60 protein-coding genes (1 of these 60 only partly in view) are annotated in these 56,427 nt (G+C 46.9%); 40 read left to right on the top strand and 20 right to left on the bottom strand.

The annotated features are described in order from the left end of the window. Positions 1-1,702, top strand: partial view of an Ig-like domain-containing protein gene (locus WH43_RS00285; protein WP_053422669.1) — the end only. It extends 7,031 nt beyond the left edge of the window; only the last 1,702 of its 8,733 coding nucleotides appear in the window; its start codon lies off the left edge, out of view; it ends in the stop codon at positions 1,700-1,702. Positions 1,703-1,864: 162 nt separating this feature from the next. Next, positions 1,865-2,089 (top strand): hypothetical protein, encoded by a 225-nt coding sequence (locus WH43_RS00280; RefSeq protein WP_053422668.1) that lies wholly within the window; start codon positions 1,865-1,867, stop codon positions 2,087-2,089. A 63-nt stretch (positions 2,090-2,152) separates the two neighbouring features. Here the strand turns inward: WH43_RS00280 and WH43_RS00275 are convergent, their stop codons facing one another. Next, positions 2,153-3,073 carry a DUF6492 family protein gene (locus WH43_RS00275; RefSeq protein ID WP_053422667.1) on the bottom strand — a complete coding sequence of 307 codons (921 nt, stop codon included), beginning with the start codon at positions 3,071-3,073 and terminating at the stop codon, positions 2,153-2,155. Positions 3,074-3,442: 369 nt separating this feature from the next. On the opposite strand from WH43_RS00275, the gene WH43_RS00270 reads away from it, so the two are divergent. After that, a complete protein-coding gene (locus tag WH43_RS00270) occupies positions 3,443-4,867 on the top strand; it encodes a mannose-1-phosphate guanylyltransferase/mannose-6-phosphate isomerase (protein WP_053422666.1) in 1,425 nt (474 codons plus the stop codon). Between the two features lie 63 nt (positions 4,868-4,930). Here the strand turns inward: WH43_RS00270 and gorA are convergent, their stop codons facing one another. Further along, positions 4,931-6,280, bottom strand: a complete 1,350-nt coding sequence (gene gorA, locus WH43_RS00265) for a glutathione-disulfide reductase (protein ID WP_053422665.1) — start codon at positions 6,278-6,280, stop codon at positions 4,931-4,933. 161 nt (positions 6,281-6,441) lie between these two features. Between gorA and prlC the strand changes: the two genes are divergently transcribed. From prlC to WH43_RS00240, 5 genes are all read left to right on the top strand, one after another. Continuing rightward, complete coding sequence (prlC, locus tag WH43_RS00260; RefSeq protein ID WP_053422664.1) at positions 6,442-8,463, top strand: oligopeptidase A; 2,022 nt, start codon at positions 6,442-6,444, stop codon at positions 8,461-8,463. Positions 8,464-8,543: 80 nt separating this feature from the next. Beyond that, positions 8,544-8,765, top strand: coding sequence for a hypothetical protein (locus WH43_RS00255; protein WP_053422663.1), 222 nt, complete (start codon positions 8,544-8,546; stop codon positions 8,763-8,765). A 53-nt stretch (positions 8,766-8,818) separates the two neighbouring features. Then, positions 8,819-9,520 (top strand): DNA-3-methyladenine glycosylase I, encoded by a 702-nt coding sequence (locus WH43_RS00250; protein WP_053422662.1) that lies wholly within the window; start codon positions 8,819-8,821, stop codon positions 9,518-9,520. A 115-nt stretch (positions 9,521-9,635) separates the two neighbouring features. Next, positions 9,636-10,394: a class I SAM-dependent methyltransferase gene (locus WH43_RS00245; protein WP_053422661.1), complete on the top strand. Its 759-nt coding sequence runs from the start codon at positions 9,636-9,638 to the stop codon at positions 10,392-10,394. A gap of 49 nt (positions 10,395-10,443) precedes the next feature. Continuing rightward, positions 10,444-10,917, top strand: a complete 474-nt coding sequence (locus WH43_RS00240) for a peroxiredoxin (protein ID WP_053422660.1) — start codon at positions 10,444-10,446, stop codon at positions 10,915-10,917. Positions 10,918-10,954: 37 nt separating this feature from the next. On the opposite strand, the gene WH43_RS00235 is transcribed toward WH43_RS00240, so the two are convergent. From WH43_RS00235 to WH43_RS00215, 5 genes are read right to left on the bottom strand one after another with little or no spacing between them, the layout of a single operon-like run. Then, positions 10,955-11,875: a hypothetical protein gene (locus WH43_RS00235; RefSeq protein WP_053422659.1), complete on the bottom strand. Its 921-nt coding sequence runs from the start codon at positions 11,873-11,875 to the stop codon at positions 10,955-10,957. Positions 11,876-11,906: 31 nt separating this feature from the next. Further along, a complete protein-coding gene (gene gmhB / locus WH43_RS00230; RefSeq protein ID WP_053422658.1) occupies positions 11,907-12,476 on the bottom strand; it encodes a D-glycero-beta-D-manno-heptose 1,7-bisphosphate 7-phosphatase in 570 nt (189 codons plus the stop codon). Continuing rightward, entirely contained in the window at positions 12,473-13,534 is a 1,062-nt protein-coding gene (locus WH43_RS00225; protein ID WP_053422657.1) for a glycosyltransferase family 9 protein, read from the bottom strand. The genes gmhB and WH43_RS00225 overlap by 4 nt, the downstream gene beginning before the upstream one ends. Before the next feature lies 1 nt (position 13,535). Then, entirely contained in the window at positions 13,536-14,996 is a 1,461-nt protein-coding gene (gene hldE / locus WH43_RS00220) for a bifunctional D-glycero-beta-D-manno-heptose-7-phosphate kinase/D-glycero-beta-D-manno-heptose 1-phosphate adenylyltransferase HldE (protein WP_286049362.1), read from the bottom strand. Then, a complete protein-coding gene (locus WH43_RS00215) occupies positions 14,996-15,589 on the bottom strand; it encodes a D-sedoheptulose-7-phosphate isomerase (protein ID WP_053422656.1) in 594 nt (197 codons plus the stop codon). The genes hldE and WH43_RS00215 overlap by 1 nt, the downstream gene beginning before the upstream one ends. A 175-nt stretch (positions 15,590-15,764) precedes the next feature. Between WH43_RS00215 and WH43_RS00210 the strand changes: the two genes are divergently transcribed. The 9 genes from WH43_RS00210 (at position 15,765) to WH43_RS00180 (ending at position 22,887) form a co-directional block, all read left to right on the top strand. Further along, positions 15,765-16,544, top strand: coding sequence for a glycosyltransferase family 25 protein (locus tag WH43_RS00210; RefSeq protein WP_053422655.1), 780 nt, complete (start codon positions 15,765-15,767; stop codon positions 16,542-16,544). A gap of 2 nt (positions 16,545-16,546) precedes the next feature. Beyond that, entirely contained in the window at positions 16,547-16,915 is a 369-nt protein-coding gene (locus WH43_RS20130) for a glycosyltransferase family 2 protein (protein WP_286049361.1), read from the top strand. Next, positions 16,885-17,325 (top strand): glycosyltransferase family protein, encoded by a 441-nt coding sequence (locus WH43_RS20125; RefSeq protein WP_286049360.1) that lies wholly within the window; start codon positions 16,885-16,887, stop codon positions 17,323-17,325. Before WH43_RS20130 ends, WH43_RS20125 begins: the two co-directional genes overlap by 31 nt. Next, complete coding sequence (locus tag WH43_RS20120; RefSeq protein ID WP_286049359.1) at positions 17,326-17,979, top strand: glycosyltransferase N-terminal domain-containing protein; 654 nt, start codon at positions 17,326-17,328, stop codon at positions 17,977-17,979. It begins immediately after the preceding gene. 14 nt (positions 17,980-17,993) lie between these two features. Further along, entirely contained in the window at positions 17,994-19,376 is a 1,383-nt protein-coding gene (locus tag WH43_RS00200) for a 3-deoxy-D-manno-octulosonic acid kinase (protein ID WP_286049358.1), read from the top strand. Positions 19,377-19,396: 20 nt separating this feature from the next. Next, the gene (locus WH43_RS00195; RefSeq protein ID WP_053422654.1) at positions 19,397-20,578 is read left to right on the top strand and encodes a BaiN/RdsA family NAD(P)/FAD-dependent oxidoreductase; all 1,182 of its coding nucleotides are present in this window, start codon (positions 19,397-19,399) and stop codon (positions 20,576-20,578) included. Between the two features lie 126 nt (positions 20,579-20,704). Then, positions 20,705-21,808, top strand: a complete 1,104-nt coding sequence (locus WH43_RS00190) for an AAA family ATPase (protein ID WP_053422653.1) — start codon at positions 20,705-20,707, stop codon at positions 21,806-21,808. Positions 21,809-21,810: 2 nt separating this feature from the next. Next, positions 21,811-22,266, top strand: coding sequence for a type II toxin-antitoxin system VapC family toxin (locus tag WH43_RS00185; protein WP_053422652.1), 456 nt, complete (start codon positions 21,811-21,813; stop codon positions 22,264-22,266). 165 nt (positions 22,267-22,431) lie between these two features. Next, positions 22,432-22,887 carry a cupin domain-containing protein gene (locus WH43_RS00180; RefSeq protein ID WP_053422651.1) on the top strand — a complete coding sequence of 152 codons (456 nt, stop codon included), beginning with the start codon at positions 22,432-22,434 and terminating at the stop codon, positions 22,885-22,887. A gap of 131 nt (positions 22,888-23,018) precedes the next feature. Here the strand turns inward: WH43_RS00180 and WH43_RS00175 are convergent, their stop codons facing one another. From WH43_RS00175 to WH43_RS00160, 4 genes are all read right to left on the bottom strand, one after another. Continuing rightward, positions 23,019-23,810: an FAD-dependent oxidoreductase gene (locus WH43_RS00175; RefSeq protein ID WP_286049357.1), complete on the bottom strand. Its 792-nt coding sequence runs from the start codon at positions 23,808-23,810 to the stop codon at positions 23,019-23,021. Between the two features lie 6 nt (positions 23,811-23,816). After that, positions 23,817-24,266 carry an Rrf2 family transcriptional regulator gene (locus WH43_RS00170; protein ID WP_053422650.1) on the bottom strand — a complete coding sequence of 150 codons (450 nt, stop codon included), beginning with the start codon at positions 24,264-24,266 and terminating at the stop codon, positions 23,817-23,819. A gap of 147 nt (positions 24,267-24,413) precedes the next feature. Continuing rightward, positions 24,414-24,962, bottom strand: coding sequence for a BON domain-containing protein (locus WH43_RS00165; protein WP_053422649.1), 549 nt, complete (start codon positions 24,960-24,962; stop codon positions 24,414-24,416). A 156-nt stretch (positions 24,963-25,118) separates the two neighbouring features. Beyond that, positions 25,119-25,553 (bottom strand): hypothetical protein, encoded by a 435-nt coding sequence (locus WH43_RS00160; RefSeq protein ID WP_053422648.1) that lies wholly within the window; start codon positions 25,551-25,553, stop codon positions 25,119-25,121. A gap of 187 nt (positions 25,554-25,740) precedes the next feature. Here WH43_RS00160 and WH43_RS00155 point away from each other — a divergent pair, with 187 nt between their 5' ends. Then, on the top strand, positions 25,741-27,075 hold the full coding sequence (locus WH43_RS00155) for a sigma-54 interaction domain-containing protein (protein ID WP_053422647.1): 1,335 nt from the start codon (positions 25,741-25,743) through the stop codon (positions 27,073-27,075). A 54-nt stretch (positions 27,076-27,129) separates the two neighbouring features. Here the strand turns inward: WH43_RS00155 and WH43_RS00150 are convergent, their stop codons facing one another. Next, on the bottom strand, positions 27,130-27,411 hold the full coding sequence (locus WH43_RS00150) for a hypothetical protein (RefSeq protein ID WP_053422646.1): 282 nt from the start codon (positions 27,409-27,411) through the stop codon (positions 27,130-27,132). 29 nt (positions 27,412-27,440) lie between these two features. After that, the gene (locus WH43_RS19715; RefSeq protein WP_082335604.1) at positions 27,441-27,617 is read right to left on the bottom strand and encodes a DUF1328 family protein; all 177 of its coding nucleotides are present in this window, start codon (positions 27,615-27,617) and stop codon (positions 27,441-27,443) included. A gap of 292 nt (positions 27,618-27,909) precedes the next feature. On the opposite strand from WH43_RS19715, the gene WH43_RS00145 reads away from it, so the two are divergent. Next, entirely contained in the window at positions 27,910-28,173 is a 264-nt protein-coding gene (locus WH43_RS00145) for a hypothetical protein (RefSeq protein ID WP_053422645.1), read from the top strand. Between the two features lie 86 nt (positions 28,174-28,259). On the opposite strand, the gene WH43_RS00140 is transcribed toward WH43_RS00145, so the two are convergent. From WH43_RS00140 to WH43_RS00130, 3 genes are read right to left on the bottom strand one after another with little or no spacing between them, the layout of a single operon-like run. Then, a complete protein-coding gene (locus WH43_RS00140) occupies positions 28,260-29,090 on the bottom strand; it encodes a hypothetical protein (protein ID WP_147905439.1) in 831 nt (276 codons plus the stop codon). After that, complete coding sequence (locus WH43_RS00135) at positions 29,087-30,697, bottom strand: hypothetical protein (RefSeq protein ID WP_053422644.1); 1,611 nt, start codon at positions 30,695-30,697, stop codon at positions 29,087-29,089. The genes WH43_RS00140 and WH43_RS00135 overlap by 4 nt, the downstream gene beginning before the upstream one ends. A 15-nt stretch (positions 30,698-30,712) precedes the next feature. After that, a complete protein-coding gene (locus tag WH43_RS00130) occupies positions 30,713-32,239 on the bottom strand; it encodes an OmpA family protein (protein ID WP_053422643.1) in 1,527 nt (508 codons plus the stop codon). Positions 32,240-32,459: 220 nt separating this feature from the next. Between WH43_RS00130 and WH43_RS00125 the strand changes: the two genes are divergently transcribed. After that, complete coding sequence (locus WH43_RS00125; RefSeq protein ID WP_053422642.1) at positions 32,460-35,666, top strand: DEAD/DEAH box helicase; 3,207 nt, start codon at positions 32,460-32,462, stop codon at positions 35,664-35,666. A 174-nt stretch (positions 35,667-35,840) separates the two neighbouring features. After that, positions 35,841-37,007 (top strand): serine hydrolase domain-containing protein, encoded by a 1,167-nt coding sequence (locus tag WH43_RS00120; RefSeq protein WP_053422641.1) that lies wholly within the window; start codon positions 35,841-35,843, stop codon positions 37,005-37,007. On the opposite strand, the gene WH43_RS00115 is transcribed toward WH43_RS00120, so the two are convergent. After that, entirely contained in the window at positions 37,004-38,947 is a 1,944-nt protein-coding gene (locus WH43_RS00115) for a putative bifunctional diguanylate cyclase/phosphodiesterase (protein WP_286049356.1), read from the bottom strand. The two genes, WH43_RS00120 and WH43_RS00115, sit on opposite strands and share 4 nt — an antisense overlap. A gap of 475 nt (positions 38,948-39,422) precedes the next feature. Here WH43_RS00115 and WH43_RS00110 point away from each other — a divergent pair, with 475 nt between their 5' ends. From WH43_RS00110 to WH43_RS00095, 4 genes are all read left to right on the top strand, one after another. Further along, the gene (locus WH43_RS00110) at positions 39,423-40,478 is read left to right on the top strand and encodes a hypothetical protein (RefSeq protein ID WP_053422640.1); all 1,056 of its coding nucleotides are present in this window, start codon (positions 39,423-39,425) and stop codon (positions 40,476-40,478) included. Next, positions 40,478-41,527: a hypothetical protein gene (locus tag WH43_RS00105; protein ID WP_053422639.1), complete on the top strand. Its 1,050-nt coding sequence runs from the start codon at positions 40,478-40,480 to the stop codon at positions 41,525-41,527. Before WH43_RS00110 ends, WH43_RS00105 begins: the two co-directional genes overlap by 1 nt. Positions 41,528-41,912: 385 nt before the next feature. Continuing rightward, positions 41,913-43,010 carry an RHS repeat domain-containing protein gene (locus WH43_RS00100; RefSeq protein WP_053422638.1) on the top strand — a complete coding sequence of 366 codons (1,098 nt, stop codon included), beginning with the start codon at positions 41,913-41,915 and terminating at the stop codon, positions 43,008-43,010. Further along, positions 43,007-43,432: a hypothetical protein gene (locus WH43_RS00095; RefSeq protein WP_053422637.1), complete on the top strand. Its 426-nt coding sequence runs from the start codon at positions 43,007-43,009 to the stop codon at positions 43,430-43,432. Before WH43_RS00100 ends, WH43_RS00095 begins: the two co-directional genes overlap by 4 nt. A gap of 254 nt (positions 43,433-43,686) precedes the next feature. Here the strand turns inward: WH43_RS00095 and WH43_RS00090 are convergent, their stop codons facing one another. Further along, positions 43,687-44,520: a hypothetical protein gene (locus tag WH43_RS00090; protein WP_053422636.1), complete on the bottom strand. Its 834-nt coding sequence runs from the start codon at positions 44,518-44,520 to the stop codon at positions 43,687-43,689. 289 nt (positions 44,521-44,809) lie between these two features. Between WH43_RS00090 and WH43_RS20115 the strand changes: the two genes are divergently transcribed. The 6 genes from WH43_RS20115 to WH43_RS00060 all read left to right on the top strand — a co-directional run bounded on the left by WH43_RS20115 (position 44,810) and on the right by WH43_RS00060 (position 49,454). After that, positions 44,810-45,178 (top strand): hypothetical protein, encoded by a 369-nt coding sequence (locus tag WH43_RS20115; RefSeq protein ID WP_286049355.1) that lies wholly within the window; start codon positions 44,810-44,812, stop codon positions 45,176-45,178. 272 nt (positions 45,179-45,450) lie between these two features. Further along, the gene (istA, locus tag WH43_RS00080) at positions 45,451-46,986 is read left to right on the top strand and encodes an IS21 family transposase (RefSeq protein ID WP_152342750.1); all 1,536 of its coding nucleotides are present in this window, start codon (positions 45,451-45,453) and stop codon (positions 46,984-46,986) included. 1 nt (position 46,987) lies between these two features. Beyond that, on the top strand, positions 46,988-47,737 hold the full coding sequence (gene istB / locus WH43_RS00075) for an IS21-like element helper ATPase IstB (protein ID WP_053422635.1): 750 nt from the start codon (positions 46,988-46,990) through the stop codon (positions 47,735-47,737). Next, complete coding sequence (locus WH43_RS00070) at positions 47,734-48,180, top strand: hypothetical protein (protein WP_152342749.1); 447 nt, start codon at positions 47,734-47,736, stop codon at positions 48,178-48,180. Before istB ends, WH43_RS00070 begins: the two co-directional genes overlap by 4 nt. After that, complete coding sequence (locus tag WH43_RS00065; RefSeq protein ID WP_053422633.1) at positions 48,164-49,147, top strand: tyrosine-type recombinase/integrase; 984 nt, start codon at positions 48,164-48,166, stop codon at positions 49,145-49,147. The genes WH43_RS00070 and WH43_RS00065 overlap by 17 nt, the downstream gene beginning before the upstream one ends. 112 nt (positions 49,148-49,259) lie before the next feature. Further along, a complete protein-coding gene (locus WH43_RS00060) occupies positions 49,260-49,454 on the top strand; it encodes a hypothetical protein (protein ID WP_053422632.1) in 195 nt (64 codons plus the stop codon). Between the two features lie 94 nt (positions 49,455-49,548). Here the strand turns inward: WH43_RS00060 and WH43_RS00055 are convergent, their stop codons facing one another. Both WH43_RS00055 and WH43_RS00050 read right to left on the bottom strand, forming a co-directional pair. Continuing rightward, positions 49,549-49,953 (bottom strand): hypothetical protein, encoded by a 405-nt coding sequence (locus WH43_RS00055; protein WP_053422631.1) that lies wholly within the window; start codon positions 49,951-49,953, stop codon positions 49,549-49,551. Further along, positions 49,950-50,513 (bottom strand): Panacea domain-containing protein, encoded by a 564-nt coding sequence (locus WH43_RS00050; protein ID WP_053422630.1) that lies wholly within the window; start codon positions 50,511-50,513, stop codon positions 49,950-49,952. Before WH43_RS00050 ends, WH43_RS00055 begins: the two co-directional genes overlap by 4 nt. Before the next feature lie 214 nt (positions 50,514-50,727). Here WH43_RS00050 and WH43_RS00045 point away from each other — a divergent pair, with 214 nt between their 5' ends. The 9 genes from WH43_RS00045 (at position 50,728) to WH43_RS00005 (ending at position 56,398) form a co-directional block, all read left to right on the top strand. Next, a complete protein-coding gene (locus WH43_RS00045) occupies positions 50,728-51,693 on the top strand; it encodes an RHS repeat-associated core domain-containing protein (RefSeq protein ID WP_053422629.1) in 966 nt (321 codons plus the stop codon). Next, positions 51,690-52,136 carry a hypothetical protein gene (locus WH43_RS00040; RefSeq protein ID WP_053422628.1) on the top strand — a complete coding sequence of 149 codons (447 nt, stop codon included), beginning with the start codon at positions 51,690-51,692 and terminating at the stop codon, positions 52,134-52,136. The genes WH43_RS00045 and WH43_RS00040 overlap by 4 nt, the downstream gene beginning before the upstream one ends. A 543-nt stretch (positions 52,137-52,679) precedes the next feature. Next, positions 52,680-52,856 carry a hypothetical protein gene (locus WH43_RS20110; protein WP_286049354.1) on the top strand — a complete coding sequence of 59 codons (177 nt, stop codon included), beginning with the start codon at positions 52,680-52,682 and terminating at the stop codon, positions 52,854-52,856. Between the two features lie 108 nt (positions 52,857-52,964). Continuing rightward, positions 52,965-53,174, top strand: a complete 210-nt coding sequence (locus tag WH43_RS19710; protein WP_082335602.1) for a tyrosine-type recombinase/integrase — start codon at positions 52,965-52,967, stop codon at positions 53,172-53,174. Between the two features lie 113 nt (positions 53,175-53,287). After that, positions 53,288-53,863, top strand: coding sequence for a helix-turn-helix domain-containing protein (locus WH43_RS00030; protein WP_286049353.1), 576 nt, complete (start codon positions 53,288-53,290; stop codon positions 53,861-53,863). Beyond that, a complete protein-coding gene (locus WH43_RS00025; protein ID WP_053422626.1) occupies positions 53,864-54,433 on the top strand; it encodes a PIN domain-containing protein in 570 nt (189 codons plus the stop codon). Between the two features lie 69 nt (positions 54,434-54,502). After that, complete coding sequence (locus WH43_RS21025; protein WP_053422625.1) at positions 54,503-54,883, top strand: RHS repeat domain-containing protein; 381 nt, start codon at positions 54,503-54,505, stop codon at positions 54,881-54,883. A 466-nt stretch (positions 54,884-55,349) separates the two neighbouring features. Beyond that, complete coding sequence (locus WH43_RS00010; protein WP_286049352.1) at positions 55,350-56,108, top strand: type IV toxin-antitoxin system AbiEi family antitoxin; 759 nt, start codon at positions 55,350-55,352, stop codon at positions 56,106-56,108. Beyond that, a complete protein-coding gene (locus tag WH43_RS00005) occupies positions 56,105-56,398 on the top strand; it encodes a nucleotidyl transferase AbiEii/AbiGii toxin family protein (RefSeq protein WP_053422622.1) in 294 nt (97 codons plus the stop codon). The genes WH43_RS00010 and WH43_RS00005 overlap by 4 nt, the downstream gene beginning before the upstream one ends. Positions 56,399-56,427: the final 29 nt, after the last annotated feature.

Here is a 56,427-nt window from a genome sequence, read left to right as displayed (position 1 = left end):
AGGTGATCCTGGAGTTTGTTTACGTCTGGGCACTGTTGCCGCACAAACTGATGCTGGTGGTTTGCAGATCGCCAAAGATGCCGTTGTTACAGATAATGTAGCGGTGAATATTGGCGGTATCTTTGACTTTATCGCCTACGGTTTACCTGAACAAGGTAAGAGCTACAGCCTGGTGATCCCACAACGTTTACCAGTGCCTGCAAATGCGGTGTATCGTAAATTCAGCGATGTAACTGGTTGGGTTGATTTTGTCAGCAATGAGCGTAACTCCGTCTCCAGTACGGCGGGTGAACGTGGTTTCTGTCCTCCTCCTGGTGATGCGGTCTGGACTGAAGGTTTAACCGAAGGTCACTGGTGTGTGCAGGTCACAGTCGAAGATGGTGGCCCGAACGATGCTGATGGAATTGCCAACAGCGCTATTGTCGACCCAGGTGGTGTAGCTGTTGTGCTTAATGGTAATAACCTGCCGGTCGCTGTCGCTGACGAAGCTTCGGTCAGAGTGGACACTAGTGTCGATATCAATGTGCTGGCAAATGACTCGGATGTGGACGGCGATGCTTTAACGGTCAATCAGGCCATTAGCAGCTTTGGTACTGTCACTATTCTGCCTGACCAGCAATTAAGCTACACGCCCAACCCTGACTTTGTTGGTGTGGATACAGTGATTTATAGCATCACCGACGGTAAGGGCGGCACGGCAAGCAGCGAGGTTGTGGTCGATGTGTTTAGTAATAACGCGCCAGTGGCGGTCAACGACACGGCCTCTACCGATGACAGAAGCCCGTTACTGATTGCTGTACTGGCGAATGATACAGATGCAGATGGTGATGTACTGACTGTGACTGCAGCTAGTGCGCAGGAAGGAACGGTCAGCATTGAGGCCGACCAACGCCTGCGTTACACACCCAAAGCTGGTTTTAATGGGGTGGATACCATCAGCTACACAGTGACAGACAGCTCTGGTGATTCAGCCACAGGTTCGGTCAGTGTGACAGTGCGTGCTTATCAGGACGTGGTAGTGGATAACAAATCAAGTGGGGGCAGTATGAGCTGGTGGATGGGAATGGTGTTAGCGGGAGCTGTGATGTTGCGTCGCCGTTCAGTTATGGGTGTGGCTGCTGTTGCACTGCTTGCGTTTAGCCCCTGGAGTCAGGGACAAGACTGGTACCTGCAAGGTTCAGTTGGGCATAGCACAGCCGATCAGAAACAAAATCGCTTGGTGGAAGAGCTTCCGAGCGGCACTATCACAGCCTTTGATGACAGCGATAGCTTGTATGGCATCACCCTGGGTTATAAGTTGCATCCTTATTTTGCTGTGGAAATGGGGTACCAGGATTTAGGTGAAGCCAGCGCTCAACTCAGTGGTGACAGCCTGACCCCGGAGCAATACCACGAACTGGTTAAGGCGGTCAGTCCGGTCCTGGTGGATGGCTGGACTGCAGCTGCGCGCTTTGCGCTGTGGCAAAACGATGTGTGGAATGTGGAAGTGCCGGTTGGGCTGTTCAGATGGGACAGCGAAATTGAAAGCAGCAGGGGCAATAGTACCTTGTATTCGAAGACGAATGGCACGGACTGGTTTTTAGGGGTGCAATTGAACTATAGCCTGTCGGATAATTTGAAATTTGGTCTGGGGTATCAGCAACTGGAGCTTGATGCGAATGATGTCAGCAGTTGGTTGCTGAGCGTGCGCTACGAGTTTTAACCTCGTGCTGTGGTAAAGTGACAAGGGCGGTTTTTTCCGCCCTTTTTGTTTTTCTAAAAGCGGGCGAATGTGTCGTTATGTTTTGTGACAAATAAAGTCTGCTGCTTTGCTGAGTCTTTTGTTATGTTAAGCTGGATTGAAAGGTGAGTTGGAGTAAAAGATATGTCAGGACAAGGATCGGGCGGCAATGTATTAGCCGCATTATGTAGCTTGTTTGTTCCGGGTTTAGGCCAGTTGCTACAGGGGCGTTTGATTGCAGCTATACTGTTTTTCGCTATTACGGTGGTAGGTTATGCGCTCTGGTGGTTAATTATCCCGGCTATTATTGGAGCTATCGCTCATCTGTTTGCGATATTAGATGCGGCACGTTTCAAATCCTATAACTGATCAAGGCGACGCCATGCCGCTCTTTTGCCGCGGCATGGCGATTAGAACAGATATGCATTGAGCTCAGAGTGGAGGCTGTACAACAGAGCCCTGAATAAAAGGAGCTACCTTCTGCCAGACTTCTTTAGGTGGTAAACGGGTTTTACTGCCCACCACACAAAACAATCCAGGATTAGCCAAATCAAAGCTGCCCGCTATATTCCAGGATTCATAAGGGTGTGAATCATGGATCAGCAGCAGAGCTGGAGTCTGCGCTGTACCTGCAATGACGTGGTAGTGCTCCAGTAGCCCGAGTTTCATAGCACAGAGGTAATACAGCGAATATTCAGTCCACTTCAGTTTTAAGAACCGACCTATCCACCAGTTTCTCGGATCCGCCGGGTCATGCAATGAGCACAAGGCATCGACCCAGTTTTCACCTGCTTTGTTGGGTGATAACTCCTGCATCAACTTTTGGCTTAAGGTTTTGGACATCAGAGCTGGTGTGACCGTCATTCCCAGATCTTTTGGCCCTACGTCAGGGCTCATATTCAGAATACGGGCAGAGGATTTCCACCATTTAGGGTGCTGTGCTCGTTGTTCGTATTGTAATAAAGCTTTGCCATCAATAATAAGTTTGCTCTCATCCAAAGATTTCAGGCAAATCACGTCAGCGTCGAGCGTCAGATAAAACTCATTTTCGACTAAATTAGCTATAGCTATTTTCAGCAGTTGCTGTTTACGCCAGCCACGCATTTTTGGATACTTTTTGAATTCCGGCAGTAAATCATCTTCCGCCATCACTTTGATGTTCAGCGATTGCCAGCAGGCATATTCCTGTTTTACCAACTCTACTTCTGCGGCCGGAACCAGTACGAAAATCTCAGAGATAGTTCCAGCAGCGACAAAAGTCTGCAAGGAGGTAAATAAGATATGAGCGCGTTTTAAGTCGTTGACGTCGTAACTACCACTTGCTTTTAATGGCAAAACTGCACTAATCGCCATATTAAACTCCTGTTATATAATCAGGTTTTTAACTAAACCCTTTGGAAAAATGCTGATCTCAGTATGGCAATTTGCAGAACGCAAATAGTCGAAGCTCGTCTAACTGTCGTTATTACGTTTTACATGGGATGTGATAAAAGCCACTGAACAATACATTAAGCTTGCGTGATATACAAAACCCGATTTTATACGCAACCCAGAATGGCTATCAAACAAAAATGTTGCGTAATTGTAATTCTTTGCCATATTAAGCCCGCTTTGGAGAGGTAAAATGCGAAAAAGTTTCTGTATGTTGTTAGTGTATCTGCAAATAGATTGTATTTTTCAACAAATAAAACAACAGCTCATCTGATTAGACAAGGATTAAGAATGATTTTACCTGTGATTATGGCGGGCGGTTCTGGTAGCAGATTATGGCCTTTGTCTCGTGATTTAATGCCAAAACAGTTCTTAACGCTGGACTGTGAACTCACCATGTTACAAGCCACTGTGATGCGTTTACAGGGCCTGAATGCCGATGCTGCACTGGTGATCTGTAACGAAGACCACCGCTTTGTCGCAGCCGAACAGCTAAGGCAAATAAAGCAGTTAAATAACAATATCATTTTAGAGCCAGCAGGTCGTAATACAGCACCTGCTATAGCGCTTGCCGCTTTTACCGCGATAAAAAAAGGTCAGGATCCATTGTTGCTGGTGCTGGCTGCGGATCATGTGATAGCTGATGTTGATGTCTTTCAACAGGCTGTTGTTGCGGCAGCTGAATTTGCTAATGCCGATCAATTAGCCACTTTTGGTATTGTGCCTACAGCGGCAGAAACAGGCTACGGCTATATCAAAAGGGGGGCGTGCAAAAAGTTAAATGATGCTGAAGCTTATCAGGTGGCGCAGTTTGTTGAAAAACCCAGACTTGAAAAGGCTTTGGAGTATTTAAGCAGTGGCGATTATTACTGGAATAGTGGCATGTTTTTATTTAAAGCCAGTCGCTACCTGGCAGAGCTGAAACAACATAGGCCCGATATTTATGCAGCCTGTGAGCAAGCTATGCTGGAGGTCGACCCGGATTTAGATTTTATCCGGGTCAATCAACAGGCCTTTTTAGCTTGTCCCTCAGAATCTATTGACTATGCCGTGATGGAAAAAACTGCAGCAGCGGTGGTTGTGCCTTTGGATGCCCGCTGGAGCGACGTTGGAAGTTGGTCTTCCTTGTGGGATATTTCCGCGAAAAACACCGACGGCAATGTGCATAAAGGCGACGTACTGAGCTGTGACAGCAGTGATAACTATGTGTTTGCTGAAACTGGTTTAGTGGCTACTGTCGGATTGCAGAATATGGTCGTAGTACAAACCAAAGATGCAGTGCTGGTAGCGGCCAAAGACAGAGTGCAGGATGTGAAAGCTATTGTGCAGCAACTTAAAGATCTGGACCGCAGCGAGCATAAAATTCATCGCGAAGTCTACAGACCCTGGGGTAAGTATGATTCGATTGATCAGGGACAGCGCTATCAGGTCAAACGCATTACGGTCAATCCAGGTCAGAAACTGTCAGTGCAAATGCATCACCACAGAGCTGAGCACTGGATAGTAGTGGCAGGTACGGCCCTGGTTAGCATAGATGGTGTTGATACCATGCTGTCTGAAAATCAGTCTGTGTATATTCCGCTCGGGGCTGTGCATGCTTTAGAAAACCCGGGGAAAATCCCGCTAGAATTAATTGAAGTGCAATCCGGTACTTACTTAGGGGAAGACGACATAGTCCGTTTTTCAGATCGATATGGCCGGGTAGAAGCTAAATAATTCTGGATTTTGGGATCAGGCGTTACGCCTGATCCCTTTCACTACTTTGTTTTGATTAGTGAATTATCTGAGCGTGACAAACTCCTCCGCTGAGGTTGGATGTATAGCCACACAATTATCAAAGTCAGCTTTGGTGGCGCCCATTTTTATCGCCACACCAAAACCCTGTAGCATTTCGTCAGCGCCAAAACCTATCACATGCAAGCCTACTACTTTTTCAGTTGGACCAGCACAGACCAATTTCATACGTGTTAACTGACGGTGCTGGGTTAAAGCCGTGTACATAGCAGCAAATTCGCTGCGATAGACCTTAATCTGGTCATCACCAAACTGCTGACGGGCTTCATCTTCGGTTAAACCTATAGTGCCAATAGGAGGGTGCGAAAACACTACTGTCGGCACTGTGCTGTAATCCAGTTTGCTGTCTAGTTTATTATTAAATAACCGCTCGGACAAACGTCGTCCTGCCGCGACCGCGACCGGAGTTAACGCCAGACGGCCTGTATTATCACCTACTGCATAAATGCCAGGCACATTGGTATTCTGATACTCGTCCGTCGGGATAAAGCCTTCGGGATCAAGCTTTACACCCGCTTTTTCCAGCTGTAGCTGGTCATTAGCTGGCTCGCGGCCTATAGCCCAAATCAGACAGTCGACAGCTAAACGACTGCCGGTAGATAACTCTACAGTTAAAGAGCCGTCGGCATTTTTACTGACAGAACTCACTTCGGTATGAGAGTGTAGCTGAGGACCATCTTTAGTCATCAGTTCTACTAAAGTGTCTGATAACATCGCATCGAAGCTGCGCAGTGGTTTGTCTTTACGCACCAATAAGTGAGTTTCGCTGCCAAGAGCCTGCATTACGCCAGCAATTTCTACTGCGATATAACCTGCACCTACAACCGCAACTCTTTTCGGTTGGCTTTGTAAGGCGAAAAAGCCATCACTGTCGATGCCAAGTTCTGCGCCTGGTACAGCAGGGCGTACAGGACGACCGCCTGTGGCTATGGTGATATGGTTGGCGCTATAGAGCTTGCCGTCCACTTCTACTGTGTTTTTGTCAACAAAACGGGCAAACCCCCGAATCACAGTGACCCCATTTTTGGCCAGCACTCTGTCGTAAGAAGCATGAATTCGGGAGATGTAAGCCTCGCGGCTTTCGACTAATTTGCCCCAATTTAACGCAGGCATTTGTACATCTAAACCATAATCCGGCGCGTATTTAAAAGCGTCAGCAATTTGACCGGCAAACCACATGGCTTTTTTGGGCACACAACCCACATTAACGCAGGTGCCACCTAAAAATTTTGCTTCGATGATGGCGCATTTCTGGCCGTGGCTGGCTGCTCTGTTAGCGCTGGCGATACCACCGCTGCCACCACCTATGGCGATATAGTCAAAATGTTCAGTCATGCTTGGGTTTCCCACTGAAAGAAGAATTCAGAGGTTATATGGGGTCTGATGGACGAACTCAAGTGAATTTGCGATAAAGTCAGGTTTGATGCACACAAAATGCTTGAGAACATTTAAAAAGCCCCAATACTGCTGTTATAACAGCTGAAACGAGATGAATCATGACCCAAGCCTTACCTGTATTTAGTCAAATCGATCCTTCACAAATTAAAGCTCGTGTTGAACAGTTGATCGCTGCCTGTACCGCAGATATTGAAGCTGTAGTACAACAGCCGAATCCAAGTTGGCAGTCACTGATTGTAGCGCTGGAAGAAAACAGCGATAAATTAGCCAAGTTCTGGTCGCCTGTGTCGCATTTAAATTCTGTGAAAAATAGTCCTGAATTACGTGAAGCTTATGAAAGCTGTCTGCCGCTGTTGTCTGACTTCAGCACTTATGTTGGTCAGCATGAAGGTTTATATCAGGCCTATTTAAAGCTATCGCAAAGTGCTGAATACGGCACGTTAAGCGTAGCGCAGCAAAAAGTGATTCAAAACGCTTTGCGCGATTTTAAGCTATCCGGTATTGGTTTATCTGATGAGAAAAAACAGCGCTACGGCGAAATTCAGAGTCGTTCGTCCGACTTAGCTTCCAGTTTTTCTAATAATACACTGGATGCCACTCAAGCCTGGTTTAAGCATATTGAAGATGAAGGTCTGTTAGCAGGTTTGCCTGAAGATGCCAAATTGGCTGCGGCCGAGGCTGCGGCGCAAAAAGAGCTCTCCGGTTGGGTCTTTACCCTGGAATTCCCAAGCTACATCGCCATTATGACCTATGCCGACAATCGCGAATTACGCGCCGAGTTATATCAGGCTTACTGCACTCGTGCATCGGATCAAGGCCCAACGGCAGGTCAGTTTGATAACAGTGCCATTATTGAAGAAACCCTGGCTTTGCGGCATGAACTGGCGCAGTTGTTGGATTTTGATAATGCGGCAGAAGAATCACTGGCGACCAAAATGGCTGAAAGCCCGGCGCAAGTTCTGGAGTTTTTAGCAGACTTAGCTCGTCGTGCTAAGCCACAGGCTTTGCAGGATCTCTCTGAACTTAAAGCTTTTGTTAAAGCTGAATTTGGCGTAGAGGAGTTAAGTTCATGGGACGTGACTTATTATTCTGAAAAGTTAAAACAGGCGAAATACTCGATTTCTGACGAAGCTTTGCGGCCTTATTTTCCGGAAACCAAAGTAGTGCCAGGGTTATTCAGCGTCTTGAATAAACTATTTGGTATCAGCGTGCAAAAACGTGAGGGTGTCGATGTCTGGCATCCGGATGTCAGTTTCTACGATATTTTTGATAGCAAAGGCGAGCTGCGTGGCAGTTTTTATCTGGATTTATATGCTCGCGCGAAAAAACGAGGTGGCGCCTGGATGGACGATTGCCAGGGCCGACGCTGGAAAGCTGATGGTAGCCTGCAACATCCGGTGGCCTATTTAACCTGTAACTTTAATAAACCTGTGGGCGGTAAACCTGCGTTATTTACCCATGACGAAGTCGTGACTTTGTTCCATGAGTTTGGCCATGGTTTACACCATATGCTGACCCAAGTCGATGCATCTGCAGTGGCTGGTATCAGCGGTGTGGCATGGGATGCGGTTGAACTACCGAGTCAGTTTTTAGAGAACTGGTGCTGGCAGCCAGAAGCTTTGGCATTAATTTCGGGCCATTATCAGACGGGTGAAGCTTTACCACAGGATATGCTGGATAAAATGCTGGCGGCGAAAAACTTCCAGTCAGCGTTATTTTTGGTCCGTCAGTTGGAATTTGCGCTGTTCGATTTCCGTCTACACGCCGAATACAACCCGGCTTTGGGTGGGCGAGTGCAGCAAATTCTGGATGAGGTGCGTCAGCAGGTGTCTGTGATCATCCCGCCACGTTTTAACCGCTTCCAGCATGGTTTTAGCCATATTTTTGCCGGTGGTTATGCTGCTGGGTATTACAGCTACTTATGGGCGGAAGTTCTGTCTGCCGATGCCTTTGGCCGCTTTGAAGAAGAAGGTATTTTTAATGCCGCTGTGGGGCAGGACTTCCTGCACTGCATTTTAGAAAAAGGCGGCAGTGCCGAACCTATGGAACTGTTTAAAGCCTTCCGTGGCCGTGAGCCGTCGAATGCAGCTTTATTACGTCATATGGGGATAGCGGCCTAATTGTTTTATCTGCTTTAGCTTTTGTTGTTGATTTAGGAAACTAATCTATAGTTAGCCTAAGGGCAACAGAGGCTAAGGCTATGAAGATTAAACAATTTATCGAAACTATTACTCAAAATCCCTGGCTCAATATGCTGATTTTTGTCGCTATGCTGATCTCAGCTGGTCATGAAGTCTGGCAAAGTATCCATCAATTTGAATTGGGTGCTCATCACGGTGTGTTTTTATATGCACTGTTGCAGTGCCTGAAAACTTTACCAGATTTGTTTGAGCCTTTAGAGTCACTCAAAGGCACGGAATAAGCAGTGTTGTGTGCTCAGCAGCGTAGTATTAAGTAAAAAAGGTGATAACACGAATGGCATATCCAGAGAAGTTTTCCATTATTTATCAACGTGCTGCTGAGCGTAAAGGCGGCAAAGCCGCACTGCAGTCTTTGTTAAACAAGCCTCGTACTGCAGTGCAACTGCAGCAGCTGACAGATGCACAGTGCTTGAGTGAATTCAGTAAAAAAATCTTCCAGTCTGGCTTTGTCTGGTCTGTGGTAGAGAAAAAGTGGCTAGGTTTTGAAGAGGTTTTTTTTGGTTTTGAGCCGGAAAAAATGCTGCTGATGAGTGATGAAATGCTGGCAGCCAAAGCGACAGATCCTCGTATTATTCGCAACGCAACTAAAGTCTTTGCGATACGCGACAACGCCTTGATGATCCAGCAAGTAGCTGACAAATATGGCAGTTTTGGAGCCTTTTTAGCGCAATGGCCCGGTGAGGATATTATTGGCTTGTGGGGTTATCTGAAGAAACATGGTTCTCGCCTTGGAGGCAATACAGGAGCTTATGCTCTGCGTATGCTGGGTAAAGATACCTTTATTATCAGTCAGGATTTGGAAGCTTACCTGCGTAATTTTGGTGTAGTCGAGGGTGGCTTAAGCAGCCAAAGAAATCAGAAAGCCATTCAGCAACAGTTTAATCAGTGGCAACAGGAATCGGGTTTAAGTCTGCAGGAAATCAGTAAAGTAGTCGCCTTCAGCTGTGGTGATAATTATGTGGGTATGAAAACCTGAAAGGATCAGATCGCATTGAAGTAGTTAACAATGTGATCTGACCCCTTTTTTAAACTGAGCAAGGGCGGTTACACTAGCCAGAGTTTTCCCTGATGTGAAAAGTTAAAGTGACACTATGTCCAGCACTTGTTATTTGACCCAGCCTGATTTCCCCCCTGAACTGGCAGAACGCCTGCAACAACAATATGGTCTGCACGCTACAGAATCGCCCCAAGGCTGGTATTTATGCTGGACAGGTGAAGCCTTAGTATTGCGTAACACAGAGTTAAATAAACAAGGCGATATACTGGTCGACTTCGCCAGTGGTGCTGCTACGCACAGACGTAAATATGGTGGTGGCAAAAGCGAAGCCATAGCTAAAGCTGTGGGCTTAACCAAAAAACCGGGTTTAACTGTGGTAGATGCAACTGCCGGTTTAGGCCGTGATGCTTTAGTGCTGGCCAGCCTGGGAGCTAAAGTGACTTTAGTTGAACGTCAGCCAGCAGTTGCGGCGTTACTTGCTGATGGTTTACGCCGCGCAGCTCTTGACCCAGAATTAGCACATTGGCTGCCTGAACGTATGCAACTGGTATTTGCTCCGTCGCAACAGGCGTTAACTCAATTGCCAAGTCCGGATGTGGTGTATTTAGACCCAATGTTTCCGGCTCGCGAGAAGTCGGCTTTGGTGAAAAAAGAGATGCAGGCTTTTCATCAGGTGGTAGGTACTGATGACGATGCCGATGCGTTATTTCCACTGGCCTGGCAATTAGCCAGCAAAAGAGTAGTGGTGAAACGCCCGGGTTACGCAGAGTTTTTAGCCGGGCAAAAACCCAGTATGCAAATTGAAGGGAAAAACAACAGATTTGATGTGTATGTTAAAGCTGCTCTGGATTAACTAAATTAACGGTAATAACTGAATTAGCTGGATTAAAAGGGATAAATTTATGATCAAAATTGGCGATACCTTACCCGAAGTCACCTTTGCACGTTTAACCGACAATGGTCCTGTCAACCTGACCACAGCCGAAGTTTTTAAAGGCGAAAAAGTGGTGTTATTTGCAGTGCCTGGTGCTTTTACCCCAACCTGCAGTGCGGCCCATTTACCGGGTTTTGTTGAACATGCGCAGCAGTTTTTTGATAAAGGTGTCGATCGTATTATCTGCACCTCGGTCAATGATGCTTATGTGATGGACGCCTGGGGCAAATCTCATAACGCTACAGACATCGTATTTTTAGCAGACGGTGCCGGCAAGTTTGCCAAAGCTATTGGTTTGGATATGGAAACCGGCGATTTTGGTGGTGTGCGTTCCAAACGCTACGCTATGGTGGTCGAGAATGCCGTAGTGACAGCGCTGAATGTGGACGAGCCTAAACAGTTCGAGGTCAGTAAAGCTGAAGTGATGTTAGAGCTGGTGTAAACCAGCTTTTTCTGCTCTTTCTCTTAATGCAAATATATCACGGCAAATAAAGAGTGCCATTGGCTTTGATCATCGCCAGCCACTGCTCTGACAAAGCCTGAGCTTGTTCAATCTGCTCAGGTGTTAGTTCTGACTGACGACGTTGCACAAAGCCTGAGTATTTGCTTTGCAATTCATTGTCGTCGGTCAATTCCAGAATTAGATGGTTTAACGCATAGGATTTGGCGCGACCATCTGCACCATAGTTTTGTGAGTGGTACATATTTGACAGGGTGATCAGTGCTTTGATACTGCCGTGCTGCGATGCGGACTCCAGTAAAGACAGCTGGAGCTGAATAAAGTCCTCCCGCTTTTGGATATATGCGTCACGTTCCAGCTCTGTCGCACCAGCTAATTGCATAAACTGCTCTGGCGTCACTGTGGCCATCTCCTCTTGCGCTGGCACGTAGCCCGCTTTGGCTGCAGTTTCTAAATAAGCGTAAAATTCAGCGCGTTGCTGTTGGTTTATTCCTTCACAAAACTGATAACGTTCTTTGATTTCAGCTATAGCAACGCCATCGTCTTTATACTGATAGGCCTGTTGCAAACGAGCTTCTAAGTCGGTTTCATCCAGTGGTGCTGTGCTACAAAACCTCAGGTTCATTGCCAGCACATAAGCAGCCAGCAGGTCGCCCTGGCCGGCCTTATTTTTTAGTTCTGTCAGCTGCGTTCGCAAAGGCTGATCCAGTTTCCAGTCTGTTCGTTCAATCACGAGCATCTGTTCAACGGGCTGCGGTGTGGCCAGACCGGAATTTGGTTGTGCGACTACTTCCGATCCCAGGGCTAAAGCAGTCAGGTTGGGGTCTTGAGTTTCAGAGGGTTGCGGAGTTTGATCCTGATTGCTGCTGTTGTTCTTGCCTATAAAAACCAGCCCGCCGCATAGCAGTAGCACTAAGAGCAAAGCTAAAAATTTTCGCATTACATTCCTTGTAAAAGTGCAGGCCAGAACCTTAGTTCGTTACTAATTCCAATGCCGCTTTAATCGAAGGCCAGACTTCATCGGCGCTGGCTTGATCTTCCGCTGTTAAAGTCTGGCCTGATAACACCAGCACCTTGCGACCAACACCCGCAGCTTGTGCTGCCTGCATATCGGCTTTTTTATCACCTAACATCAGGCTTTGGTTTGGATCAATCTGATACTTTTCTATCGCTTGCAACAACATACCAGGGGCGGGTTTACGGCAATCGCAGTCGATTTGATAAGGCGGGATGGCATTCACCGGATGATGAGGGCAAAAAAACACATCGGTCAGAGTAACGCCATGCGCTTCAAACTGAGCTTTCATCCAGTCGGTTAAGGCATAAAACTGCTGTTCATTGTAATAACCACGGCCTATACCGGATTGGTTAGTCACTACGATCAACAGGTAACCCTGTTGTTGTAAATGGCGGCACGCATCAAACACACCGTCGATAAACTCGAACTGTGAAGGCTCACTGACATAACCGTGATCGATATTAATCACACCATCACGGTCTAAAAAGGCGGCTTTGCGTTTTTGATCAAGTGGCTGGCTCATAACTGCTGCTCTGCCACCACTTTATCAAACATAGCGGTCACGGCCTCTACAGCTATTTTCTGCATAATATCGCTGCCTTTCACCCGGGTGCCCCATTTTAATTCAGCTGCCGTTTTGCCCTGCTGCTCCAGTAAAGATTGGTGATAAACCTCCACCACATACTGACGGAATAAATAAGGCCCGGTGCGCTCCGGATTACTGTGGCCATACAAACCAATGACAGGAGTGCCCACCGCCACCGCCATATGCGCAGGGCCAGTGTCGGGCGCTAAGACTAAACTGGCGTGTTTTAACAACGCCAGCAGCTGTTTTAAATTGGTTTTACCGGTGAGATCAGTAATAGGTTGCTGAGCCGATGCCAGAATAGCCTGGCTTAAATTGCGTTCCAGCTCTGTTGGGCCACCAGATAACACCACTGCAAAGCCTTTGGTATGCGCATAATCAGCCAGCACTGCATAACGTTCTGGTAGCCAGTTACGTTCGGCTTTAGAGGCGGCAGGGCTGATAATTAACACCCGAGAGTTGCCAGTGGCGGCTAACTGCTGTTTAGCCCATAACTCGTCGGCTGCAGGAATAGGCAGTTGCCATGTTGGAGTTGTGCCAAGCTGTTGTTCTGTTACCCCAATAGCTTTGGCAAACTGGCGAAAACCGTCCAGCACATGGCTGCGCGGCGCTGGCTCTATGCGGTGACGCATAAAAAGCGCATGTAACTCTTTGGCGGTGTGCCAGTCAAACCCAATTTTTTTGCGCGCCTTAATACACAAAGAGGCGAGGTTAGCGCGAAAAGCCACCTGCATATGCAGCATCACGTCAAAATAGTCGTGTTTTAAATCCTGCTTTAGCTGGCTATAAGCAGCTTTGCCCAGCTTTTTATCAAAAACCACAAAACGTACACCGGGCAAACCTTCCAGCAAACGCGCTTCGATTTTGCCGATGATCCAGGTAATTTGCGCCTGCGGGTGTTGGCGCTGAATAGATTGCACTACAGAGACTGCATTGCAGACATCGCCAATAGCGGATAAACGCAGAATACAAATAGAGGTTATGGGCTGCGACAACTCAGTTATTTCCCTGCAAGTCCTGGATTTTCCGTATTACTTTGCTGGTGGAGCGGCCATCGACAAAAGTCAGCACCTGCACTTCACCACCATGAGCTATCACCACATCAGCCCCTACTATGGTGTCAATACTGTAGTCGCCGCCTTTGACTAAGACGTCAGGCAATATGGTGCTGATTAATTTGAGCGGCGTATCGTTTTCAGCTGCATCATCACCAAAAGGCACCACCCAGTCGACACTGGCGAGGCTTGCCAGCACTGTAGCGCGGTCTTCCAACGTATTGATAGGGCGCTGTTCGCCTTTTAAGCGACGTACTGAAGCATCTGAATTCAGGCCCACCACTAAACGGTCACCCAAGGCTTTGGCCTGAGCCAAATAACGTACATGACCGGCGTGTAAAATATCAAAGCAGCCATTGGTGAAGACAATACGTTCGCCATTTTGGCGGGCAAACTGAATATGCTGCAGTACTTTGTCAAAAGGTGTCTGGTAAAAATCACCCTGACGGAATAAATCTTTATTCAGCTTAGCAGCCAGCTCTTCAGGAGAAACAGTGGCAGCGCCTACTTTGCCTACCACTATGCCAGCCGCCAAATTAGCGAGCTGAGTGGCATCATGTAAGGGCATACCTGCGCTTAACATCACCGCTAAAGTGGCGATTACTGTATCACCAGCACCAGTCACATCGCTGACTTCCAGCACCTGAGCCGGGAAGTGGAAATGTTCAGTGGCGGTAATAAGGCTCATGCCTTGTTCGCTGCGAGTTAATAAAATCGAGGCTAAACCTGCTTTTTGCATCAGCTCACGGGCTGAGCTGAGCATTTCATCCACAGAGCCAGCTTTGCCGCCTGCAGTTTTAAATTCACCTAAATTGGGTGTGATCACATCAGCACCGGCGTACACCGACAAATCTGCTTGTTTGGGGTCAACCAATACAGTTTTGCCTGCCGCTTTGGCCAGCTTGATCATTTTAGAAATCTGCTGCAACGAGCCTTTGTTGTAATCACTAAATAGGATCACATCGTAGTTTTGGTACACTGCGGCAAAACGCTCTGCCAAGAGTTCAGCATCCTGGCTGCTGAACATTTCTTCCTGATCCAGCCGCACTATTTGCTGTTGGCGTGATACCACCCGCATTTTTGCAATAGTGGGTTTGTGACTTTGGCTCAAAAGCTCAGAGTGAATTTGCTCACCGGCCAGCAATTGTTGCAACGACTCACCAGCGTTGTCGTTACCAATAATACCTAATAAGCCTACTTTACCGTCCAGATGGGCGATATTGCGTGCCACGTTGGCAGCGCCACCGGCTTTGTCTTCTATTTTGCTGATTTTCACCACAGGCACAGGGGCTTCAGGCGATATACGCTGCGAGTCGCCATTAAAATAGCGGTCCAGCATTACATCACCCACCACCAGCACAGAAGCAGAAGACAAATTTTGCAGCAGGCTCAGGTTAATCATTAGTTGTTTCCTACGATAGCCATGTCTAAAGCTTCACAGAGCCAGTGGCCAATAAACATATGCACTTCCTGAATACGGGCCGTTTCGTCGTTTTTGACAATAATTGGCAGCCTGGCTATGTCTTTCACTAAACCACCATCACGGCCCGTCAGGGCTACAGTAAAAGCGCCTAAGTCATTGGCGGCTTTTAAAGCTAAATTGATATTTGGGCTTTTGCCCGACGTTGTCAGGCCAATTACCACGTCTTGTGGCCGCACTAAACCTAATACCTGACGCTCAAACACGCTGTCAAAATGGTAGTCGTTGGCGTGGGCTGTCAAAATAGAAGTGTCTGTGGTTAAGGCGATAGAAGCCAGTGGGCCACGTTCTGCTTTGTAACGCACCATAAACTCAGCTGCTAAATGCTGGCTGTCGGCCGCGCTGCCGCCATTACCCATCCATACTACTTTGCCGCCTTGTTTTAAGCAGTTCTGTACTGCTTCTAACAGCTGCATGGCTTGCTCATGATAGGCTTCCACTGTGGCAAAGGCGTCACGGTGACGTTGTAAACTATCTAAAAAGCTGCTTTTTAAACTGGATTTTACATCTGACATAGGAGGCTCGGTTTAGCTCAATCAATAAGGCATTTTAACGGATCTTAGTTATTGCAAAAGAACTTTTTATCCATGCGCTCTGTCTTCAGGGCTACTGCGGGGAAAAAAAGCTCTGTCTTTAGAAGGCGTTCAGGTAAAATCGTTGCATAGAAGCAGAATAAAGTGGAAGAAAAACATGGGACAGTTTGCAGGATACCCAATCTGGTTAATTAATCTGGACTCCAACCCTGAGCGTTATGAGTCAGCCAAAAAGCAGCTGCACAAGCTGGGTTTGGATGCTGAGCGCTTCAGCGCTATTTATGGCAAAAACCTGAGCCAGGCTGAAGTGGCAGCTTGTTATGATCCTGCACTTAATCAGAAAAAATTCCGCCGTCCTTTGTCGCCTGGCGAAATTGGCTGTTATCTCAGTCACCGCACTTTGTGGCAGCGTATGGTCGATGAAAATATCGCCATGGCCTTTATTCTGGAAGACGATATAGATTTAGAACCTGAATTTCTGACAGTGCTGGAAAAAATCACCCAATTAAAACACTGGGATATGATCAAATTAGCCGATGACAGAGCAGGTACTGGCGAGCAGAAAAAAGACCTGGGAGATGGTTATAGCCTGGTAAATTTTGCCAAAGTGCCGAACTGCACCACAGGTTATGCCTTAACGCTGCAAGGTGCTAAAAAGCTATTGAGTCGGCCGAAGTTTTTCCGTCCTGTGGATGTGGATCTGCAGTTTTACCCTGAGCTAAACCTGACTGTGTATTCCATGTTGCCTTACCGTTTATGGTCGGCCAGCCGTTTTGAAAGCGAAATCGATAAAATGAGTGGCGGTACCCGTAAAGGCGGTACTTCCTTTTGGCGTAACCTGAAATACCGCTTCCAACTGAAATCTATCCGCAGCAATCATCTGTCGGGTGATCTGTCGCAGGTGCAATTTACTCCAACTAAGCAGGACGAGGTTTAAGCATGCGCAGCCGTAAAATTTCCTGTTTTGTGATTTCCTGCAATGAAGAAGACCGCATTGAGGCTTGTTTACAGTCACTTGCTGGCTGGGTTGATCAACTGATAGTGGTCGATTCTGGCAGTAAAGACAGAACAGTAGAAATCGCCGAAAAGTACGCCGACAAAGTGTATCAAACCGACTGGCCTGGTTTTGGCCCACAGCGTAACCGCGCTTTAGCCTGGTGTGAACACGACTGGGTATTGAGCATAGACGCCGACGAAGTGTTAACGCCTGAACTGAAAGTGGAAATTGATCAGGTATTGGCTGAACCTGATTTAGACGCCAATTTTATCAAAATGCCTTGGCACACCTATTTTTTGGCAAGTTGCTGAAACATGGTCGTTATTCCACACCGCAAGGTAAATTGTTTTTAAAAACAGGTGCCAGTTTTAAAGACCGTCAGGTGCACGAAACCCTGTTGTTGCCGTATGAAAAAGTGCGGGTACTGAAGTCAGCCATTATTCACCACAGCTGGCGCAGTTATCAGCATTGCCAGGAAAAGCACATAAAATACGCCTGTTTAGGCGCTGAAGATAAATTTGCACGTGGTAAAAAAGCCAGTTTAGGTTTTGCCATTTTGCGTTTTTTCACCGACTTTATTCAGCAGTATGTGCTGCGTTTGGGTTTCCTCGACGGCTGGCGTGGTTTGCTGATGGCCATAGTGCTGGGCCAGTATGCTTTTCATAAATATGCCGCTTTAGCCACTATGGTGGCTGATGCAAAAGCCAAAGCAAAAAGCTAAATGCAAGCCAGCTTTTTCCTGTTAAGACTGTTGTACAGCGCCCTGATTCTGGCGCTGACGCCGCTGCTCCTGCTGTATTTATTGCTGCGCTCACGCAAAGACCCGGCTTATCGCCAGCGTTTTGCTGAACGTTTTGCTTTAAAGCTGCCAGTAGCGTCAGCCAAAGACGGCGTAGTGCTGCATACAGTCTCAGTAGGGGAATTTAATGCAGCTAAACCTTTGATTAAACAGCTTTTACTGCAATACCCTAATCTGCCTTTTACTATTACCTGCACCACACCTACAGCTTCTGCCGCTATTCAAAAATTACAGGCTGAACAGCAACAGCTGGGCAGAAAAATTGAACATTGTTACCTGCCTTTTGATTACCCAATGCTGATGCGGCGCTGGCTAAAGTGGATGCAGCCGCAGTTGTTGCTGATTTTAGAAACTGAGCTCTGGCCTAATCTGCTGGCGAATTGCAAAGCGCTGTCTATTCCAACTTTGGTGGTGAATGCCCGTTTATCGGCGCGTTCAGCCAAAGGCTACCGGCGTTTTAGCGCTTTAACTCAGCCTATGCTGCAGAACATCAGCCAAATCCTGACTCAGGATAAAGCCAGTGCCCGCCGCTTTTTGGCTCTGGGCGCCAAAGATGTGCAAGTGCGGGTAATTTAAAATTTGAACTGGATGTGCCAAAAAGCAGCACTCAACTGGCACAGAGCTTACAACCTTTGCTGCAGGGCCGTATCGTTTGGGTGGCTGGCAGTACGCATGCCGGTGAAGATGAGCTACTGCTCCAGGCTTATCAGCAGTTAAAGGTGCAGTTCCCACAATTGTTGTTGGTGCTGGTGCCACGGCATCCTGAGCGTTTTGATCTGGTTGCCCAGTTGCTACAACAGCAGCAATTGAAATTTGTCCGCCGCAGTGTGAATGGTTTACCAGATGCCAGTACAGAAGTCTGGCTTGGCGATTCAATGGGCGAGTTATTAAGCTGGTACCAACTGGCCGACTTTGTTTTTATTGGCGGCAGCCTGATTGAACGGGGTGGCCATAATCCGCTGGAAGCTATGGCCTTTAGTAAGGCTGTGTTATCCGGCCCACACGTGTTTAATTTTCAGCTGGTGTTTCAGTTATTGCAGCAACAGCAGGCTTATTTTCCGGTCGCTACAGTCTCTGATTTGGTCAGCACTGTCACCCAACTTATCCAGCAACCAGAACTGGCGATTCAGACTGGTGAAAAGGGTTTAAAACTCTATCTACAGCAACAAGGTGCAGTGGCTCGAATGATGGAGCAGGTCAATCATTTATTGCCTATGGCTGAAATTAAAAAATTAAGCACAAACAGTGCTTTAGCCTGGTTTGACCCGCACTTTTATCCGAACTTTGAGATGGCGTATTTCCACAGCGAATTCTGGCAGCAGCAGGGCTTAGTCTCAGGTCAGTCGAAAGGCCGTAATACAGTCTGGTTTATCCGGCAGCAAAACGGTAAAGAGGCTGTACTGCGGCATTATTACCGTGGTGGTTTAGTCGGCAAACTGAATAAAGATAAGTTCTGGCCAGAGCCAGCAGCTCAAAGCCGGGCTATGGCGGAATTTAGTTTGCTGTGGCAAATGCGCTTATGGACTTTGCCTGTGCCACGGCCTTGCGCTGCTTTGTATCAAAAGCATGCCTTTGGCTACAGCGCCGATATTCTGATTGAACGTATCCCTGACACCACAGACTTGGCTCATCTGCTGCAACAACGGCCTTTAACTGATACCGAATGGCGGCAACTGGGGGCTGTGATTGCCAGCTTTCACCAGCATCAGGTGTATCACTCCGATTTAAACTGCCACAATATTTTGCTGGATAAGCAGGGCCAGTTTTGGCTGATCGACTTTGATAAATGCGCTATTCGCCTGGCAGCCGACTATCCTGATCAAAGCTGGAAAGCACAGAATCTACAGCGTTTATTACGCTCGTTAAACAAAGAACAACAACAGCTGCCAGTCTTCCATTGGCAAAATGACCAATTCGCCGCGCTGCAGCTGGGTTATCAGCAAGCGGGCTGCCAGTCACAACAGATAAGCTAAAACAGACAGAGTACAAACTAATGCAGCAGTGGGACGTAATAGTAATAGGCGCAGGCGCCGCAGGTTTATTTAGCGCTATTGAGGCGGCTAAAAGAGGCCGTAAAACCCTGGTGCTGGATAACGGTAAACGTATAGGCCGCAAAATTCTGATGTCTGGTGGCGGCCGCTGTAACTTCACTAACATCTATGCCAGCCCGGCCAATTATTTATCGCAAAACCCGCATTTTTGTAAATCGGCGTTAAGCCGTTATACCCAATGGGATTTTATTGCTTTGGTGCAGCAATACGGTATTGCCTATCACGAAAAAACTTTAGGCCAACTGTTTTGTGACGACAGCGCCAAAGACATAGTCGATATGCTGCAGCAAGAATGTGACAAAGCTGGTGTATCCATCGCACTGCAACAGGATATTCAAAACGTTAGTTTTGCTGATGGCCTTTATACAGTGACTACGCCACAACTTAACCGCAGCTGTCAGAGTTTAGTGGTGGCTTGTGGCGGTTTAAGCCTGCCAAATTTAGGCGCTACAGCTTATGGTTTTCAACTGGCTGAACAGTTTGGCTTAAATGTATTACCAGTGCGCGCGGCTTTAGTGCCACTCACCTGGCAACCCGCCGATAAAGCGGTCTTTGAAGAAATCAGCGGTGTGTCTTTGCCTGTGACGGCGCAAGCGAATGACGTGGTATTTCCGGAAGATATGCTATTTACTCACAGGGGCTTAAGTGGACCTGCCATTTTACAAATTTCCAGCTTTTGGCAACCGGGCGATGAGCTGATTGTTAACTTATCACCGCAACAGGATTTAAATCAATTCCTGTTGGAGCAACAGCAAAAACACCCGGATCAGGAGCTTAAAACTATACTGTCGCGTTTGCTGCCTAAACGTTTAGTCGAAAAATTGCTGGAGCTGAATGTATTTCAGAATCAGGCGATTAAAGCGCTACAAGGCAAGGCCATCCAGCGTTTAGTCGACAGCCTGACCCATTATGTATTCAAACCCAACGGCACCGAAGGCTACCGCACCGCCGAAGTGACTTTAGGTGGAGTCGACACCAACGAACTCTCGTCCAAAACCATGGAAGCTAAAAAGCAACCCGGCCTGTATTTTGTCGGTGAAGTAGTAGACGTTACGGGCTGGTTAGGAGGCTACAATTTTCAATGGGCCTGGGCTTCGGGTTGGGTAGCGGGGCAGTATTGTTAAATGATTTGTTGCTGCAATCATTACATAGTGGATTAAACTCGTTTGAAATAATAAAGTCTGTACACTAAACAGAAGATTTTATACTTTCATTTGAAGCTGAGTGTCAGTCTCTGACGGAGATAATTTATGCTGAAGTACCCTGTTACTATTGAAGGCCTGAAAGGGGTCGGCAAAGTAGAACTAGATCTGCAACAAGACCAGCAGGTTTATGTGCTTATTGGCATAAATGGTGTGGGCAAAACTAAGATATTGGAAGCGCTGTTTCAAATGCTATATTATAGTAACCAAGCTGTTAAGCAGCTTTCGGTCACTGAGCGTTATATTCCACCTGAGTACTGGGTTTTCCAGTATATATTAAGCGCTGATAGTCAATATATTTCTGGCGCAATGGGCACTAATAACAAAGTAAATACCCATCTGTTGCCTGTTGTTTTACTCGCTTCACAGAATCGTGGTTTCATTGAGCACACTGTTACCAGACCAATGAGCATAGGGACTTTTGAGCAGCGTCGTTCCAATTATCTGAAAAAACAAGTCACAGATATAAAAAATCACTTCACCAGCTTAAATATGAATATCGGTATTGAGGACTGGTTTGTCACTATAGCTCAGTCTTCCCACCCTTATTTAAAGCAGGAAGATAATCGGAATATCGAAATTAAAGTACTGCTGGAACTGCTGCATAAAATTGATAGCCGAATAGACCCGGAGTACCTGCAAATTAGTGGTGATAACAGAGTCTTTCTCAAAATTGACCAGCATCCGAGAGAGTTGTCCCATTTAAGTACTGGTTTCGCATCTATTCTGAAAATGCTGCAGGCAATTATTTCTGGTTATGGCTGTTTCACCAATGAAACCCGTTTGCCACAAGTGAAAGGCATAGTACTGATTGATGAAATAGAAAGCCATTTGCATTTGTCATGGCAAGCGAAAATTATTCCGCTACTAAAGCAGTTATTTCCCAATACGACTTTTTATGTCACGACGCATTCTCCTATTGTGTTATCCCAGCTAAGTGCCGGGGAAGCTTACCGACTGCAGCGAGAAGACGACGGGGTGGTAAGAACTAAGTCTATTGTTTCGCCAGCGACAGCATCTCTGATTGATGTTCTAAAAGATGCCTTTGATATTGATATCAACCGTATAAAGCTGGATGGCAGTTCGCCTGAGTCTCAGAACGACGCCAAACAGCAGCTACTGAAGCTGATTAAAGGTAAAGGAAGCGAATAAGCATGAGTAATGTACTGCTGGACGCTAATTTACTTATTGCTGCATTGGATCAAAACGGTACAACCTCAGAGTTATTACGTCAGAGTGCTACTGCTAAGTTGACTACCTATCTGGAAAATCCAGATATCAGGCTTGTTATTACCCCTCTTATCCGATATGAGGTTTTACGTGGGCTAAGCTGGCAGGATGCAGAAGGTTATAACAATTTGAAGCAAGTACTGGATGGGTTTACAGAGATTGATATAAATCGCAACGTATCTGAACTGGCAGCAAATTTATTTCGATTTGATCGTACTACGAATGCAGGTGCTCAGCGTAATGTAGAAAAACGTAAGTTTGATGTTTTCCATTTAGCCTGTGCCAAAATCCATGGACTTGATTTAGCTTCACAAGATACGGATATAGCGTCCTTGCAAAGCTTATTCGACAGTTATCAACAAGCTGGCGGTCTTGCTTGATTTGAACATTTAGCAAGTATTCCCACCTTTTGCCCCTACTTGTGTTGGCACAACTTTTTGTTCATCCGGTAAATTCCGACCCACAGATCGGACCAATAGCTGTTTGACCTTGTCTTCGTTTCAGGGCAGTGTAAAGGCAAGATAATTCAGCAGGAGGACGTAAGGATGTTCAAATTAAAGTTAGGATTAGCAGCCGGATTGGCTGTTACTTGCCTGAGCACAGCAGCTGCAGAGCCTGTTCAGCCGTCGCAAATTATGACGCAGGCAGAAGCCAAAGCTGAGAAGGGGGATGGTTATGTGTTTTATAGCTACTTTACCAAACCTACTTTTGGTACTCAGGACGCGCTGACTGGTGTGGCTGTGATTGAGCCAGGCCATGAAATTCACCCGCCTCATATTCATGCCGAAGAAGAGTATCTGATGGTAGTGGAAGGCGAGGGCGTCTGGTCGCTGAAAGACAAAGATATTCCTGCTAAAGCGGGCGATATTTTATATGCAGCGCCCTGGGATTCGCACGGTATCCGCAATACAGGCAAAGTACCGCTGAAGTTTGTGGTGATGAAATGGCATAGTAAAGGTATGCCAGTGCCTGTTGATCCAGCTGCAAAGGCAAAGCCTTAAACAGCTGTTGCTCAGGATGTGTTGCATCTTAGTGGCTGATGTTACCAAACAGCAGAGACTGATGAGCCATGGCACCAGCCAGCGAACCGTCTCCTATCGCAATAGCCACAGAACCTGCCATCCGCGCATTATCACCACAGGCAAATACGCCAGGTACAGTCGTTTCTTTGCTGGCGCTGGTTTGAATAAAAGCTCCCCATTGGGCCCTGTTCAAACTGGCAGCCTAGTTGCTGCGCTAATGAGCTGTTGACTGTGGTGGTTGGCTGGGTAAAAAGGCCCGCCATTTGCAGTACTTTGCCATTGTTCAGATGTACATCAGCTTTACCTGAAATGTGCAGTACTTGAGCGGATTCAATGACGACACGCCGGGCGAGCAGTTGGGCTTGTTGCCCTGTATCTGGTTCAAAACACTGATTCGTAAACAAAGTGGTTGGTCCCCAGTCTGGCAGCATCAAGGCATGATGCAAAGCAAGTGGACTTGCTGCTATCACACCAATAGGGCCTTGCTCCAGCTCATAGCCATGACAATAAGGACAATGAAACACAGCTTTACCCCAACGCTCTGTAAGACCTGGTATGGCTGGCAGCTGATCAGTAACGCCAGTGGCCAGTATCAGACGTTGAGCCTGATAGCTGTGGTGCTCTGTGTTGACCTGAAAGCCTGCATCGATTTTGCCGGCACTGATGGCGGAAGCATCCAGCCATTCTAGGTTTGGATAAGCCAAAAACTGAGCTTTAGCTGTGGCTGCAATAGCGGCAGGGCTGTTGCCGTCCTGAGTTAAGAAACCGTGCGAACTATCGGCGAATCTGTTGCGTCGTTGTCCTGCGTCTATCACCAGTACAGAACGGCGGGCCCGCGCTAACTGCAAAGCCGCGGCCATACCGGCATAGCTACCGCCTACTATAATAAAGTCAAAATTCATGCTCTGTTACTCTTCTAAGGATTTAGCCTGATGATGTTGGCGTTTGAGTGCGAAATCAGCCGCTATATCGGCGAGACTGACGTTAGCGAATTTTCGTAGCAGTTGTTGCTCTGCTTCAGCAAAAGCACTATCCAGTGATGCATTGACGGCTTGCTCAATCAGACATTGCGGCGCTTCCTGTCGATAACCCTGAGCAAATAAACGCGGTGCGCCAAGCGCCTGATACACATCCCGCAGGCTAATAGCTGTCAGAGGTTTGGCCATAGTCCAGCCGCCACCATGGCCTTTGACTGAAAGCACTATTCCGGCCTGACGTAAGCCCGCCATCATACGACGGATCACCACAGGATTCGTTTTCAGGTAAAGAGCAAGCTTGTCCGAGGTTAAAGCCTGCTGATGTTCAGCCAAATGCAAAATGACATGCAAAATGGACGAGAGTTTATTATCACTTTTCATGTAACTTACATTATTACATGATGTGATGCGGATCAAGTGTTCATCTGTGAAAGACGCTGAGTTGCAGCAACAAAGCGATAGAAAAGATGGCAAATTGTATTGATGAAAAAAAGCCGGTCAATTAAGACCGGCTTTGACTTGACTCGCTTAACCTTTGGATACAGTGAGCTTATCTACTACATCCACCACATCTTTGGTGTTTTTAGCTTTGGCAATGGCCAGGTCTTTTTCCGCGTCGGAATCCACCACACCGCTGAGCGTCACGACACTGTTCGCAACATCGACATCAATGCTGGTGCCACTGGTTTCAGGCTCAAACAGCAAACTGGTTTTTACCACAGTCGCTATTTTGGCGTCTTTTAAGGCACTGACAGCTTTTGGATCTGCAGTTGTTTGATTGCCTTCTTTCACCATCAGCTTGTTTTCTACTGAGCTGACGCCTTCCAGGCCTTCCACCAGCTCTGCAGCTAAGGCTTTGTCCACATCGCTTTCTACTTCACCAGTTAAGGTGACCACACCGTTTTTCACATGGGTGTCTATCGCAAAAGAATTCAGGTTGCCGTTGAGCAACAAGGTGGTTTCTGCCTTGCCATCTATCCAGGCGTCTTTCGTTGCATCTTTCCAGTCATTGGCCGCCATCGCTGATACCGAAGCCAGAGTTAAAGTCATCATCACTGCTAATGTTGTGCGTTTCATTATGTCGCTCCTTTTGTTAGTGAGACAATGAGTTATTGCCAGTTTGATGCCAGAATTTAAGTTCATGATTTTTAACATATATATTTTAGGGTTCATTTGGTGTTAATTTTTTGTTTGTAAATTTGTCTGGTTGATCGGTAAAAGTTTCACACCCGATCAGCGGGTCTGAACATTGGCCAGCTGATCTGCTGCTATTTGCAGACTAGCGGTAAAATGCAGCAAACTGTTCTGATACGGGCCCAAATCAAAGTTTCTGATCGCAGTTTTTTGCAATTGCAGTTGTTGAACGAGTTGGTGCTGTAAAGTGGATAGCGATATATGGCTGCGTTTGTTGGCATACCAGGCACTAAGTTCATGCAAGGCTGCCATACCCTCGGAAACGGCACAGTCTGAGTTTGGCGCAGGCAATAAATATAAAATTTGCTGGTGTAACTCTGCCAGCGTGGCAAAGTGCCGGCGTAAATTACCTGAGCTTGCTGTTTCTGCCTTGTATTGATAAAAGCGTCTGGCTTTGCTGAATAACAGGCCAAAAGCTGCTAACAGCTCTGTATGCTGGCCCCTTGAGGTTTCATTCAGGAAGCTTTGTGTCATAGGAATGGTACTCCATAGCAAATAAAACTATGCAGATTCATTATCAATTCATGTACCAGAATGTAAGTTTATGATGTATCTATATTTTTGAATTTAATGTCCAGGCAGCTGAGCGCCGATCGGTAAGTTTTACTCAGGATCCCTGTTAAATTTACAGCCAGCAACTCTTAAACTATGGAAAGTATTTATGACCCAGCCTGTATTGTTCCTGCACCTGCAGGACCCGGAATTAACCAGTTTACTCTTGCAGTCGGATATTGTCCGGCGTTTTGTTATTTGTAAAAGCCAGCCGGATGAATGTTGGGTAGAACAACTGCTCAGACAAACTTGTGATTTGGCTTTTATTGAAATTGACAGCACAGAACCAGCTCAGTACGAACTGTTACAGCAGAGCAACAGACTGGCTGAAATTGACTTTATTCTGGTGAGCAAAGGCATACCTGATTTGGCTCTGGATCAATTGATGCGCTCCGGTGCCGGTTATCATTTCCGTCAGCCGCTGGATATGGCATCTGTACTGGATGCCGTGCAGGACTTTTATCAGCAGTTATCTTCAGTGGCGGTAAAACGTAAAGTACAAAGTAGTGATTTAGACCAGTTTGGCTTATTAGTGGGTTCCTCAGCCGCTATGCTAAGACTGTATAAAACAGTGCGTAAAGTGGCGGTGACCGAAGCCAATGTGCTTATTGTTGGTGAAAGTGGTGCAGGCAAAGAACTGGTCGCCAATACGCTACATTTAGCCAGTCACAGGGCTGATCAGCCTTTTGTTGCCATCAATTGTGGTGCTTTAAGTTCAGAGCTTATCGACAGCGAACTTTTTGGTCATATGAAGGGCTCTTTTACTGGAGCCCTTAGGGATCATCAGGGCGTATTTGCTCAGGCGGAACATGGTACTTTATTTTTGGATGAAGTGACTGAAATGCCGCTGGAGCAGCAGGTGAAATTGCTGCGGGTGCTGGAGAGCGGTGAATACAGACCGGTGGGCAGTAACAAAGTGTGTAAGGCGAATGTCCGGGTGATAGCAGCAACAAACCGCGATCCGCTGCAGGCTGTGGCTGACGGTATTTTTCGGGAAGATTTGTATTTCAGGCTATCGCAGTTTCCGGTCAAAGTTCCGGCTTTACGCGAGCGGGAAGGGGATATCACAGGTTTAGCCTATCATTTTCTTGCCTATTGCAACGCTCGTGAACAGCAGCAAAAACAGTTGTCTGATGCGGCTTTGGCAGTGATTAAACAGCATTGTTGGCCTGGTAATGTGCGTGAACTGAAACATGCGGTGGAACGGGCTTTTATTCTGGCAGACAAACTGATAGAACCCGAACATCTGCTGCTGGACGTGGCAACTCCAACTGCTGCGGTAGCTGATATCCCGCTTGATATGCCATTAGATGAACTGGAAAAAACCGCTATTTTTGCAGCTTTAGAGCGAAACGGTGGTAATAAAACCGATACTGCACAGCAGTTAGGCATCAGTGTAAAAACGCTGTACAACAAGCTGGATAAATATCAGCAGGAAAGTTGAAAACTGCTGTAGTCCCTCGTAGAGGAAAAGGGGCGGTTAAACCGCCCCTTTTGATCAACACTCTTTATCTTCAGCGTCAGTCTTTTCTTTGGCAGCTTCGCACAACTCTTTGGCTTTCTCTGCAGTTTTATCTGCAGCGTCTTCCATCGCATCAGCAGTTTTGTCGGCTGCCTCTTCCAGCTTCTCGCCAGCTTGTTCAGCTTTTTCTTCAACCTGAACTTTCAGCGCTTCCATTTTGTCTTCTGCTTTTTCAGTATCGCTTTCGCTACAAGCTGCAATAGAGGTTGCTAACATCACAGCCAACGCTACTTTAAACAATGAGTTTTGAGTTTTCATTCCATGCTCCTTTAGCCCTTTGGGGCTGATTACAATTTAGGGGTTTTGCCACGCAATGCATTCGCGACTAGTGAAATAACCAGCAAGACCACAAAAATCATAAAAATAATTTTTGCTATTCCTGCTGCAGCGCCTGCAATGCCACCAAAACCCAATATACCGGCCACTATGGCCACAATAAAAAAGGTTAAAGCCCAGCCTAACATAGTTACTCCCCGGTGCGTCAGCACCCAGTTAAAAGTGCTTTTGCACTAGTTGAAGGTACTTTGTACGTTAAGCCAGCATCATGCCAATATCAGGTTTTACACTTTAAGTTACTGTTATCGCTTATTTTATACAGGATTTATGAACGCAAGCTGTCTTAGCTCAGTGTTTAGCTCATGGTAAAATTTACAGGCGTGGCAGTAACAGTTGCAGGGTAGCGTTGAAGCCTGAAGCTACTGCAACTCAATTCGTGGCATAATCCCCACTGTATAAAAGCATGATCATGAGTAAGCGATGGCAAAAAAACTAAGTGTGGTGCAACTAAAACAACAAGCCAATGTGCTGAAATCACTGGAAGTTGTGGAGCAGGCTGCTGCACCGCTTTATCCGGATTTTGTCGGCTGTTGGTTCAGTATGGAGTTTGAAACTTTCCTGCGTCGTTGCTGGTGCGTTGTCAGTTCAACTCCGAAGCTGCTCTGGCCGCAGCACAGCAGCAAAAGTTGGACCTGTATTTTCAGAAACAGATCCATAAACAATTGTTTAAATGTGGCATTTTAATCAAAGACATCAAAAAGCATGTGGTGTTAACCACTTCGTCTGCGGAGGATTAACAGCACTGAGCATAGGCAGTGCTGTTGTCTAAGCTAACGTAAATCCGTAGTTAATGAGGGGCTACCAAAACCTTCTAAGCTGGCTCCGGATTTTTCAAAATAAGCCTGCCAGAAATTTTGCAGGCTTTGCATCGTCTTCCCTGATCTGTAACCATGTTTGACGTCATTCGGCACTAAACCTGCTGCATGCACATAAACCCGTACGCCAGTAAATTCGGCTTGCAGCTGGTTTTTCTCTACTTTAGCCAGTTCTTGTTCCGGGTTAATGGTTTTGATCTGATTGTTCTGGTAAAAGCTACTGAAATCTGAGTTTTCCAGCATATCTGAGACTAAAAACAACACTTTGTCCTGAGCTTGTGAGTTTTTCCAATCCTGACCTATTTGCTTGAGACTGAAGAATATCTCGCTTTTAGCAATTTTTTTATCTTCACTGCCAAAGCTGTTGGCCAGACCTTTGGCTATCACGGTCTGAAAGTACTTCTGTTGCGCAGTGATGCATTTATCCAGTTGACGCAGGCTATTTTGCCCAGTGCTGTCACGTTGCTCCTGAGATAACTGGGATTCGAGCTTACCTGCAAAAACCAGTGCCATATGGCTGTCGGGTAAATAGGCAGAAAAGCGATAGAGCTTCACCGCATCTCCCGGCTTTACAAAGCGGATCAGATGGCTCAATGCTTCTTTTTTTAAGCTGACCGGCAACTGGGTCGTTTCGTCGATCACCATAACCAGCTCACGACCTGAGGATTCTGGTTTTTCAGAAATCCCTAGTTTGTCGTAACAGCTTTTGATGTCGTTACGTTCTGCTGCCCATAATGGCTGGGAGCATAAAGCTCCCAGCAACAGGACTAATCCTGTTTTGGTCATACCGATGTCCTTGATTTACTTTTGATGATTGCCAGGCGTTGTTGTTTTTTCAGCCAGGCTAAATCCAGTTCAAAGTCTTCTGCCAGGACGGCCAAATCTTCTTCACTCAGTTTGGTCAAGTCGACATCGGCCAGTTCAGCAGGCAGACTTTGCTCTGCCGTCTGAGCTGCCACCTGAACTGGTGCTGCGGCTGGTGTTGCCACTTCAACAGGCGCAGGTTCTGTCTGAACAGAGGCTACTACAGGAGTTGCAGCCACGACCTGCGAGACGACTACACTGGACTGAGTCACAATAGGTGTGGTGGCCTGTACTTGTTTTTTCACGGCCTGATTGGCCAGATAGTGATGGAAAGTACGTTGAGTACTGCCGACCTGAAGCGCTTCCTGTTCGTCAGATGAAATAACAGCACGACGGCTCATTTTTTCACGCAGCCGCTGCAGATAAGCTTCTGCCTGAGAAGCAATCAGATCTTTCTTCAGTTCCAGCCAATCATTTAATTCTTCTGCGCTGTTAAAGTTCTTGGTGTAGTTGCGTGCTTTGACAGACTCTTTACCGGCGTAGCTAAACGCAAAACCAAAGTAGATACCCACCACCTGAATCATTACAAAGATGACGGACAGAATGACAAAGGTCACACGACTGGCACTTGAACGTGCTGAGGTGGCTTCATCTTCCGCTTTTTTAGTGGCTGTTTCATTCACCTGAGCTAATTCGGCTGGTAAGGCGATGTCGTCTTCACTTTCTGCACTTTGCTCCAGCAGAGCCATTGGGTCGTCTGCTGCGGTTTGTTCAAACATGACGGCCTGATTGACCATCTCAGTGTTGTCTGCATCCAGGGTATAACTTCGCACCAGATAGGCGCCCACGGCGAGGAAACAAATGTAAACCAAAGTAATAACAGTGGCGGTGTAGGTCGGAGTCACAGAGGCGTTGGCCGGAACCCGGTTTAACACTTGTTGAAATTTCAGGCTGTTATTGTCGTTGTAGGTTTTATCTATGCTGATGTCTTTTTCCGGCATCAGATTTAGTTTTTTCTGTTTCCCTTCAATTTCCCACCAACCACGGATTTTCTTTAGCAGGCTGTTTTTATGCCACTCTTTACCTGTCAATTCGGTCAGGAATACTGCGGCAATGGACAGTAAAAAGGCAACAAACCAGGCCAGCATAGTTTGTTCATTGCTGGACGCGTTTTTCGCCATAAATGGCGCTAAGACGTAAGCAAAACCTACGGCCTCCAACAAAATTAAGCCGATGATCAAAGCCCACAAAAACGGGCCTTTTTCCGAACGGCCACTCTCTTCCACTTTATTCAGATAGTCATCGCACTTTTCATAATAATCAGGGCTTTGGCTGAAGTCTTTGTAGTGCTCGTAAAAGTCAGAACAGACTCGTTTTTCAATCGGATACCAGCCGTCGCCACCTAATTTGTGATCAGAACGGCCAGCCCTGGCTAAACGACCAATCAATGGAAATGACCAGCCGGTGCGCATCACGAAAAATTTTACTTCTGACCACCAGACTTTCAGGGCCAACACAAACAACATAAAAGACACAAAGACTGTGATTAGCTGCCAATAAGCAGCCAGAAATAACTTCAACTCATCCATTTTAATTTTCCCGGTTTAAATATCTGTATTACGTGGTCTGTAGTCGGCGACGTAGGTTTGCTGTTGTTTCGGATAATACAAAGTGCCATCCACAGCCTTGCTACCGCCATAAGGTAGCAGCAAATCCAGGCACTGGATTGGAGCTTTGCTGTCAGCGATAAAAATACGCATCAACATATTCTTCTGGCCCGGGTATACGGTGGCATGTCCCTGATACTGCCCCGTGATTTCGGAATTCTTTTTACTGTAGTTTTGGGTGAACGCAACCATCGGCTGCGCAGCCACTTCGTTACTTTCGGCCAGTACGGCGACGGGGTTGATATACACCACATGGCCATTGACTTTGGCAGCCCATACTTTGCCATTCATGCCGGGCATAAACTCTGTCGTTTTGTATTGTGCCAAGGCTTTACCAGCTAAGTTCTTCACTTCGCCAATCACTGGCTTACTATCGTTAGAACAAGAGCGGATGGGGGCGTCATTGGCGACAGCTGAGCTGAATAAACCTGTGCCACCCTGATAATTTGGAGTAAATCTGGACGCCAGTTCCCAGTTATCTTTAGCTGCGGGTTTGCCACCAAAATCTATACCTTTGGTTGAGGATGCGCGCTCGCCAGATTTTCTGGTTTTGCTCTCCGCTTTGGTACTGTTGGTGGATGCACTTCGTTGACTTTGCGAGCTGTACGGTACCTGATTCAGGTGAGCCTTCGATTGCTGAATATAACGCGGGTTATGTTGTTCAGATGCGATACGCTTTTGCAGCATTTCTTCATCTTTTAATTCGACCAGCTCCACACGACGATTCATGTCGCGGCCTGCCTGAGTGCTATTGTCGGCCACCGGGCGACCTTCACCAGCACCCTGGAAATAAAGTTGTTCGGCGTTAAAGCCTTGTTTAGCCAACAGGCTAACCACAGCCTTAGCTCTTTGTTCTGATAAGGTTTGGTTGTATTCGGCGCTGCCGGTATCGTCGGTATGACCAATCACCAGAATAGGCGCTTTTTCTGTGCCTTCGCCTTTACGGGCATTGGCAACTAATGCGGCTAGTTTCTCTAACTGGCGAACACCAGATTCGGTCAGAGTGGCACTGTTGACGCCAAACATAGAGCTGTCTTCAATTTGTGCTACTAAACCTACAGTGTCATTTTGCGGAGCTTGTTGATTGTCTTTTTGGGCTGATTTTTTTGCCCGAACCGGATCTTGAGAAGGTGCCTGATAGACTCGTTCCATCTGGATCTTCATATTTTCTTCGGCCGCAAGACGCTGCAGGTCTTTTTCTCTTTTATCCCACATATGGCCGGCTATACAGCCAGCAACCAAACCGGCTGCTGCGCCTTTAAGCGCACCGTCACGACCGCCGAGTAAAGCACCCGCCAAGCCACCGATCAAAGTACCACCGACGCAACCTATTGCCGTCCGGCCATACTTCTCGCCTGCTTCGTCGACAGTTTTACCGGGGTTCGCGCAGCTACTTAAGGCTAAACAAACAGCAGAAACTAAAATAGAGGTTTTAAAACGCAAGGTGAGCGAGTGTGCATCCATTCTTAATTTTCCTTTTATTTTGTAAGAAAATCATACTCCACTGCTCAAATAGGTCAATAACTTTTCCATTTGAATCATAAAGTTGATGATCCTCACAGATCCTGTTGCTGTCTTTTTTCTTTATGGATTGGTGTTTGACTCTGTAATTACAAATGCCTGCTTTGGCTGTTCCGCGATTTGAGGTAGCATAAACGCCATTTGGTTTTAAAAAATTTGGCGTATGACGGCTGATTTTGTTTTTCCTGTCTCAGCAGAGCAGTTACAACTCTGGTTCCACCCTGCCACCTTTCATAAGGCGCGGGCCTATTTTCTGGCTGGAAAAGTGGTGCAGCTGGATTATGAGAGCGACTTTTCGCAAATCCGCAGCCAGGTTTGGGGCGATGGTTTCAGTCCTTTTAAGCAGCTGATTTCTATCTCTGAGCGGGACGGCCAGGTACAACTGACAGATTCCTGCACTTGTTCTGAAGGCAATAGATGCAAGCATGTGTTGGCTGCTTTATTAAAGCTGAAACATCAGTTGGATCAGTTGCAACAAAAAGCGGTGCAACAGCCGGTGCGGCAACTCAACCAATGGTTTAGTGAAGCCGAGCAGTACAATCCGCCTGCAACTGCACAACATACCGAAGAAACCGTCTTGTATGAACTGCGTCCGAGCAGTTTGGGTTTACAGTTGCTGCCCAAAAGGGTGAAACAAGCTAAAAATGGCAGTTACAGCAAAGGCAAAATTATTGCTCAAAGCGAGCTGGCCGGGCAGGTGAGGCCACTCTGGCTGGCCGAAGATGACTACAGATTATTACAGCAGTTTTTTGCTTTTGACTTACGCCGTCAGGCCTTACTGGAAGATCAGTGGGGTTATCAGCTGCTGCTTAAATTGCTCGATACCGGCCGTTGTGTGCTGGATGAAGAGCGCCGGGAGCTGCTCTGGAGCGAGACCTTGCCTCTACAGCTACGCTGGCTCAGAAGCAAAGCGGGCTGGCAGTTATTGCAGCTGATGCCTAAAGATCGTGAACTGGAACTGGTGTACACAGACCCGCCTTGTTATCTGGATTTAGTCAATAATCAGCTGGGTTTGCTGCAAAGTGATATCACGGGTCGTGAGTTGAAACTGTTAATGCGGATGCCGCCAGTGCCTGCTGCCGTCTTGCAGGACAGCATGAAACGGTTGCAGCAGATTTTCCCCAATCTCAATTTACCTGTACCGGACGACAGTGCAGTGCAAAAAATTGAGAGTAAGCCAGTGCCTGTGTTGCAACTCAAGATGCTGACGCAAAAAAACAAAATCAGCAAAGCTGTGGCCCTGCTCCAGATGGCCTATGGCCCGCATTTATTGCCATTGGATTTACAACAATCCCAAACTCAGTTGCAACTGGACAACCAGATTGTTTTTATCCGCCGTGACCGGGACAGTGAAATCAAAGCGCTGGAAACTTTATCGCAGTATGGCTTACGTTCAGTGCCGGTAGACCAAGCTGGTCTATCTTCAACCTGGACCTATTTTGACTGCGGCGAAGGGCCGGAAAACCCACTGCTGTGGCAGCCATTGTTGCAAGCCATTCCCGAGCTCAAACAACAAGGTTGGCGCATAGAACAGGACAAAGCCTTTAATCAGGCGGTGATCCACGCCAAAGCCTATCTGGAAGTGACAGACAAACACACCGGAGGTTTTGGTTTAGCCATTCAGGTAGAAATTGATGGTCAGCAAATTCCGCTCCTGCCTTTAATCACACAGTGGTTACGCAGTTATGGTTTGCCTGCGGCTGATGAAACCTTGTGGCTGAGTTTACCGCAAGGCAAATTGCCTTTGCCGGTCAGCCTTATTCAACCCTTGATCGACACCATAGTTGAACTTTTAAATCTGAAAAAAGCTCCCAGCGAAATAGAGCTACCCGATTACAAGGCCGCCTTGTTGCCAGGCCCTGGTGCTGAAGAAATTCGTTATCTCAATGCTGGACGTTTGCAACAGTTGGTGACTCAACTGCAACATTTTGATGGCATTGAGGATGTGGCTGCGCCTGCCAGTTTAAAAGCCCAGCTGCGGCCTTATCAGCAGCAGGGATTAAGCTGGCTCTGTTTCCTGCGTCGTTTTGGTTTGGGTGGCATTCTGGCCGACGATATGGGCTTGGGTAAAACTGTACAGACGTTGGCCTTTTTACTGCATCAGCAGGAGGCGGGGCTGCTTAAGCATCCGGCTTTAATTGTTTGCCCTACCAGTTTATTAGGCAACTGGGCACAGGAAGCTGCACGTTTTGCCCCTTCATTAAAAGTGCTGACTTTATACGGCCCTAAACGGCAGGCACTGTTTGACCAACTGGAAAAATACGACTTAATAGTCACCAGTTATCCGCTGCTGGTGCGGGATTTAGCCTATTACCAGACTCATCACTTTAGCCTGATGGCGCTGGATGAAGCTCAGCATATTAAAAATGCCGGTTCGCAGTCGGCGCAAAGTGCTCGCTTAGTGAAAGCTGACTTTAAGCTGGCCTTAACAGGCACGCCTTTGGAAAACCATTTGGGTGAACTCAAAGCCTTATTTGATTTTGTCTTGCCGGGTTTATTAGGCACTGAAGCCCGGTTCCAGCAGGTATTTCGCAAACCCATAGAAAAGTCAGCTGATGCTGAGCGTGCCCATGCATTGCGTCAGCGTATTGCACCTTTTATGTTACGCCGCACTAAAAAGCAGGTGGCGACAGAATTACCTGATAAAACCGAAATTCTACAGCTGCTGGAGATGGAGTCGGATCAGCGCAACTTGTACGAAAGTATCCGTTTAATTATGGAAACCAAAGTGCGGGAATTATTTTTGCGCAAAGGCGTGGCCGCCAGTCAGATGGAGTATCTGGACGCGCTGTTAAAGTTGCGTCAGGCCTGTTGTGACGCACGCTTATTACCCATAGAGCAGGCGCAGCTGGTGCAGAATAATGCCAAGTTGCAGTGGCTGCGCGATACTTTGCCTGAGATGATCGAAGAAGGCCGTAAAGTGCTGATCTTCAGCCAGTTCTCCAGCATGCTGAGCCTGATAGAACAGGAGCTGCAGTATATGGATATCAGCTACAGTAAGCTGACAGGCCAGACTAAAAAACGTCAGGAACAAATAGACGAATTCCAGCAGGGTGACAATTCGGTATTTTTAATCAGCTTAAAAGCGGGTGGCACAGGCTTAAACCTGACCGCAGCTGATACTGTTATTCACTATGACCCATGGTGGAATCCGGCTGCGGAAAATCAGGCGACAGACCGGGCCTATCGTATAGGCCAGGATAAGCAGGTGTTTGTGTATAAGCTGATTATCAGCAAAACTGTAGAAGAAAAAGTGCAGCAGTTACAGCAGTTTAAACAAGGCTTGGCTGACCAGATTTTCAGCTTGGGTCAAAGCCATATCTGGCAAGGCGAAGCGCAGGATCTGCTGGCGTTGTTTAGCGAAGACTAGTCTGCCCTTCGTACTTAACGCCGCAGCTTTGTTGACTGCGCGTTCTCGCCCCAGTCACATAGACAGCTATGCTCCTGGGGTCTCGAACACTTGTCGCCTCGCTGCAACGCTAATTACTTTGGGCTGGTCGACTCTGCACCGGTTAATTAGGGTGAAGGTAATGGGAAAAAAGTTATGAAGATCAACGCTATATTATTTTCCCTGCTGTGTTGTTTCAGCACTGTAGTACTGGCGGCTGAACCTTATGAACGTATCGCGCCTTTGGTTGAAAAAGCGATATCCGACAAGCAGTTACCGGGCGCTGTGGTGCTGGTAGGGCGTGGTGAACAGATCCTGTATCACAAGGCTTTTGGTTTTAAAACCTATTCACCTGCAGCGGCTGTCACTACAACAGACACTGTGTTTGATTTAGCGTCGTTAACTAAGCCCTTAGTGACAACAACCTTAATAATGCAGCTGGTGGAGCAAGGCGAGTTAAGGCTTACCGACCCTGTAGGCAAGTACCTGAAGCAGCTTAACGATGCACAGGTGAAAAACATCACTATTGTGCAATTGCTGACTCATAGCTCAGGTTTAGCCGATGGTTTTGACCGGCGTGAATTCTGGCAGGGCAAAGCGGGTTTAGAGCAGCAACTGGCAAAGCTGAAGTTAAAAACCAGGCCGGATCAGCAGTTTGTTTATTCAGATATAGGTTTTATTTTGTTGGGGCTGGTGGTTGAACAAATCACAAATCAGCCACTGGATTTAGTCGCACAGCAACGCATTTTCCTGCCGTTGCAAATGAAAGACAGTCGTTACTTGCCTTTGGATAAACCTTTGCAAGATGGCGCTTATCTGCAACGTATTGCTCCAACTGAAAACCTGCAGGGGGATACAGATTATCAAAAGCTATTGCCAAACTATGCTCAAACTTATTTGCATGCGGTGGTGCATGACCCAACTGCTCTGCGTTTAAATGGGGTCGCAGGTCATGCCGGAGTTTTTGGCACAGCCAACGATTTAGCCTTGTTTGCCCAAATGTTGTTAAACAGCGGTGAGCATAAAGGCCAAAGCGTATTATCGCCTTTGGCGGTGCAGCGTATGTTAACTCCGCTAGTGATAGCTCATCAGAATAGAGCTTTGGGTTGGGATATGCACACGGACTACTCCGCGCCTAAAGGAGATTTATTACCCGCTGGTTCTTTTGGTCACACGGGGTTTACTGGTACCAGTCTCTGGATCGATCCGGCCAGCCGCACCTATATCGTTTTGTTATCAAATCGTGTGCACCCCAACCGCAATACGTCCATCACAGACCTGCGCGCTAAGCTGGCAAATATAGTGGCAGCAGAGATTAATTAATGCGCCATTTGCTCCCGGTTTTTCTGGATAAAACCACTTACCTGATGCAACTCCAGTGGTCGTTCATACAAATAACCTTGTAAATAGTGTACCCCGGCCTTGGTGAGTTTTTCGGCCTGTTCAGCAGTTTCAACCCCTTCAGCCACCACTTTGTAACCCATATTGGCGGAGATGCTCATCACTGCAGCCACTATCGCCATGCCATTCAAATCCAGCTTATCGATAAAAGACTTATCGATTTTGACAATATTTACATTTAAGTCCTGCATCACCGACAAAGATGAGTAACCAGTGCCGAAATCATCAATAGAGACTTTGATGCCCAGGCTTTGCAGATGTTTGATGGTAAAAAACAGGTTTTCTTTGTCGCCGGAGAAGACGGATTCCGTAATTTCGATATGAAGAAAGCGGGCTTCAATACCGTAATAACGGATCATTTCTTCAATGGTGCTGGCAAAACTCAGATCCTGAAACTGCACTACAGACACGTTAACACAGACAGAAATGGAGCCATAAAGCTCAGTGAGCATTCTGATTTCCAAGCAGGATTTTTGTAATACCCAATACCCAATTTGCCGTATTCGCCCTGTTTGCTCTGCCAGACCAATAAATTCATGTGGCGCGATATTTTCACCGTCCAATTGCCAGCGCAACAGAGCCTCAAAAGCCACGACGGCAGTATCAGATGCTCGAACTATAGGATGAAATACCAGCCGAAACTCTTCGTTTTCCAGGGCTGTATCCAGCCTGTTACGCAGGAAAATCTCTCTTTTCATTCTACTGGCTAAATGATCATCAAAAAACGACCAGCGTTGGCTGATGCTGCTTTTCTGATGGTACATCGCCATATCTGCCAGTTGTATCAACTCTTGTTCGTCTTTACTGTGCTCAGGATAAAGGGCAATGCCAATAGTGGCACTGATACGTATTCTATGTCCTCTGATCTCCATAGTGCCGGAAATATGTTCAACCAGCTGGCAGGATAAGCGCACCAGCACCTCGGTATTATTGCTTGGCACACAGATCAGAAATTCATCGCCGCCCCAGCGGCATAAGGTCATGGCTTCAGTGCAACAGGCTTTAATTCGTTGAGCTGTCAGTATTAATACTTCATCACCAACGCTGTGTCCTATGCTGTCATTTACCCGTTTAAAGCCGTCCAGATCGACAAACAAAATAGAAAAGCCTTTCTTGTGTTGAATAGAACTCTGTTTTATTTCCCGTACATGGGACAAAAATGCAGTTCTGTTGAAGAGTCGGGTTAACACATCCAGATTGGATAAGTCGTAGATCTGCTTGGTTCTGGCCACCACCTGATCTTCCATACTTTCCAATAACAAGTTGTTTTGATGTCTCAGCTCAATAGACTTCAGGGTGAAATCAGCTGATTTCAGCGCTGAAACCACCATGACCAGTGAAAAAAACATCCCCAGTCCACCTAACAAATTCTGATAGTACTCAGGGGATAACAGCAACAAGAGAGAGAAAGGCATCAGTAAAATAATGGAGTAGGCGATGGATGTGGTTTTATCGCCGGACAAAATATTCACGGCCCCACCAGCCATGGCCGAAACAATAATAATGCAGGTGGTTAACTCACTTAAATCAAAGCCAGGATAAAAATACAGACAATAGAAGCACCAAAGCAAAGCTGTAGCGATGGCACCTGCTGAAAATCTGAGTAAATCTTTCTGTTGGCCTTTACCACCTTGCCGTACTTTACGGGTCCAGACTATCGCATCTGCCAGTCTGAACAGCAGTAAGGCATTCATCAGCACCCACCAGAATATTTTTTCAGTACGGTTTGCCTGTTGTAAAAAACCAAAAGCCAAAGTACCGGATGCGATCATTGAAATCAGCATTCCAGCATAACTGTTTGAATATAATAAGTTTATCTTGTCGTGCTGATGCAGTTTCTGCAGTTCATCTTCATTACCCATAAAGCGTCCTGTTTTCTTCATCGGGCGGTTGATACCTGTGCCGGGAAACAGCAGGCAGGCGCTCCAGATCCTTCGTAACTCCGCCAGTTGAGCCCGAAGCTTAATTCAGTATGGCAGCAATTATTCAGGTCGACTGCGCAAAAGTTATAAGTTTTATTAGCGAAACTTTTTTTCCTGATAGTGCTGAAAAATAATTTGAGTAATCACTTTAAACACCTGACGACAGCTGTACTCTGTAGTGAAGCAGAGTACAAGATGCGCGACTGTGTGGCTTTGACTAATTGTTAACAAAAATACAGATGTACATTCAAACAGAAGCAATAGAATTCATACTGCACATCATTGGTTTTACGACGAATACAGTATTGCATTGCCATTAAGCTGTTCTATCTTGTACTGGGATTTGTAACTTGGCATCACGGAAATGATGCAAATAAAACAATAAATTCACAAAGACAAGAACAAGGACAAACGAATGAAACTACTGAAAATTGCTGCTGCCGGTTTGGCGCTGCTGAGCTTACCTCTTTCTGCTGCGTTAAATGGTCATACTGTGGTGCTGGTGCATGGTTTTCAGCCTGCGAATTTAGCTGACCGACCAACAGGGGCTGATGTCACCAGCAATGGCGCTGACTATTGGGCTGGATTTTGGTTAAGCCGCGCTGACGCGCGTATCGACTGGCCTTCGCAAGAACGTATAACAGGTAAAATTGCCACTGATTATGTCTGGCCTAAATTACAACAGTTGTCGCGCTCTGGCTCCTGTAACAATGGTTGTATTTTTGTCAGCCACTCCACTGGCGATTTAGTTACCCGTTATATCATCGACAATCAAGCTTTGTGGCTTAAAAACGCCGGTTTACAACCGCTGAATATCATTGCCAGTTTTGACTTCGCTGGCGCTGGTGGCGGAGTGGAGTTGGCTGATTTAGCCGTCAATGTAGCAGGAGGAGGAAGTTGGACAGATGCGGCTTTACGCGCAGCTTTATCTTTGTGGTTAGGTCAAATACCAACGCCTTCCAATATTGGGGTACTGAACGACTTAAGGGTGAATACAGCGCGTCAGTTGGCCAGTTTCCCCACCAGCCGCGTGCCACGTTTACGTTTTGCCGGTGCAGGTTCTGACTTCTTAAATACCACAGGGCCATTTTTACCTGGCACAGACGACGGTGTAGTCGCCAGTCATTCCAGCTGCGGTGCTTCCGCTGTTGGTGCCTTTACCAGTTGCAGTGCGAACGTGGCTTTTGACGGCAAGCTGGCCAGTCAGAGCAGTGGCGTGAAAGGCTTTATGCCGTATCACTACCCTATGCTAATGGGCAATGATTACAGCCACAGTGGTCTGATTGAAGATAGTCGCGATGGCGAAGTGACAGCTGCCAACGCCAGAGCGACTTACTTAAATGCAGAGGCTTTGCAGTTCCAAACTTATCAGCAATCAAGAGGTTGGTGGGTTTTTGCTTCAAACTATGTGTTAGTGACAGGCTCAGATCGCCAGAGTATGTCGTCTTTAGTCAGTCAGGCCGCTGATTAATGCAAAAGAAAGTTTTATTTACTCTGCTGCTGGTGCTGCTGGCACTGGCGGCTTTTTGGTTTTGGCCCAAAAACGAAACTGCTACTGTAGCGGTGGATAAACCACAACCTGAAGCTATCGCTGAGCCGCAACAAACGCCAGTGGTTCCGGCAGTAGCTCCGGTGCCAATGGATCAGTATCAGCAGGAGGAGTTAAAGCAAAGCTTTAGCCTGTTATCGCAAGCTTATGCGGCAGATCTAAGTTACCCATCTTATTCGCGGCCTTTAACTTCGGCTGATCATCAACTGCTGAATCCGAATTACTTCGACACAGTGGCCTTGCCGCTGGAAGGGGGCGCGAGCGCCAGTCTGGTGTTGCCCAAATACCGCTTTACGTATCCCGAACCGGTCGTCTTTAGCCTGGTGATGGAAAGTTTATCGCCACAACAGGTGAAAGCCGAATTACGTGAGCAACAAAGCGGCAAAGTATTGGCGCAAGCCGATTTAACCGCTACGCCAGACTCCACCGAATGGCCGCATCAGTTTGATGGTAGTGAAAACTGGGATGGCGCTATGGAGTTGGTGGTGCTATTTGAAGCGCAAGGCAAAACTCAGCAATTACAAACAGGGCTAGACTACAGCTATCCGGTCGCCACTATCACGGGCATTGGCAGCAGCAGTTCGCGTGGGTCTGATTTAGTGATCCCAGTAAATCTTGATGTGAAAAAAGCTGGTATGTACCGCTTAAGAGCGAATTTATTTACTGAAAACAAACAGCCTTTGGCGGTGCTGACCGCTGAAGGGAAGCTGACTGAAGGTTCTGCAACTTTGGATCTAAAAGCTTTTAAACAGGTATTACAGCAACAAGCCGGGCCCTATTGGCTCGGAACTTTTGTGCTGGAATTACGCTCCGCCATGCCGGCTGAAGCGACCAGATACGGTGACAGCAAAGAGCCAGGTTTTGTGGTGGAGGCCATTAACTTTGACCAATTGAGTGACGAGCCTTTTGTGTTAAATGATGAGGAAAAACAGCGGCTTGAGTTTTTAAAGCAGATGGCTGGGGAAAAGTGATGTTGTTCGTCTTACCACTGCTTTAAGTAGTGTATCGTCTATCAGTTACGATAATCAGGGTAACCTGATAGCAGGAGATGGATTAACGATTAGCTACACCAGCTTTAAACAGCCGAGTCAGATAACCCGAGGGGGCAACAGGTTCAGTTTTAGCTATGGAGCGAAGCTGGAGCGGTTAAAAGAGGTTCGCAACGGGACGACCACCTATGAAATAGACAAGCTGTACGAAGAAGAAAGCAACGGCGAGTGGCGTATCTACCTGCAAGACATCGCTATTATTAAATACGGTGCGACCAACCAACACCAGATACGTTATACGCATAAAGACCGCTTAGGCAGTACGTTAACCTATAGCGACCACAACGGGCAGGTGACGGACCGCAGAATGTTTGATGCCTTTGGTAAACCGAGGACAACAGAGGGTAATAGTCTGTTCCCGGCACGACTGCAGAGCGTGAGTTTAAGCCGTAACGGTTTTACTGAGCATCGTCATTTGGATGAAGTAGAGCTTATTCATATGAACGGCCGGGGATATGATTACAATTTAGGTAGATTTCTCTCTGTAGACCCGATGATTCAAAGCCCCGGTGATAGCCAGAGCATCAATCCATACTCCTACATCATGAACAATCCACTTGCCGGAACTGATCCAACAGGTTACTGCGCTGCTGCTACCGGTACGAGGATCAAATCCTGTGGTGATATGAAAGTCGAAGTCAAAGTCACAATGAAGGATGGAAGCACAAAAACAGGCTCCACTGTTGTGAAAGATGTGAACTTTAGGAATGGCGCGGAAGTAAACTCTGCAAAGGCACAAGGCGCAGGTGCTATTGGTGGTGCCATGAAAGCAATGGATATTGGCAGTCAAAAACAGATGGCAACTAATACCTCAGCTCAATCAGGCGGCAATGTCGGAGGTCAGGCAACTCCAAATTCTGGCACTACCAATACGGTACTTGATACAGTCAAAGGTGTTGCAAAAGCTGGACTCAATAGCCTTAAAAGGGGAGGAGTTATAGGGTTAGGGCTAGCTCCAACCATGATGGGAAATGGAGAATTGTCTGAAGAACAATTAGCCGCTGCTCAACAATACTCGGAAGAACTACAGGAAGCTCAGCTAAGTGGGATAAGAAGTGCTGAAAAACAAGTTGAGAGACATCGAGGTAATAAAATAGCGGTTATTGGACAAGGCCAACAGACCCGTGTAATCCCATATAGAGATTCTGTCGGAGGCATTTCTTTTAGTATCCATTCGAGGTACATCTATGAGTCAAACTATATGGGTCAATTTCCTAGTGATGTGCAGGAACAGTTATCGGTCGCGTTTAACAGAGGGTGGATTCAAGGTGTTATGAATTCGGGGTATCAAATTCATGATATTGGAATGGCTAACGGGCGTGAATTACCAGGCCCTTGGTATGGCGCTGAATTACAAGAAGTCGGTATGAGAAGGTACCCTACGATTAAGGTGAAATTTAAATGACTAATCTGATAGCGCAATGTCAACAAATTGATGATGTTAGGAAAGAACTGATCAGGACTTTTAGCTTTTTTATTGAAGACGAGCTTTTTGAGCAATTTACCATCTCTGAGGATTTAAGGAACTTAGGGATGGGCTTCAAAGTTCAATTGATCACAGAGGAATTAGTTATCGGTATTTTTGTGTCAAACCTAGAAAAAAGTATTGACTGCAAAATGTGCTTGCGAAAGCAAAACGTCAGTATTGACTGGTCCTTATTAAGATGCGAGTTTGATGTATCTCGTTACTTAGAGCTGGTTGATTCTTCTTTATTAAATGATGTCAAAAACACTAATGATTTAATCCGTAAAATTGGCTTTAAAATCAAAGATGAAATAAAAAATAAAGGAATAGTTGCCTTTCTTAATGAGCTAGAGCAGCTTTAAACTCAAATTGTCCCGTCCGTGGGCTGCGGGATTATTGAACAAAAGGACACCCATAACCCGGTGTCCTTTTTTCTATCTCAACTGAGCAAAATCACCGGCAGGGTGAGCAGGCTTTTCCGGTAGAACCGGTCAGGGCAAACCGGAACGGCGGGCAATCTGGGCAAGTGCCTACAAATGTTGACACCGGTTGATATGCTCAATAAAACCGGTTTGTGTTGCTCACTTCAACCGAAAAGCCCTGCCTGCCTCGCTGGTTAGCTGCCCAGCGGGATATGCCGGTGTTTGGGACGTTTGCGGTTCAAAGTGGTGATGTACATCTTTCTGAGCCGGATGTCGGATTCACTACTTGGGCTGGTGTTCAATATGATCTCTAAAAAGCTGTTGCCTGATTTATTGTGAAGGGTTAAAAAATCCCGATCTTCCTGCTCTGTGGTTATTAATGCGGCCTCTTTGACCATGGAAATAATAATGCCGTCCATCCTTATAAAATTCCGTATTTCATCCTGGCTGCTTAACCAAAGAGAATCCTTCGCATAATCGGCAAAGTCTGGCTGTTCTTCTGTAAAAGACAGTGTTTTGACGAGGCAGAAGATTTCATAATAAAAATAATGAAAAGGGGATGAGCGAAGAAAATACAACAGCAGATTAAATAATTTTAATTTAACTTTGGCTCTGAAATATAAACCAGCTTCCTGTCCTTGTGTTGCCAGCACAATAAGTGCAGCCAGTGCATTCAAATCGGCCACATCTGTAATGGCTTCCAGTGAGCAGCTGAGGATCGGGATGCCATTGCGATCGGCTTCATCATTGCCAGTGGCCTTTTTGAGCAGGTGAGATTGTAGTTTGGCAGGCAGCGTTTTGTAAAAAGCCATGCGCTGTGCATTTTCTATCGGCTGGCCAGGTGTAAAGCTCAGCGCCTGCCAGAAGGGAGAGGTATAAAAGCTGTGCAGCTCTGCTTTTAACCCAGGCACCGTAGCAGCTTTGTCCAGAATAAGCCGGTAGCTTTCTGCCGATGGGGCAGTTTTTCGTTCCAGATAGCGCCGCCATTTTGAACCAAAGCTGCGGTCCCCTTCAAAGTACTCAGCCAAATCGGGTCCTGTCCGTGGGATCTTCAGTCGATCACAGACCAAATAGATAAAAAGCTGAGCCCGGAACAGGTAGATAGTCCGGCTCAGATTGTCGGCAGAATTTCGCATCAACAGATGCGAAAGTGGTTTAGGGCCATAAATTCACCAATATATGCGCCTTAGTCATGTTCAAACATAGTTTATTCCGGGATCAAAACACAGAAATCATCTTTTCCCGATCCCGCTGATTTTTCCTGTTTACCAGCTACAGTCAAAGTTTATGTGATCCTGTGATTAAGGGGCCTTGTTTGTGAAAAGCACAGTAGATAAAGAATTTGTTGCGGCATTGGCCAGAGCTTTAAGCATGGAACTCAGGGAATTGCGGGGGGCCGGTGTGGCTGTTTCTGAACACAAAACACCACCTGCACCGCAGAGTCCGCAGGCCGCGTTGTCGCATTTGCTTTATGAAGAACTGCAGGAACGCTATGGCCCCTTGATGTCAGGCATTGTGTTGGTAAAAGCCTTAGGGTATGGCAGCGCTGATGCGTTTCGCCAGGCGGTCAGCCGACAGACTGTGCCGGTGGCGGTGTTTCCTATTGCAGAGCGGCGCGGCAAATTTGCGCTGACAAGAGATGTGGCCCTGTGGCTCGCCCAACAGCGGCTGACGAACACAAACTAACCTGGCAACACAGGAAGGAGGTCGATATGTAACCGAAAAAATCATCAGGGCCAGAAACAATAAAACCCCGGACGTTCATTCCGAGGTTCTATTACTTGAGTCATTGTTTGCAAGACCTGACTTGAGCCTAAGTATTGTTTCTCCCCTTGCTGTTGTCAAGCCGGTGCAGCGCTTTGTAGTGCTGCGCCATTGATTACTGTTGCAACCGCGTCTGGCCATTGGGTTTATTGACCTGATGCAGCGTCGTGTTGCCCAAAAACAAGGTGAACCCCATGACTGCATGTACACTCAGGGAAGTCCTCAGGTTGTTACTCACTACAGCCTATTCCAACCGGCGTATTGCCCGAGCACTAAAGCTGGCGCCCAATACAGTGCGGCGTTACCGATTGCTGCTGAACCAACAGAAGACCAGTTGGCCTGTGCTCAAACAGATGGACGATGACACGCTGTATCATCGATTTAACAAAGTACGGGCACTGGCGCTGAATAAGCGAATGCCTGACACCCTGTTTATAGACTCCTTGCTGGAAGATCCACTGCAAACCCGGATGCTGATTTGGGAAGACTACCGCCGTGCAGATCCGGCAACCGCTTACTCATTTTCGCAGTTTTGTGAGATTTTACGGTTGTGCAAAGCCAGGCGAGGCTGGACGATGCGGCAAACTCATTATCCGGGGGATACCTGCTACGTTGATTATGCAGGTAAAACCATTCCCTGGACCGATACAAAAGCCCAATGCCAACGCTATGCACAGATTTTCGTTGGCCTGCCGGGGTATTCATTGCTGGCCTTTATTCGTGCCTGCAACAGTCAACAGACCGCCTGTTTTGTGGCTGCGCATGTGGCAATGTTTGAGTACTTTGGGGGTGTGACCAAAGTAGTGGTGCCGGATAACCTGAAAGCGGCGGTGATCCGCGCCGGTGCGTCACCGCATTTAAACCGGGATTATCAGGAAATGGCCAGTCACTACAATCTGGTGGTTGAACCCGCCCGGGTGCGGCGACCTAAAGATAAATCCCTGGTTGAAAACGCTGTGAAACTGGTGTCGCGGTATATCACCCATGTCTTTCGGGGCCGTACCTTCTTTAGTCTGGATGAGATTAATCAGGCCTTGGAAGAAGTGATGGAGCGGATGAATAGCAAAGCATTCAGGCGCATGCCCGGTTGTCGGCGCAGCCGGTTTGAACAGACTGAACGTGCTGCACTGCAGCCACTGCCTGCAGAGCGGTATTGCCCGGCCGAGTGGCTGCCAGCCAGAAAAGTTCCGACCGATTACCATGTGCTTGTGTTTGGTCATTCGTATTCCGTTCCCTATCTGCTGATAGGTGAAAAGGTAGAAGTGCGGGTGACGGCAAATACGGTAGAGCTGATCCACAAAGGTGTGCGTGTGGCGACCCATGCCCGTAGCCACCGGGAAGACGGGCAAAGCACACAGGATAGCCACCGTCATCCGGATCATCAGAAGTATGCCGCGCTCTGTTTACCCCGATTTGTGGTCTGGGCGGAAACGGTTGGCACGGCAGCACTGGCGCTGGTGAAAGCACAGTTTTCTGGCCGACCTGAACATTCAGCTCCGGCCGGGAATGCCTGCACTGAGCTGCAACGTCTGGCAAGGGTGTATGGCAATGAACGCTTTGAGCTGGCGTGTCGCTGCGCCTGCGATATTCAGTCGCTGACGGTCAAAAGTGTGCGTTCTATTTTGCAGTGCAAACTGGACCAGCGTCAGGATCCAGCGGTTCCGGTGCAGGGCCAGTTACCACTGCATCAGAATGTGCGTGGTGCCGACTATTTCCGTGGAGGGCTCTGAAATGCTGAATCATCATAGTGTGGAAGCGTTATGCCGGTTGCATTTGTCGGGGATGGCTGATGCGCTGCGCCAACAATTGGTTGCGCCTGAATCCCTTGGTCGCTCCTTTGAAGAGCGGTTGGCGCAGCTGATTGATGCGGAACAGTTATCCAGAGACGAACGTAAACAACTGGGTTTGTTTAAGCGGGCCAAACTCAAGTACCCACAGGCCTGTCTGGAGGATGTGGATTACCAACCCGGTCGCAGGCTGGACCGCAGTTATATCGCTTCGTTGGCTACCTCAGAATGGCTGCAGCACAATCAGTTTATTGTGTTAACGGGTCCTACCGGAGTGGGTAAAACCTGGCTGGCCTGTGCGCTGGCAAGTCAGGCCATTCGCCACGGTCATCCCACCCTCTATAAGCGTTTCTCGTTGTTGCTGGAAGAGCTGGATGTTGCACGGCGTGATGGCTCTTTACCTAAACTTCGGGCGCAACTTGCCAAGGTAAAACTGCTGGTGATGGATGACTGGGCCATGACGCCGTTGTCTGTTGCTGGCCGTCACGAATTGCTGGAGTTGATGGAAGAGCGCAGTGGTCGCAGCTCTGTACTGATGACCAGTCAGTTACCGCTGGATAAATGGCACGACTACATTGGCGAACCGACCATAGCCGATGCCATTTTAGACCGCATCGTGCATCGCTCCCACCGCATTGAGCTTGGTGGTGGTTCGATGCGTCGCCGCCAGTCGTTACTAGCAGGAGGTGCATGATGCGTACTCAGGCTAAACGCACCATCGAAAAGCTCCCCCTGTGGAGTACCGACGATTCCTACCTTGAACAGGTTGTCAGTTACTACCATCAGCAACTGATGGTGCATTACCCACGCTTACAGCATCTGGTGGCTGTTTTACCGGATGATGTGAAACGGCAGCGCTGGGGCTACTGTGACCGCACCCTGGGGCTGCATCTGCCTTCTGCAGACACCAGCGAAGGTGGCGCCATACGGGGGGCGCTGCAGCGTCTTGGTGTGCTCAAACCCAATGGCCATGAAGTGTTCCGGGGCTGTATTGTGGTGCCTATTTTTGATGACAACGGAATGTTGCTGGCCATCAAGGGCAAACGTGTTGCGGTGCGGCTGCCTGCGCGTTGTTCCCGCTGGATTGACTGGTTCAGGCCGATTGAAGCCGGAGGTGGTTATGCAACCACTGATTAAACCCGATAACGGCGATATAGACGACTGTATCCGTTATTACCTGCGGCTGTGTTTGGCCAAAGGACAAAGCAGTGAAACTGTGGCGTCGAAACAGAATGGGCTTAGCCTGTTTATGCGCTGGCTGACACCTTCTGGTGACAGACAACTAAGTGATATTACGCTGGATATGATGGACCGCTACCAGCTGTATCTGCATAGTTACCGGCACCCTGTTCATGGACGGCCTTTATCGCGGGGAACGCAGCGGAACCGTTTAACGGTGGTGAAGGTGTTTATGCACAGCATGTATATCAAAGGCTGTATGGAGCATCCGGCACTGGAGCGGTTTGAATTGCCAAGTCCGGGCTATCGCTTGCCCAAAGCGGTGTTTAGCGAGCCGGAGATTGAGGCCATGCTAAAACAGACGCTGGTGTACGGTGAGCTGGGTGTGCGGGACAGGGCTATTCTGGAAACCTACTATGCCACAGGCATTCGTCGCGGGGAGTTAAGCCGCCTGACGCTGGATGATGTAGACCATGTGGGTCATGTACTGCGGGTAGAGCAAGGCAAAGGCAATAAAGACCGGTTCGTACCTATAGCACCCCGTGCCTGTGACTGGATCACCAGCTACCTGCAAAGCACCCGGCCCCGTCTGGCCGCAGTGCATTCCGGGCGCATGTTGTTTCTGGACAGTACAGGCTATGCCATCAAACCAAGGCGTCTTTCGGCGCTGGCCGCAAAGTATGTGCGTCTGGCAGGGATTGGCAAAAGAGGGGCCTGCAATTTATACCGCCATACCACTGCGACGCTGATGCTGGAGTACGGAGCTGATATTCGCCATGTGCAGGAAATGCTGGGGCATGCCAGTATTTCAACAACGCAGGTGTATACCCATGTGGCGATTGGCAAGCTTAAGGAGGTGTATGCAAAAACACACCCGGCTGCACGTGGTAAGCCAGGTAAAAATCCACAACTTACGAAGCCATAAGGGGCCAGGTAAATCGAATATACAGGCGGCATCGGCTTAGGTTGATGCTGCCTTCCTATTGACGGTGTAGTGTTATACTCGACTCAAATTCTAATTGAACAGGAGGTGTCTGATGGCAACTACATCGTTTGACAGGAACTTTGTGGTAAGCGATAGCAAGTCTATCGAGCAGATCCATAAAGACCTGGAAGCACCGCGCCATGTAAAGATTAAAAAGCGCAATTACAAAGCTGACAGTGTGAAAGGTATCGCATTATTAAAGCAACAATTGTTAAATCTTGAGGCTTGTCAGGGATTGGGTGGATAGCTTGGAGAGATCTATTGCCACGTTATCGAATAAGTGAACAGCTCTTGAAAATCGTAGACATCAGCTTGAGAGAAGAACCCCCTCAGCTCAGCCTTTATTTGCAATGCGCCTCGTAGAACTTCTGCACATAACGCTTCACTTCTCTGGTGACTTGAAAGCCGTCCAGGATCTTTTGCATTAGCTCTTCAGTACAGGGCTGGTGAACATCGAAGTTTCCTTTAATCACCTCGTCGGTAATGCGGTCGGGCGAATACAGTTCGGCATGTTTGTAGTAAACAAAGCTGTCGTGCTTTACGAAAGGATGCTCTCCGGGCTTGAGGATGCAGGTATTGTCAAAATAAAGGTCTGGATCAACTGTGGATATGTTCACCAGTAAAACTTTGTCACCATTTTTATGCGGGGAAAAGTGAACGTCACTGCAGACGAAATGAAGATGCTTTACAGGACCTGATGGGATAAGAATTGTCCCACGACGGACAGGAGCGAAGGCAGTTGTCATAAGATTTTGCGTTTCTGTTCCTTCAGTTGCAAATTCTCACGGTATCTGTCGGTTAACTTCGCCGCCTTATTCACATCGTTGGTGAGCGCAATGAAAATATCCTGAGGACGGATTGGAAGAGAACTTCCATCGGGATCACGCCATTCAGGGCAATTTCCATCATGGGTGTAATCAACCAGCTGCCACTGATCCTTTGCGCCAAATTCGCTAAAGATATTTTCAAGAATGTCGGTTTCGGCAAGACTCAAATCAGCGAAATCATCGTCATCAACGGCTCTGGCAAGGCTAACTTCATGGTTTGCCTCATCTTTGACGTAATATTCCCAACCTTTCTCCACAGGGTATCTGCTACCCGTTTTGATCAGGTCGTACGTTTGTGAGAGAACAGGACCACGAGTCATAGCAACAAAAGAGTCTCCAGTGATGGATTCTCCCCATAATGCCATTGCCTTTCTTTCAGCTAAGTACATAAGCTTGATGAGCTTCAGGTACGGCATACGACCACCGTGTAACTGAAGCATGAATGCTGCCATTTGTGCTGCGCGAGTTTCTGAGTACATATATCTCCTGCCTTTGTTTCCTATTATACGTGTTATAGGCAAAGAAAGCATGTTTGAAGCGTATCCTATTAATGTACAAAAAAGATACATCAGGTGTAAAGAGAACTGCTCAGTGCACAAAGTTGGCGATTTTTGATTTTTTACCACTATTGATTGAGGTGGCTTACTGATTGATTCTATTGGCCATTTGACATCATAGTCATAACAAGTTCATATGAACGGGCGGGCGTATGATTACAATTTGGGGAGGTTCTTATCCGTTGACCCTGTTATTCAGAGTCCTGGTAATAGTCAATCGCTGAACCCTTATTCGTACATTATGAATAATCCGCTGGCTGGGACTGATCCTACAGGTTACTGTGCTGCAGCAACAGGTACACGCATTAAATCCTGCGGCGACATGAAAGTTGACCTGAAAATTGATGGCAAGATGGTTGGTAGCACTGTTGTCAAAGATGTTAACTTCAAAAACGGCGCAGAGGTTAGCGCTGCTAAAGCTAGTGGTGCTGGCCAGATAGGCCGGGCTATCATGGATATTGGTGCTCCTAAGGAAGTTTCTGGAAGCGGAGCAAGTAGTTCTACTGGAAATAGTACCTCGAATAGCTCTACTGCAAATGGTGGGGTTGCTGACTCTATAAAGGGGGTAGCCAAGGCTGGACTTGGCAGTCTAAAAAAAGGAGGACTACTGGGGGTAGGTTTAACTCCTATGCTTACCGCTTCAGATGAAGAAATGGATGCTTTAGCAATGCCAATCATGGCGGCCAATAAAGCTGAACATGAGGAGATTCAGGCTGCCGGTCTATCAAGGGTAAGAACGACTGGCGGTGGTATAGTGCTCTACCACGGTACAGATGTTCAATCAGCTCTCAGATTGTTGAATGGTGAACCTTTAAGCGCTCAAGTTGCCTCGGGAAATAAGATTGATGGTCTGCCGGGGTTCTATTTAGCAACAGATTATGATGACGCAGTCTTTTTCGCTGCTAGACGAGGAGAAGGTGCTGTGATCCAATTCATCATTTCAAATAAAGCGCTGGGTGGTCTGAATGCGAATGGAGCGTATTTTCAGAAAATACCAGTAGGAGGCTTTAGAGCTGATGGTTACGAATATTTGGTGGCACCTCAAGCTTTTGGTGCATTTAATACATTCAGAAATGGAAAAGAGATAGTGGTGACGCCATGACAACATTCAATATAGATGATTTAATTAAGCTTCCTTCGGCTTGTCAGTTGATTAAAAAAAATCCTGAGCAATACGTAACTAATCCGGGATCACCAGCTTTTGATATAGCGTCTCATTTAATGACAGATGCCTTGTCATTGTCAGCTAAAAAAGTTGTGGTTCAACAATTCAATGATTGGTTTTTAATTTCTGCAGAGAAAGATTGGATTCGAGATAATTTAGATAATATTAAAGATCTTTCTGTCGTTTTTAGTAGGTTAATTGCAATTCCAGAGAAAGGCATAAACTCGTTCAGAGGCGAGGTGCTCGCTTATGCTTTTTCAACGAGCTGTTTTGTTTATGAAAACCGAACAACTTGCGTGATTAAGGGGGATGCACCACCCAGAGCGGTGATAGAGTTACAACCCCCAGATCTTCCATTTTCAGTTGGTTTCAGCATTTAATCGGACAGGTGCGAATCCAAATGGGATAAACAGAAGCTCCACTTTGACGGGGTTTCTGTTTGGGTTATTAGTGAGCAAAACCACCAGCAGGCTGGGCAGTGTGTGCCGGTAGAAGTGATCAGGGGTAACCAGCGAGCCTGGCAATCTGGGCCAGTGCCACTATATGGTGGGGCTGGCAAGATTGATCCTTTCTGCTGCTCAAGGCAGATCAGTTCTACTGCCGATGCCTGCCCATCTTGCTGTTAGTGATACGCAAAAATACGCCTAAATATTTGATGTTTTAAATCTCTCAGTCTGAAGGATGGTTTTTAGATTGATATAGAATATCCGAAAGTTCTTGTATTTCGGTATGACGGATAAAATTGAAAAAGGTAATTCGCTCTTGATGTGATTCTGTAACAATACCTGTCTGTATTGCTCTTCTATATAACTCCTCATACAGTTCTAAAGTTGGTTTGATGCTAACGCAATAGTTGGATATTAATCGTAGTGGCAGCGAAATTCCTTCCCTGTCAGGTTTGTAGTAAATCAAGACGTAATGAAATGGATTTGCATGCCTATGAAAATACAGTTGGAATTGATGATGCAGATACAGGTATAAATCTTCAGCTATTGCTGCAAAAGGTGTGGCAAGTGTCATCTTCAAAAGATGCTGGATCGCCGATAGTTGGATTGCATCCATCATCTGAGGATTATCGTGATCAATTAATTCAAGTGTGAAGGCTATCCAGCAGGTGAACGCGTGAATATCAGTGCTTCTATAAAGTGTTTTGATCGCGTTGTTGCTGAGCTTTTTCTTTCGTACCAAATTCCCGTGCTCCGAAGTACATCAAGCTATCAGATATTCGAAAGACCGGAGCTTGCAATCAATACCGCCATGCAGCAGCGACACACATGGTAGATAATGGCGCGGATATTCGTCATGTGCAGGAGTTTCTGGGGCATGCGGATCTATCCACTACGCAAATTTATGTGCATGTGAGTATGAGCAAACTAAGAGAGGTTTATAACAGAACTCATCCGGCCGCTCATCGATAACAAAACAGGTTCAGGGATGAACCTTTACTCCTCTTATTTCGAATATTGCGAAAAACTTGACGTTGTTTCGAATATTGCGGATAATCCTTTTAGGCTTTATAGCCACTTTACAAATGAACAGAGCAATCAAACACTTTAAAAACAAGCAAACAAGCAAACAAGCAAACAAGCAAACAAGCAAACAAGCAAACAAGCAAACAAGCAAACAAGCAAACAAGCAAACAGAGATGACTAAAATGCTAAGTGTACAATCATTGCCAAGTGCTGAAGAAATCGCACTGGCAAAGTTAAGCAGCCAAGAGCTTTCCGCTGTACTGGAAGCGAATGGGGATGTACAAAATTTTAATGTGGTAGGAAAGGATGGTGAAAATCATTCAGTAAAACTTCCTGCCAGTGCAGTTAAATTAATGATCGAGGTGCTGACTCAGCTCGGTCAGGGTAACAGTGTAAGCATCACTCCCATTCATGCTGAACTGACCACGCAAGAGGCTGCAGACATGCTCAATATGTCTCGTCCCACCTTTATTAAATTGCTGGATTCCGGTGAGCTTGCTCATACCAGAACAGGCAATCGTCGTAAGGTTGCGTTTGTCGATGTCATGAAATTCAAGCAGGAAATTGATGTGAAACGTCTGGCGACTCTGGATGAACTGTCCGCACTCGATCAGGAGCTGAATTTGGGATATTAAATGGCAACCTATACAGTGATCCTGGATGCATGTGTGATGTATCCAGCGCCGTTGCGCAGTTACCTATTGTATCTTGCGCAAACTGGTCTTTACCGGGCCAGATGGACAGAACAAATCCACGATGAATGGATACGAAACTTATTAAAGAAGCAACCGGGGCTGCCGGCTGAAAAATTACAGAAAACCCGCGAACTGATGAACAGGCATGCGCCGGATTGTGTTGTTGAAGGTTACCAGCAGTTTGTAAACGGTATTGAGTTACCTGACGATGACGACCGGCATGTGGTTGCTGCGGCAATCAAGGGGCAGGCTGAGGGTATTATTACCTTTAATCTGAAAGATTTTCCGCAACAGAGCCTTGCTCCTCTTGGTCTGACTGCCATTCACCCGGATGTGTTTCTGGCGGATATGTTTGAACTCGACCCAAGCAGAGCAATTCTGGCAGCACAACGTCAAAGAAGCTCGCTGAAGAACCCGCCCATGACAGCAGAAGAATACCTGGACTCGTTACAACGCCAGAAGCTGCCAACACTGGTATCCAAACTACGTCAATTTGAAATGATACTGTAAAAGTCCCATTCGGGACTTTTTCTTTGCTCTTTAATAAGTTAGCCCAAAAGTGCCATCCGATTAATTCATATGAACGGCCGGGCGTATGATTACAATTTGGGTCGGTTCCTGTCGGTTGACCCTGTTATTCAGTCACCTGGTAACAGTCAATCACTGAACCCTTATTCGTACATTATGAATAATCCGTTGGCGGGGACGGATCCGACTGGGTATCACATAAAAGTAGTTCTTCTCACAAGTTTATATAAGAAAGGTTATGATTTTGATGTAAGGCTACTATATCCTTTGAGTGACAGGAATAGTGCAATTTATAATGAACCTGTTCCTCAATTAGCTGTTAAGGTGATTCACAAACATTATGCCGATTCCACGTCAGATCTGCTTAATTATTATAAAGATGACCCACTAAATAGGAAGTTAATCGAGAATCAACTACAAAAACTGAAATAGGCGGTCCTGTTCATATCGTTCGCATGGTTGGGGGGGGATAAAAACAACCGGATTTTGTTTGATATTTAATCAATCTCCGGTTGTTAGCAATAACTGCAATTTGGTGGGAGTATCAGTCCAGTTTTGCTTCGGTGAAGCTGGACGGTTTGTAGTTTGTGTTGAATTCAAAGCCTCGCCCTCACCAGTGACTCGGTGTCGGCGGGGCTTTTTGTTACCAGCACCAAAGAGGTGCTCAACTTTCACCTTGTCGGCCTGAGCCAATAGCTCACGCTGTACTCGCAGCGGTGCAGAATCCAGCTTTGTACATTCCTTTCAATCAGCCGATAAATAAGCCAGACCATTAATCGATATTTGGGTTTATAATTATTTATTTATCGGTACTCTGAGTACCTTTGTAGTGAAAAATTTAAACTGTTAAATTGTCGCGGTTCAAAAATAGTGATAAATTGGTACTATGAGTACCGAAATGAAAAGCAAAATAAACCGATTGATGTCAACAACACCTCGTGGCGTTGTGCTGACGTCTGCGTGGCTGACAGAGCAAGGCTACAGCCTTGAGCTGCAAAAACGCTACCGGAAAAGCAACTGGTTCACCCAGCTTGAAAGGGGGGCATTGGTTAGAAGCGGCGACATCGTTGATGTGCTAGGTGGGATCTATACATTGCAAAACCAGCTAGGGCTTTCCATACATCCGGGAGCTAAAACCGCGCTGTCGTTGTTGGGTAAGTCACACTATTTAGAGCTATCCATGCAACGTTGCCAGCTCTTCGGCTTGCAGTCAGAGAAACTCCCACTATGGTTTAAAAAGCACGATTGGAAGCTTGATGTCGAGTATCAATCATCTTCATTCTTACCAGCAGAGTTAGGTCTTACGGAGTTTAACTACAAGGACTTTAAGCTCAGAGTATCAAGTCCTGCCAGAGCTGTAATGGAATGTTTATATCTGGCACCGGAAAGCCAGCCGTTGTTAGAAGTGTTTGAGTTAATGGAAGGGTTGAACAATCTACGCCCTAAGTCTGTGCAAACGTTACTGGAAGCCTGCGCATCGGTGAAGGTGAAACGCCTGTTTCTGTATATGGCCGAGAAAGCCGGACACAGCTGGTTTAACTATCTTAAGCCTGAGGCAATCGACTTAGGGAACGGAAAGCGCCAGATAGTACCAGATGGCGTGTATATACCTAAATACCAGATAACGATACCCAAGGTGCTTGAAAGGCATACATGAAAGAACATTATCTTCGACAGGTAAACCTGCTGCTTAACATCATACCGGAAGTGGCAAAGGAAAGATGTTTCGCGCTACATGGTGGAACAGCCATTAATTTGTTTGTGCTAGATATGCCAAGGTTATCCGTGGATATCGATTTGACCTACATACCTATTCAGGGTAGGGACGAAAGCATTAGTGCAATCAATGCTGCTCTTGTAAGAGTAAAAAATAACATCAACGCTCTGAGGCCAGCCATAAAGGTGACACACAGAGCTGATGCTGAGGTATCCCCACAAAATATTTAATGAAAACAAAAAGATGAGTTAAGAAGGAA

The sequence above is a fragment of the Rheinheimera sp. KL1 genome, assembly GCF_001275035.1.
Classification (GTDB): Bacteria; Pseudomonadota; Gammaproteobacteria; order Enterobacterales; family Alteromonadaceae; genus Pararheinheimera; species Pararheinheimera tangshanensis.
Note: the sequence above shows the minus strand (reverse complement) of the source record. Positions and strands in the feature narration are given on the sequence as shown.

What these genes read in the sequence shown, in the direction of transcription:
- WH43_RS00145 (WP_053422645.1), top strand. Translation starts at nt 27,910, where the DNA reads ATGGCAAAAAAACTAAGTGTGGTGCAACTAAAACAACAAGCCAATGTG.
- WH43_RS00170 (WP_053422650.1), bottom strand. Translation starts at nt 24,266, where the DNA reads ATGAAAAGTGATAATAAACTCTCGTCCATTTTGCATGTCATTTTGCAT.
- gorA (WP_053422665.1), bottom strand. Translation starts at nt 6,280, where the DNA reads ATGACTGAACATTTTGACTATATCGCCATAGGTGGTGGCAGCGGTGGT.
- hldE (WP_286049362.1), bottom strand. Translation starts at nt 14,996, where the DNA reads ATGATTAACCTGAGCCTGCTGCAAAATTTGTCTTCTGCTTCTGTGCTG.
- WH43_RS00110 (WP_053422640.1), top strand. Translation starts at nt 39,423, where the DNA reads ATGAAACTACTGAAAATTGCTGCTGCCGGTTTGGCGCTGCTGAGCTTA.
- WH43_RS00115 (WP_286049356.1), bottom strand. Translation starts at nt 38,947, where the DNA reads ATGGGTAATGAAGATGAACTGCAGAAACTGCATCAGCACGACAAGATA.
- WH43_RS00130 (WP_053422643.1), bottom strand. Translation starts at nt 32,239, where the DNA reads ATGGATGCACACTCGCTCACCTTGCGTTTTAAAACCTCTATTTTAGTT.
- gmhB (WP_053422658.1), bottom strand. Translation starts at nt 12,476, where the DNA reads ATGAGCCAGCCACTTGATCAAAAACGCAAAGCCGCCTTTTTAGACCGT.
- WH43_RS00025 (WP_053422626.1), top strand. Translation starts at nt 53,864, where the DNA reads ATGGCAACCTATACAGTGATCCTGGATGCATGTGTGATGTATCCAGCG.
- WH43_RS00040 (WP_053422628.1), top strand. Translation starts at nt 51,690, where the DNA reads ATGACAACATTCAATATAGATGATTTAATTAAGCTTCCTTCGGCTTGT.
- WH43_RS00050 (WP_053422630.1), bottom strand. Translation starts at nt 50,513, where the DNA reads ATGTACTCAGAAACTCGCGCAGCACAAATGGCAGCATTCATGCTTCAG.
- WH43_RS00195 (WP_053422654.1), top strand. Translation starts at nt 19,397, where the DNA reads ATGCAGCAGTGGGACGTAATAGTAATAGGCGCAGGCGCCGCAGGTTTA.
- WH43_RS19715 (WP_082335604.1), bottom strand. Translation starts at nt 27,617, where the DNA reads ATGTTAGGCTGGGCTTTAACCTTTTTTATTGTGGCCATAGTGGCCGGT.
- WH43_RS21025 (WP_053422625.1), top strand. Translation starts at nt 54,503, where the DNA reads ATGAACGGCCGGGCGTATGATTACAATTTGGGTCGGTTCCTGTCGGTT.
- WH43_RS20110 (WP_286049354.1), top strand. Translation starts at nt 52,680, where the DNA reads ATGGATTTGCATGCCTATGAAAATACAGTTGGAATTGATGATGCAGAT.
- WH43_RS00120 (WP_053422641.1), top strand. Translation starts at nt 35,841, where the DNA reads ATGAAGATCAACGCTATATTATTTTCCCTGCTGTGTTGTTTCAGCACT.
- WH43_RS00125 (WP_053422642.1), top strand. Translation starts at nt 32,460, where the DNA reads ATGACGGCTGATTTTGTTTTTCCTGTCTCAGCAGAGCAGTTACAACTC.
- WH43_RS00060 (WP_053422632.1), top strand. Translation starts at nt 49,260, where the DNA reads ATGGCAACTACATCGTTTGACAGGAACTTTGTGGTAAGCGATAGCAAG.
- WH43_RS00180 (WP_053422651.1), top strand. Translation starts at nt 22,432, where the DNA reads ATGTTCAAATTAAAGTTAGGATTAGCAGCCGGATTGGCTGTTACTTGC.
- WH43_RS00175 (WP_286049357.1), bottom strand. Translation starts at nt 23,810, where the DNA reads ATGAATTTTGACTTTATTATAGTAGGCGGTAGCTATGCCGGTATGGCC.
- WH43_RS00185 (WP_053422652.1), top strand. Translation starts at nt 21,811, where the DNA reads ATGAGTAATGTACTGCTGGACGCTAATTTACTTATTGCTGCATTGGAT.
- WH43_RS00235 (WP_053422659.1), bottom strand. Translation starts at nt 11,875, where the DNA reads ATGCGAAAATTTTTAGCTTTGCTCTTAGTGCTACTGCTATGCGGCGGG.
- WH43_RS00100 (WP_053422638.1), top strand. Translation starts at nt 41,913, where the DNA reads ATGTTTGATGCCTTTGGTAAACCGAGGACAACAGAGGGTAATAGTCTG.
- WH43_RS00280 (WP_053422668.1), top strand. Translation starts at nt 1,865, where the DNA reads ATGTCAGGACAAGGATCGGGCGGCAATGTATTAGCCGCATTATGTAGC.
- WH43_RS00030 (WP_286049353.1), top strand. Translation starts at nt 53,288, where the DNA reads ATGAACAGAGCAATCAAACACTTTAAAAACAAGCAAACAAGCAAACAA.
- WH43_RS00245 (WP_053422661.1), top strand. Translation starts at nt 9,636, where the DNA reads ATGTCCAGCACTTGTTATTTGACCCAGCCTGATTTCCCCCCTGAACTG.
- WH43_RS00070 (WP_152342749.1), top strand. Translation starts at nt 47,734, where the DNA reads ATGATGCGTACTCAGGCTAAACGCACCATCGAAAAGCTCCCCCTGTGG.
- istA (WP_152342750.1), top strand. Translation starts at nt 45,451, where the DNA reads ATGACTGCATGTACACTCAGGGAAGTCCTCAGGTTGTTACTCACTACA.
- WH43_RS00105 (WP_053422639.1), top strand. Translation starts at nt 40,478, where the DNA reads ATGCAAAAGAAAGTTTTATTTACTCTGCTGCTGGTGCTGCTGGCACTG.
- WH43_RS00055 (WP_053422631.1), bottom strand. Translation starts at nt 49,953, where the DNA reads ATGACAACTGCCTTCGCTCCTGTCCGTCGTGGGACAATTCTTATCCCA.
- WH43_RS00150 (WP_053422646.1), bottom strand. Translation starts at nt 27,411, where the DNA reads ATGAAAACTCAAAACTCATTGTTTAAAGTAGCGTTGGCTGTGATGTTA.
- WH43_RS00190 (WP_053422653.1), top strand. Translation starts at nt 20,705, where the DNA reads ATGCTGAAGTACCCTGTTACTATTGAAGGCCTGAAAGGGGTCGGCAAA.
- WH43_RS00255 (WP_053422663.1), top strand. Translation starts at nt 8,544, where the DNA reads ATGAAGATTAAACAATTTATCGAAACTATTACTCAAAATCCCTGGCTC.
- WH43_RS00210 (WP_053422655.1), top strand. Translation starts at nt 15,765, where the DNA reads ATGGGACAGTTTGCAGGATACCCAATCTGGTTAATTAATCTGGACTCC.
- WH43_RS20130 (WP_286049361.1), top strand. Translation starts at nt 16,547, where the DNA reads ATGCGCAGCCGTAAAATTTCCTGTTTTGTGATTTCCTGCAATGAAGAA.
- istB (WP_053422635.1), top strand. Translation starts at nt 46,988, where the DNA reads ATGCTGAATCATCATAGTGTGGAAGCGTTATGCCGGTTGCATTTGTCG.
- WH43_RS00005 (WP_053422622.1), top strand. Translation starts at nt 56,105, where the DNA reads ATGAAAGAACATTATCTTCGACAGGTAAACCTGCTGCTTAACATCATA.
- WH43_RS00215 (WP_053422656.1), bottom strand. Translation starts at nt 15,589, where the DNA reads ATGTCAGATGTAAAATCCAGTTTAAAAAGCAGCTTTTTAGATAGTTTA.
- WH43_RS00275 (WP_053422667.1), bottom strand. Translation starts at nt 3,073, where the DNA reads ATGGCGATTAGTGCAGTTTTGCCATTAAAAGCAAGTGGTAGTTACGAC.
- WH43_RS00140 (WP_147905439.1), bottom strand. Translation starts at nt 29,090, where the DNA reads ATGACCAAAACAGGATTAGTCCTGTTGCTGGGAGCTTTATGCTCCCAG.
- WH43_RS00160 (WP_053422648.1), bottom strand. Translation starts at nt 25,553, where the DNA reads ATGACACAAAGCTTCCTGAATGAAACCTCAAGGGGCCAGCATACAGAG.
- WH43_RS00010 (WP_286049352.1), top strand. Translation starts at nt 55,350, where the DNA reads ATGAAAAGCAAAATAAACCGATTGATGTCAACAACACCTCGTGGCGTT.
- WH43_RS00155 (WP_053422647.1), top strand. Translation starts at nt 25,741, where the DNA reads ATGACCCAGCCTGTATTGTTCCTGCACCTGCAGGACCCGGAATTAACC.
- WH43_RS20120 (WP_286049359.1), top strand. Translation starts at nt 17,326, where the DNA reads ATGCAAGCCAGCTTTTTCCTGTTAAGACTGTTGTACAGCGCCCTGATT.
- WH43_RS00250 (WP_053422662.1), top strand. Translation starts at nt 8,819, where the DNA reads ATGGCATATCCAGAGAAGTTTTCCATTATTTATCAACGTGCTGCTGAG.
- prlC (WP_053422664.1), top strand. Translation starts at nt 6,442, where the DNA reads ATGACCCAAGCCTTACCTGTATTTAGTCAAATCGATCCTTCACAAATT.
- WH43_RS00135 (WP_053422644.1), bottom strand. Translation starts at nt 30,697, where the DNA reads ATGGATGAGTTGAAGTTATTTCTGGCTGCTTATTGGCAGCTAATCACA.
- WH43_RS00240 (WP_053422660.1), top strand. Translation starts at nt 10,444, where the DNA reads ATGATCAAAATTGGCGATACCTTACCCGAAGTCACCTTTGCACGTTTA.
- WH43_RS00065 (WP_053422633.1), top strand. Translation starts at nt 48,164, where the DNA reads ATGCAACCACTGATTAAACCCGATAACGGCGATATAGACGACTGTATC.
- WH43_RS00270 (WP_053422666.1), top strand. Translation starts at nt 3,443, where the DNA reads ATGATTTTACCTGTGATTATGGCGGGCGGTTCTGGTAGCAGATTATGG.
- WH43_RS00095 (WP_053422637.1), top strand. Translation starts at nt 43,007, where the DNA reads ATGACTAATCTGATAGCGCAATGTCAACAAATTGATGATGTTAGGAAA.
- WH43_RS00165 (WP_053422649.1), bottom strand. Translation starts at nt 24,962, where the DNA reads ATGAAACGCACAACATTAGCAGTGATGATGACTTTAACTCTGGCTTCG.
- WH43_RS00045 (WP_053422629.1), top strand. Translation starts at nt 50,728, where the DNA reads ATGAACGGGCGGGCGTATGATTACAATTTGGGGAGGTTCTTATCCGTT.